The organism is Cobetia sp. SIMBA_158 (genome assembly GCF_046566945.1).
Taxonomy (GTDB): domain Bacteria; phylum Pseudomonadota; class Gammaproteobacteria; order Pseudomonadales; family Halomonadaceae; genus Cobetia; species Cobetia amphilecti.
The window spans coordinates 1-57,671 of record NZ_JAWJYL010000011.1 but is presented as its reverse complement, the minus strand read 5'-3'; the positions used below and the strand labels follow the sequence as shown (position 1 = coordinate 57,671).

The 57,671-nt window shown below is 63.4% G+C and carries 42 protein-coding genes and 1 pseudogene; 18 read left to right on the top strand and 25 right to left on the bottom strand.

Annotated elements, in window-relative coordinates:
* Window positions 1-23: 23 nt before the first annotated feature.
* From R2R70_RS15075 to modA, 4 genes are all read right to left on the bottom strand, one after another.
* On the bottom strand, window positions 24-839 hold the full coding sequence (locus R2R70_RS15075; RefSeq protein WP_131432671.1) for an MOSC domain-containing protein: 816 nt from the start codon (window positions 837-839) through the stop codon (window positions 24-26).
* Window positions 840-902: 63 nt separating this feature from the next.
* Complete coding sequence (modC, locus tag R2R70_RS15070) at window positions 903-2,111, bottom strand: molybdenum ABC transporter ATP-binding protein (protein ID WP_410978419.1); 1,209 nt, start codon at window positions 2,109-2,111, stop codon at window positions 903-905.
* On the bottom strand, window positions 2,104-2,796 hold the full coding sequence (gene modB / locus R2R70_RS15065; protein ID WP_107336064.1) for a molybdate ABC transporter permease subunit: 693 nt from the start codon (window positions 2,794-2,796) through the stop codon (window positions 2,104-2,106). Before modB ends, modC begins: the two co-directional genes overlap by 8 nt.
* Window positions 2,797-2,968: 172 nt before the next feature.
* Window positions 2,969-3,799: a molybdate ABC transporter substrate-binding protein gene (gene modA / locus R2R70_RS15060; RefSeq protein WP_410978418.1), complete on the bottom strand. Its 831-nt coding sequence runs from the start codon at window positions 3,797-3,799 to the stop codon at window positions 2,969-2,971.
* 557 nt (window positions 3,800-4,356) lie between these two features.
* Here modA and R2R70_RS15055 point away from each other — a divergent pair.
* Window positions 4,357-5,271 carry a LysR family transcriptional regulator gene (locus R2R70_RS15055; protein ID WP_054555676.1) on the top strand — a complete coding sequence of 305 codons (915 nt, stop codon included), beginning with the start codon at window positions 4,357-4,359 and terminating at the stop codon, window positions 5,269-5,271.
* A 122-nt stretch (window positions 5,272-5,393) separates the two neighbouring features.
* Here the strand turns inward: R2R70_RS15055 and R2R70_RS15050 are convergent, their stop codons facing one another.
* On the bottom strand, window positions 5,394-6,083 hold the full coding sequence (locus R2R70_RS15050; protein WP_405278133.1) for a glutathione S-transferase C-terminal domain-containing protein: 690 nt from the start codon (window positions 6,081-6,083) through the stop codon (window positions 5,394-5,396).
* Between the two features lie 154 nt (window positions 6,084-6,237).
* Window positions 6,238-6,957 (bottom strand): glutathione S-transferase N-terminal domain-containing protein, encoded by a 720-nt coding sequence (locus R2R70_RS15045; protein ID WP_410978417.1) that lies wholly within the window; start codon window positions 6,955-6,957, stop codon window positions 6,238-6,240.
* Window positions 6,958-7,345: 388 nt separating this feature from the next.
* Here R2R70_RS15045 and R2R70_RS15040 point away from each other — a divergent pair, with 388 nt between their 5' ends.
* Together R2R70_RS15040 and R2R70_RS15035 are read left to right on the top strand one after the other, a co-directional pair.
* Window positions 7,346-8,905 carry a carbon-nitrogen hydrolase family protein gene (locus R2R70_RS15040; RefSeq protein WP_043334381.1) on the top strand — a complete coding sequence of 520 codons (1,560 nt, stop codon included), beginning with the start codon at window positions 7,346-7,348 and terminating at the stop codon, window positions 8,903-8,905.
* A gap of 4 nt (window positions 8,906-8,909) precedes the next feature.
* Window positions 8,910-9,755, top strand: a complete 846-nt coding sequence (locus tag R2R70_RS15035) for a zinc-dependent peptidase (protein ID WP_410978416.1) — start codon at window positions 8,910-8,912, stop codon at window positions 9,753-9,755.
* Window positions 9,756-9,968: 213 nt separating this feature from the next.
* On the opposite strand, the gene R2R70_RS15030 is transcribed toward R2R70_RS15035, so the two are convergent.
* Window positions 9,969-10,892, bottom strand: coding sequence for a LysR family transcriptional regulator (locus R2R70_RS15030; protein WP_410978415.1), 924 nt, complete (start codon window positions 10,890-10,892; stop codon window positions 9,969-9,971).
* 211 nt (window positions 10,893-11,103) lie between these two features.
* Between R2R70_RS15030 and R2R70_RS15025 the strand changes: the two genes are divergently transcribed.
* The 13 genes from R2R70_RS15025 (at window position 11,104) to R2R70_RS14965 (ending at window position 26,879) form a co-directional block, all read left to right on the top strand.
* Entirely contained in the window at window positions 11,104-12,336 is a 1,233-nt protein-coding gene (locus R2R70_RS15025) for a TauD/TfdA family dioxygenase (protein WP_410978414.1), read from the top strand.
* A gap of 131 nt (window positions 12,337-12,467) precedes the next feature.
* A complete protein-coding gene (locus tag R2R70_RS15020; protein WP_410978413.1) occupies window positions 12,468-13,670 on the top strand; it encodes a diguanylate cyclase in 1,203 nt (400 codons plus the stop codon).
* A gap of 174 nt (window positions 13,671-13,844) precedes the next feature.
* Window positions 13,845-14,402, top strand: a complete 558-nt coding sequence (locus tag R2R70_RS15015) for a lipocalin family protein (protein ID WP_410978412.1) — start codon at window positions 13,845-13,847, stop codon at window positions 14,400-14,402.
* A 274-nt stretch (window positions 14,403-14,676) separates the two neighbouring features.
* Complete coding sequence (locus R2R70_RS15010; RefSeq protein ID WP_043334387.1) at window positions 14,677-15,495, top strand: DUF1338 domain-containing protein; 819 nt, start codon at window positions 14,677-14,679, stop codon at window positions 15,493-15,495.
* Window positions 15,492-16,514, top strand: coding sequence for a succinylglutamate desuccinylase (locus tag R2R70_RS15005; RefSeq protein WP_410978411.1), 1,023 nt, complete (start codon window positions 15,492-15,494; stop codon window positions 16,512-16,514). Before R2R70_RS15010 ends, R2R70_RS15005 begins: the two co-directional genes overlap by 4 nt.
* A 588-nt stretch (window positions 16,515-17,102) precedes the next feature.
* Window positions 17,103-17,897, top strand: coding sequence for an ABC transporter ATP-binding protein (locus R2R70_RS15000; protein WP_172978744.1), 795 nt, complete (start codon window positions 17,103-17,105; stop codon window positions 17,895-17,897).
* Between the two features lie 175 nt (window positions 17,898-18,072).
* Window positions 18,073-18,897 (top strand): transporter substrate-binding domain-containing protein, encoded by an 825-nt coding sequence (locus R2R70_RS14995; protein WP_410978410.1) that lies wholly within the window; start codon window positions 18,073-18,075, stop codon window positions 18,895-18,897.
* Window positions 18,898-18,938: 41 nt separating this feature from the next.
* Window positions 18,939-19,655 (top strand): ABC transporter permease, encoded by a 717-nt coding sequence (locus R2R70_RS14990; RefSeq protein ID WP_043334396.1) that lies wholly within the window; start codon window positions 18,939-18,941, stop codon window positions 19,653-19,655.
* 23 nt (window positions 19,656-19,678) lie between these two features.
* A complete protein-coding gene (locus R2R70_RS14985; protein ID WP_410978450.1) occupies window positions 19,679-20,449 on the top strand; it encodes an ABC transporter permease in 771 nt (256 codons plus the stop codon).
* Between the two features lie 249 nt (window positions 20,450-20,698).
* Window positions 20,699-21,463, top strand: coding sequence for a transporter substrate-binding domain-containing protein (locus R2R70_RS14980; protein ID WP_410978409.1), 765 nt, complete (start codon window positions 20,699-20,701; stop codon window positions 21,461-21,463).
* Window positions 21,464-21,797: 334 nt separating this feature from the next.
* Window positions 21,798-23,087: an efflux RND transporter periplasmic adaptor subunit gene (locus R2R70_RS14975; protein ID WP_410978408.1), complete on the top strand. Its 1,290-nt coding sequence runs from the start codon at window positions 21,798-21,800 to the stop codon at window positions 23,085-23,087.
* The gene (locus R2R70_RS14970; RefSeq protein WP_410978407.1) at window positions 23,084-26,278 is read left to right on the top strand and encodes an efflux RND transporter permease subunit; all 3,195 of its coding nucleotides are present in this window, start codon (window positions 23,084-23,086) and stop codon (window positions 26,276-26,278) included. Before R2R70_RS14975 ends, R2R70_RS14970 begins: the two co-directional genes overlap by 4 nt.
* Window positions 26,279-26,468: 190 nt before the next feature.
* On the top strand, window positions 26,469-26,879 hold the full coding sequence (locus R2R70_RS14965; protein WP_054555691.1) for a hypothetical protein: 411 nt from the start codon (window positions 26,469-26,471) through the stop codon (window positions 26,877-26,879).
* 117 nt (window positions 26,880-26,996) lie between these two features.
* On the opposite strand, the gene R2R70_RS14960 is transcribed toward R2R70_RS14965, so the two are convergent.
* The 5 genes and pseudogenes from R2R70_RS14960 to R2R70_RS14940 form a co-directional block, all read right to left on the bottom strand.
* Window positions 26,997-27,611 (bottom strand): NTP transferase domain-containing protein, encoded by a 615-nt coding sequence (locus tag R2R70_RS14960; protein WP_410978406.1) that lies wholly within the window; start codon window positions 27,609-27,611, stop codon window positions 26,997-26,999.
* 32 nt (window positions 27,612-27,643) lie between these two features.
* Window positions 27,644-28,669, bottom strand: coding sequence for an XdhC family protein (locus tag R2R70_RS14955; RefSeq protein WP_410978405.1), 1,026 nt, complete (start codon window positions 28,667-28,669; stop codon window positions 27,644-27,646).
* Between the two features lie 103 nt (window positions 28,670-28,772).
* Window positions 28,773-31,157, bottom strand: a complete 2,385-nt coding sequence (locus tag R2R70_RS14950; RefSeq protein ID WP_410978404.1) for a molybdopterin cofactor-binding domain-containing protein — start codon at window positions 31,155-31,157, stop codon at window positions 28,773-28,775.
* 133 nt (window positions 31,158-31,290) lie between these two features.
* A pseudogene (locus R2R70_RS14945) lies at window positions 31,291-31,737 on the bottom strand ((2Fe-2S)-binding protein); the annotation flags it as partial.
* 480 nt (window positions 31,738-32,217) lie between these two features.
* On the bottom strand, window positions 32,218-32,922 hold the full coding sequence (locus R2R70_RS14940) for a glutamine amidotransferase-related protein (RefSeq protein WP_410978403.1): 705 nt from the start codon (window positions 32,920-32,922) through the stop codon (window positions 32,218-32,220).
* A 218-nt stretch (window positions 32,923-33,140) separates the two neighbouring features.
* Between R2R70_RS14940 and R2R70_RS14935 the strand changes: the two genes are divergently transcribed.
* Window positions 33,141-34,331 (top strand): MFS transporter, encoded by a 1,191-nt coding sequence (locus R2R70_RS14935; RefSeq protein WP_107336046.1) that lies wholly within the window; start codon window positions 33,141-33,143, stop codon window positions 34,329-34,331.
* Window positions 34,332-34,449: 118 nt separating this feature from the next.
* Here R2R70_RS14935 and astB read toward each other — a convergent pair whose 3' ends face one another.
* From astB to fabV, 7 genes are all read right to left on the bottom strand, one after another.
* Window positions 34,450-35,796, bottom strand: a complete 1,347-nt coding sequence (astB, locus tag R2R70_RS14930; protein WP_410978402.1) for an N-succinylarginine dihydrolase — start codon at window positions 35,794-35,796, stop codon at window positions 34,450-34,452.
* 100 nt (window positions 35,797-35,896) lie between these two features.
* Window positions 35,897-37,396, bottom strand: coding sequence for a succinylglutamate-semialdehyde dehydrogenase (astD, locus tag R2R70_RS14925; protein ID WP_410978401.1), 1,500 nt, complete (start codon window positions 37,394-37,396; stop codon window positions 35,897-35,899).
* A 152-nt stretch (window positions 37,397-37,548) separates the two neighbouring features.
* Window positions 37,549-38,580 (bottom strand): arginine N-succinyltransferase, encoded by a 1,032-nt coding sequence (gene astA / locus R2R70_RS14920; protein WP_410978400.1) that lies wholly within the window; start codon window positions 38,578-38,580, stop codon window positions 37,549-37,551.
* Window positions 38,580-39,641 carry an arginine N-succinyltransferase gene (locus R2R70_RS14915; protein WP_410978449.1) on the bottom strand — a complete coding sequence of 354 codons (1,062 nt, stop codon included), beginning with the start codon at window positions 39,639-39,641 and terminating at the stop codon, window positions 38,580-38,582. The genes astA and R2R70_RS14915 overlap by 1 nt, the downstream gene beginning before the upstream one ends.
* Window positions 39,642-39,664: 23 nt before the next feature.
* Window positions 39,665-40,885, bottom strand: coding sequence for an aspartate aminotransferase family protein (locus R2R70_RS14910; RefSeq protein ID WP_410978399.1), 1,221 nt, complete (start codon window positions 40,883-40,885; stop codon window positions 39,665-39,667).
* Between the two features lie 156 nt (window positions 40,886-41,041).
* Window positions 41,042-42,043 (bottom strand): GlxA family transcriptional regulator, encoded by a 1,002-nt coding sequence (locus R2R70_RS14905; protein WP_200906740.1) that lies wholly within the window; start codon window positions 42,041-42,043, stop codon window positions 41,042-41,044.
* 231 nt (window positions 42,044-42,274) lie between these two features.
* Window positions 42,275-43,477 (bottom strand): enoyl-ACP reductase FabV, encoded by a 1,203-nt coding sequence (fabV, locus tag R2R70_RS14900; RefSeq protein WP_410978398.1) that lies wholly within the window; start codon window positions 43,475-43,477, stop codon window positions 42,275-42,277.
* A 350-nt stretch (window positions 43,478-43,827) separates the two neighbouring features.
* Between fabV and R2R70_RS14895 the strand changes: the two genes are divergently transcribed.
* The gene (locus tag R2R70_RS14895) at window positions 43,828-44,241 is read left to right on the top strand and encodes a hypothetical protein (protein WP_166020033.1); all 414 of its coding nucleotides are present in this window, start codon (window positions 43,828-43,830) and stop codon (window positions 44,239-44,241) included.
* A gap of 172 nt (window positions 44,242-44,413) precedes the next feature.
* On the opposite strand, the gene R2R70_RS14890 is transcribed toward R2R70_RS14895, so the two are convergent.
* From R2R70_RS14890 to R2R70_RS14865, 6 genes are all read right to left on the bottom strand, one after another.
* Entirely contained in the window at window positions 44,414-45,082 is a 669-nt protein-coding gene (locus R2R70_RS14890; RefSeq protein WP_213114967.1) for a transglutaminase-like cysteine peptidase, read from the bottom strand.
* A 22-nt stretch (window positions 45,083-45,104) separates the two neighbouring features.
* Entirely contained in the window at window positions 45,105-47,054 is a 1,950-nt protein-coding gene (locus tag R2R70_RS14885; protein WP_410978397.1) for an EAL domain-containing protein, read from the bottom strand.
* Between the two features lie 66 nt (window positions 47,055-47,120).
* Window positions 47,121-48,428: a TolC family outer membrane protein gene (locus tag R2R70_RS14880; RefSeq protein ID WP_410978396.1), complete on the bottom strand. Its 1,308-nt coding sequence runs from the start codon at window positions 48,426-48,428 to the stop codon at window positions 47,121-47,123.
* Window positions 48,429-48,461: 33 nt separating this feature from the next.
* Window positions 48,462-49,844: an HlyD family type I secretion periplasmic adaptor subunit gene (locus tag R2R70_RS14875; protein WP_043334429.1), complete on the bottom strand. Its 1,383-nt coding sequence runs from the start codon at window positions 49,842-49,844 to the stop codon at window positions 48,462-48,464.
* A complete protein-coding gene (locus R2R70_RS14870; protein ID WP_286173943.1) occupies window positions 49,837-52,011 on the bottom strand; it encodes a type I secretion system permease/ATPase in 2,175 nt (724 codons plus the stop codon). Before R2R70_RS14870 ends, R2R70_RS14875 begins: the two co-directional genes overlap by 8 nt.
* A 97-nt stretch (window positions 52,012-52,108) precedes the next feature.
* On the bottom strand, window positions 52,109-57,671 hold a 5,563-nt coding region (locus R2R70_RS14865; protein WP_410978395.1), incomplete at its 5' end, for a VCBS domain-containing protein.

Genomic DNA, 57,671 nt, shown 5'->3' with positions numbered 1-57,671 from the left:
CTGTAGGCAAGATTCCAGCGACATCACTTGAAGGCGGTGACTTCCACCTCATCGCCGACACGCAAGGTAGGCTTGCGCGAGGGATCGAGCGCGACGAGGTTGTAGCCGAAGTGCACCTGGCCATCCGCGAAGCGGCGCACCCGTGCCAGCGTCTTGAGCGGCTCGCCGTCGCCACGCTTGTCGCCCGTCGCCGGGTCGACATTGACCATCGCACAGCGGGTGCAGGAGGACACCAGCGTGAAGCGTGCCTCACCGATGCGCACTTCCTGCCAGCCATCCTCGGCCCATGCCTCGGCGCCGCTGATCACCAGGTTGGGGCGGAACTGATCCATGCCATGCTCCGCACTCGGGGTCTGGGCGTTGAGCGCCGCCAACGAAGCCTGATTGGCCAGCAACAACGGGAAGCCATCGGCGGCGCTGACGCGCTGCGCGATGATCTCGCGATAGCGCTCCGAGCGCTCGCCCAGCCAGCTGAGCCTGACCGGCATGCCGACCTGCTCACTCAGCCAGGCATCAGCCTCAAAGCTCACGCTCAAGGCAGTGAACCGATCGGCCCACACCTGGATGTCGAGACGCTCGGTCTGGTCATCGGTGACAAAGCTGACGCTGCCGCATTCGGGGCGATCAAGATGCCACAGTCGCCACTGGCCGCTGGCATCTTCGCGCAAGGCCAGGCGCTGCAACTGGGGATGCGTGCGCGCGGTGACGAACTTGCCGCGCGCCGCGACCACCACGAAGCGGCGGTCCTGCGTGAGACCTTCCTCGCCGAGCGTCACTGTCTCAAGCGCCTCAGCGGCGCCGGACTTGAGGGGATAGCGCCACAGGTGGGTCAACTGCATGAGAGGTTTCCTTGCCAGAGTCCATCAATTCGGGAAGTCAGCGAACGGTGCGTGCGAGCAGCGTCAGCTCGCGGACGAAGCAGAGCCTGCGTCATTTGGCGCCTTGGCCTGTGCGGTATTTGTCTGGGCCGCATTCACCACGGGGATGTCGTCATCCATGGCGTCCAGGCTGATCACGTCGGGACCCGAGAGCGCCACGCTGGAAATCAGCGCCTTGACGCCCAGCCCAACCTTGAGGCCCAGCTCCTGACAGACCAGACGGTCGACTCGCGCCCTCACCCGCTGGCCGGCGATGCCCAGCACCAGCTCGGCGCTGGCATGACCGCGCTCGCTCTCGATCTCGTGGATCACGGCCGGCAAGGCATTGCGCAGGCTGGTATGGGTCGGCGTCTCCAGCGCGATGCTGATGTCACGTGCCCGCAGCCGCAGTCGCACACGACGCCCCACCGGCATCGCCAGCCGCGCCAGCTTGAGGCTCAAGCCGGCGCCCAGCCCCAGACGCGTCAGCTGCCAGTCATCATCATGCGACAGCACCTCGGCGGTCAGCAGCGAGCCCGCTTCGAAGCGGCCGGTCTGCGGTGCCAGGTCCAGCCGTGACAGCATGTCACCGATCTCGCCGCTGGCGGTGATGCGGCCGTTGTCCACCAGCGCCAGACGGTCGGCGACCGCGAACAGCTCGCGGGTGTCATGACTGACGAACAGGATCGGGATCTCGATCTCGCGCGCCAGCCGCGCAATGTAGTGCAGCAGCTCCTGCTTGCGCGCGCCGTCGAGGCCGGTCAGCGGCTCATCCAGCAACAGCATGCGCGGGCGTGACAGCAGAGCGCGGCCGATCGCGACACGTCGCGCCTCGCCACCGGACAGCTGGCCGGGCATGCGCGACAGCAGGTCCTCGATGCCCAGCAGCATCACCATCTCATGCAGACGTGACTGGTTCTGTTGGCGCTGGGCGGGTGTCAGGGCGCGCGGCATGCCGTAGCGGAGATTGCCGCGCACGCTGTAGTGCGGAAACAGGCGCGGCTCCTGGAAGACGACCCCGAGCCTGCGACGATGCGCCGGCACGAAGATATCGTTCTCGCCGCCCGTCAGGCACTCGCCGTCCAGGCGCAGATGGCCATGGTCGGGACGCTCGAGGCCTGCGATCAGGCGCAGGATGGTGGTCTTGCCGCTGCCGGAGCGCCCGAAGAGCGCCGTGACGCCGCGCGCCGGTACCTTGAGCGTGGCATCCAGCGTGAAGGCGCCCTGCTGACGATGGAGGTGGAAATCAAGCATCACGCCCCTCCATGCGCAGTCGCGCGCGACGCGCCAGCCATTCGGAGGCCAGCAGCGACAGCATCGCGATGACGACGGCGATGGTGCACAGCCTGGCCGCGGCGCCTTCCTGGCCCGGAGTCTGGATCAGGGTATAGAGCGCCAACGGCAGCGTGCGGGTCTCGCCGGGGATATTGGCGGCGAAGGTGATGGTGGCACCGAACTCCGACAGCGCACGCGCGAAGGCCAGCATGCCACCGGTGAGAATGCCCGGCAGCGCCAGCGGCATGGTCACCGTGAACAGCACGCGCAGCGGGTTGGCGCCCAGGGTGCGGGCCGCGGCCTCCAGACCCGGGTCGATGGCCTCCAGCGACAGGCGCATCGCGCGTACCATCAGCGGAAAGGCCATCACCGCCGCCGCCAGCGCCGCGCCCTGCCAGGTGAAGGGCAGCACGATATCGATCTTGGCCAGCCACTGGCCGATGGCACCATTGCGCCCGAAGGTGACCAGCAACAGATAACCGACCACCACGGGCGGCAACACCAGCGGCAGATGCAGCAGACCATCGACCAGCGCCTTGCCACGAAACTCACGCCGCGCCAGCCACCAGGCCGCCGCAAAACCGGGAATCAGGCTCAGGCCGACCGCGACGCAAGCTACCTTGAGGCTCAGGCTCAGGGCTTCCCATTCCAGCGCACTCAGCATGGATCTTCCTCAGACGAAGACAGGTTCTCGCACATGACGTGACGCGAAGCGCCGGCAGACAGCCCTGCCCGCCTTGATCACGCCGATGTGACAGCAGGCTCCCAGTGTAGCGGCCTCATCTTGTCGATGACATGCCAGCGTGTGCCACGAGGCCTCGATGCTGATCCAGCGGCTAGTCGGCCTCTGGCTGCGCAGCAGGAGCCTGATGGGCGAGCGTGCTGAAGCCGAAGCGATGGAAGATGGCACCGGCCTCGTTGCTGGAAAGCCAGGCCGAGAAGGCCTCGGCCTGTGACGATGGCGCATCACCGCCACGACTGATCAAGGCGGCAGGATAGTGGATGGGATCATGGCTGCTGTCCGGCAGCAGGCCGATCTGATGCACCCGATGGCTGATGGCGGCGTCGGTGGCATAGACGATCCCCAGCGGGGCCTCGCCATGCTCGACCAGTGCCAGCGCGGCGCGCACGTCCTCGGCGCTGGCCAGACGCGAGCGCAGCGTCTGCCACTGCCCCAGCGCTTCCAGCGACTGGCGCGCATAGATGCCCGCGGGCACGTGGTCGGGGTCGCCGACGGCCAGGCGAGTATTGCTGCCGGTGGCGGCGAGGCGCTCGGCCACATCGGTGACATCCTCGGCATTGCTGACACTGGCGTCCAGCTGGCTGGGGCCGGGTGCGACCAGCGCGAGACGGTTGCCCAGCAGGTCGTGACGGCCGGTGACGACGATGCCGGCCTGCTGCTCCAGCCAGTCCATCCAGCGCTCATTGGCCGACAGATACAGCTGCGCCGGAGCCCCATTGGCCAGCTGACGCGTCAGGGTCGAGGACGAGGCGTAGACCGGCATGATGTCCACGTCGGCGAGACGCTCGTAGCGCGCCTCGATGGCATCCAGCGCATCATGCAGCGAGGCGGCGGCCATGACACGAATCTGGGGGCGTTCGTCTGCCTGAACCGGCGCGGCCAGCAGTGCCAGCATCAACGGGGCCGCCAGGCTGGCGGCCCTCAACAGCGCTGATGAAGGAGATAGCACTGATGAAGGAGCTGGCACTGATGACGCAAGCCGTAGCGGAGAGGCAAGCAAGGCGGCCCGGGCGCGCAAGCGGGTAGCGAATGACATCTACAGGGTCCTTGAACAGTGAAACGCAGCGACGAGGCCTGCTGCGCATTGATCTCGCCATGATGCCGCGCTCGCTCGCCATGTGCATCTCATGTGGGCGCAATTGCCGCGCGGGGCGCGGAAACCGCCAACCCTGATTGTCGAACGCCAGCGGCATGAGGCTCGCTTGAGGCACGCTGGCTGCCTGTCAGCGCCCATCTGCCATCAGGCTTGGACTGGTCAGCGACGGCCGCCGGCTGGCGGATGTTTCACCGCATCCGGCTACAGGCAAACGCGAATCACTCACATGTATGCCATTCGCTCGACCAGATCGGCTACAATGCTGGCCAAAATGGCAGGGAGACGCTGGCCCACACCCCAGCAACGACGCGATTCCTGCTTTCATGCTTTCTTTCACGCTATTTGCCGCTTCAACGGCAGACAACAGCGGCGGGTGCCACCAAGTCATGCCTCCAGTACTTGACGAATTTCAGGGCCTCAGTGCCTTCGATGCCATCATGCGCTACGGCAATCTGGGCGCAGGAGCCGAGCATCTCGGTATCTCCAAGTCCACGCTCAGCCGCCGGATCAGCCATCTCGAACACCAGCTTGGCCAGCCACTGCTGCATCGTCAGGCCAACCGCCTGATTCCCACCGAGGCCGGCACGCTGTTCTATCAGTACTGCCAGCAGATGCTGTCGCTGGGCGAGCGCTCGCAGATCGCGCTGGATGAACTGCGCGAGGAGATCAGCGGTGACATCACCGTCAGCGCGCACCCGCACTTCCTGCGTGGCTGGTTCAATCATGTGCTGACCGACTTCATCGAAGAGTATCCGGGCATTCGCCTGACCCTGACCGCCAACCATCTGCCGCCGTCACGCGATGACGACCAGGTGATGCTGTGGCTGTGGGAAGGGCCGGCCAAGGACACCGGGCTGCGCGAGGAGATTCTGGGTCAGCAGCAGCAGCATCTCTATGCCCACCCCAGCTATCTGCGCCAGCACGGCCATCCGCAGCACCCCAGCGAGCTGACCTCCCATGACTGGGTCAATCTGATCGATCGCCACCATCCCAATCTGGTGCTCAATCACCCCGAGGAAGGCGAGTATCGCCTGAGCCTGCCGCCGTCACGCTTTACGGTCGACAACGTGGTGGTGCATGCCGACCATATCGCCCACGGCGCCGGTATCGGCCTGCTGCCGGACTACCACGTGCGCACCCGGGCGACGGCGCACCCGGGACAGTTCGAGGCCTGCCTGCCCGAGTGGAAGGGGCCGTCGATTCCGGTCAGCCTGCACTATCCCTTCGGGCATCCGCCGCGCAAGCTCGGCGCGCTGCTCGACCATATCCGCCGTCGCGTGCCGACGGACTGGACCCGCTGATCTGTCGGCCTGACAATCCTGCAGGCCGACAGATCAGCGGTTGCTTCAAACTTCTCAGCTTCACGACTTCTCAGTTCCACAATTTCACAGCTTCACGACTTCACAGCAGTACTGACTGCCCGTCAGGATTGCTGGCCGAACAGATGACGGCGCGCCTCCTCATCCATCGCCACATTGGCGGCCGGATTGATGTCATCGATACGCGCCATTGCCCGCTTGACGCCATCACGCGCGGCGATGCGGGCACGATAGGCGGCGACCGCCGGAAAGCGCGTCAGATCGATCTCCTGCTTCTCGGCCTTCAGCCACGGCCAGATGGCCATGTCGGCGATGCTCAACTCATCCCCCGCCACGAAGTCACGCTCCGCAAGCTGGCGCTCCAGCACGCCATACAGACGCTCGCCTTCCTTGTGATAGCGCTCGATGGCGTACTCCACCGGCTCTGGCGCGTAGTGCTTGAAATGATGCACCTGTCCCAGCATCGGCCCCAGGCCACCCATCTGCCAGTGCAGCCACTGCAGCACGTCATTGCGGGCACGTGTTTCCTGCGCCAGAAACTTGCCGCACTTGTCGGCCAGATACTCCAGAATCGCACCGGACTCGAACACCGAGATCGGCTCACCGCCATCGGCTGGCGCATGATCGACGATCGCCGGCATGCGATTGTTGGGCGAGATGGCCAGAAACTCCGGCGCGAACTGCTCCCCCTTGCTGATGTTCACCGGAATGAGGCGATACTCGAGACCGGCTTCCTCCAGGAAGATCGTGATCTTGTGGCCGTTGGGTGTGGTCCAGTAATACAGATCTATCATCTGTGGGCTCCTGTGCAAGGACATAGCAAGATGGCTCGAACGCCCATGAGCGTTCGAGCCATCGAGGAGATCATGCTCATCGCCAGGCCCCTCGTGCAGCTTTTCACCAGGGGCATAGCGAGCATGTTCTTTACTGCGGGCGTTACTGCGAACGTTATTGCGGAATCTCGCTGGCACGTGGCGCCTTGCGCGCCATGCCGTCGTGCAGGTCCATCATGCGCTCGCGCCACTGCACCAGCGGGTCGCTCGCGTCTTCCGTCTCGCCGAAGGGCGAGGTATCGGAGACGATGTGTGCCCAGATGAAGAAGCCGAAGACCAGGTAATCCGCCGCCGCCGGGGCATCGCCATCCATGAAGGGCTGATTGGCGAGCAGACCACGCAGCGGCTTGAAGGCGCTGTCCAGGATGCCGCGTGCGGCCTCGACGTTGTTGAATTCCTCGAAGGGCATGCCGAAGCGGGCTTCGCGGCTGGTGCGGAAGTACTCGCGGTCATCCGGGTGGATGGCCGCCAGCAGATCCAGCGCCACCAGGCGGAAGAAGCCGACCGCCATGACCTGCTCGGTATACACCTTGACGAAGTTCAGGCGTGCCTCGGCGTGTGCATCGCCGATCAGCAGGCCATCACCGCTGTCCGGGTAATGCGCGTCCAGATGCTTGAAGATGTCATAGCTGTCCATCGCCACGCCGTGCGCATCCTTGAGCACCGGCACCGTGCTGGAATCGCAGAAGTCGATCGGGCTCTTGTCGGTGAACAGCATCGGCACGAGTTCGGCCGCAAGGCCCTTGTGGGCGAGTGCCAGACGCGCGCGCCAGCAGAACGGCGAGAAACGCAGGCGGTCATCACGGCCACGCAATTCATGAAGGACTGGGGTCATGCGGGTCTCCTTGGGTGTCATTGAGGTCTGGTGTCACTAAGGCCTGAGGTCATTGGGGCCTGGTGTCTTTCAAGCTTGATATGAACGGCATGACTTCGCTGCGCGCGCCCTGCCCTTGGCATTGTTTTGGACGTTGTGCTGCGCAAATGCAAGCAAAATGAGCATTCGTTCAACATCGCGCTGAGCGCCACTCAAGGCGCGAAGGCTCGCTCACCCTTGCAGTGACGCGAGGTTGGACCCATTGATGAGGGTTGCATGACCAGGGCCGGACATTGACCAAAGGATATTGATGACACCCGGCCTCGACAGCGCGAATAATGGGGCCCATCGCTTTCGCGCCAGCCACTTCCTGCCCTGATCCCCCTCTTTCATTTTCCAAGGAGTCTCGATGTCCGTCGAAGACCTGCACCTGAACCTGCGCAACCTGCAGGAGTCAGACTACCCCCAGCTCAAGCGCCTGATGGACGGCATCTACGACGACATCGGTGGCGCCTGGCCTGAGCACACCATCAACCGCCTGATCGCCGAATTCCCCGATGGCCAGATCGTGATCGAGGATGGCGAGAGGCTGGTCGGTGTCGCCCTGACGGCGCTGGTGGATTACGACGCCTTCTCCAACCCGCACAAGTACGACGACCTGATCGGCCAGCGCGAGATCATCCTCAACAAGGAGGATGGCGATGCGCTTTACGGTCTGGATGTGCTGATCGACGTCGACTACCGCGGCTATCGCCTCGGTCGCCGCCTCTACGAGGCGCGCAAGGACCTGTGCCGCTCGATGAATCTGCGCTCGATTCTGGCCGGTGGACGCATCCCCCAGTACCACGAATATGCCGCCGAGCTCTCGCCCTCCGAGTACATCGACAAGGTGGAGCGTCGCGAGATCCATGACCCCATCCTGTCGTTCCAGCTGGCCAACGGCTTCCTGGTCAAGCGCCTGCTGCGTCAATATCTGCCGGAAGACGAGGATTCCCAGGGCTACGCCACGCTGCTGGAGTGGAGCAACATCCTGTTCGAGCCCGCCGAGCGCGTGCTGGAAAGCCGCAAGACGATGATTCGCGTCGGCGCCGTGCAGTGGCAGATGCGCAAGTTCGACAGTGTCGAATCCGTGCTGCAACAGGTCGAGTACTACGTCGATGCCCTGTCGGATTACCAGAGTGACTTCGCCGTCTTCCCGGAGCTGTTCAATACGCCGTTGATCGGCCTTTTGGAAGACCAGAGCGACCCGGTGCGCTGCATCCGCTACCTCGCCGGCTTCACCGAGCGCTTCAAGCAGGAAATCTCGCGCATGGCGGTGGCCTACAACATCAACATCGTGGCCGGTTCCATGGTCGAGATCGGTGACGACAACGAGCTCTACAACGTCACCTACCTGTGTCACCGCGATGGCGAGATCGACCGTCAGGCCAAGCTGCACATCACGCCGCAGGAGCGCCGCGACTGGATCATCAAGGGCGGTGACGAGCTGGCCGTGTTCGAGACCGACGCCGGACGCATCGGCATGCTGATCTGCTACGACGTGGAGTTCCCGGAACTGTCGCGCCTGCTGGCCGATCAGGACATGGACATCCTGATGGTGCCGTTCTGGACCGACACCAAGAACAGCTACCTGCGCGTGCGCAACTGCGCCCAGGCGCGAGCCATCGAGAACGAATGCTACGTGGTGGTCTGCGGCAGCGTCGGCAACCTGCCATCCATCGAAAGCCTCGATATCCAGTACGCCCAGTCAGCGGTGTTCTCGCCGTCGGACTTCTCCTTCCCGCATGACGCGGTGATGGCCGAGACCACGCCGAACACCGAGATGATCATGTTCTCGGATCTCGATCTGGAGCGTCTCAAGGTCGTGCGCAGCGAAGGCTCGGTGACCAATCTGAAGGACCGCCGCAAGGACCTCTTCGAGCTGCGTCTGCGTGACTGGTCGTGGAAGTCCGGCAGCCGTCAGGACTGAGGCGATGACGCACTGGTGGCAACGGCTGTGGCAGCGCTCCGCTCGCCACGGCCGTGATACTTCAGCCCCCGACGCCTGCGCTGTCTCGGCCGCTTCCTCCGCTGGCGAGACAGCGCCGGATGACGCGTGGCAGGCAGTCCGCGAGCGCCTGCCGATTCTCGAGGGACTCGACGCCGAGGCACTGGCGCGTCTTGAACGGCGCGCCCGCCATCAGCTGAACGACTGGAAGCTGACCAGCGCCGAGCCGCTCGCACAGGTCGAGGCGCTGGCACTGGCTGCCCAAGCGATGCTGCTGCTCAACGGCTGGGCGCATGCCGAGCGCTGGCAGGACGCCGGCGCTCGCGTGCACGAGATCATGCTGCCGCTGCAGGCCATCCGCCGTGAGGTGGAAGAGATGGATGACGCCGGTGTGGTGCATGTCTTCGAGGACACCCGCGCCGGCGAGACCTGGTATCAGGGGCCAGTGGTGGTCACCCGGCAGGATCTGGCCGCCAGCGGTGACTGGAGCGGCTTCAACGTGGTGATCCATGAATTCGCCCACAAGCTCGACATGGCCAACGCCACCGATGCCGATGGCTTTCCGCCCCTGCCGCGTCATATCAGCGCGGCGGAGTGGCACGCCACCTTCACTGCCGTGTGGGATGACCTGAGCGCGCGCCTGTCACGCGGTGAGCCGACGCCCATCGATGACTACGCCGCCAGCCACCCCGCTGAGTGCTTCGCCGTCTGCTGCGAGTATTTCTTCAGCGCACCGGCTGAGCTCAATGCGGCCTATCCGGCGCTGTATGCCCTGCTGGAACGCTTCTTCCAGCAGTCGCCATTGGCGCGCTGCCCGCCGCCTTCCGACTGACCACGCCTGGCAGATCTGACTACACGCTTGGAAGATATGACCACACGCTTGGCAGACAAGGCGCCAGCAAGACAAGGAAATCGCGATAGAGAAGAGATAGCGGTCGCTTACCACGCAGGGGACCGCCACAAGCTAACGGTATATCACTCGAAAGCGCGCCAGCAGACACGCCGACTCGATCAGCAGGGATCGCAAAAGCAACCTCTGCATCGCTCACTGTGGCTCCGCCAACAGATAATCCCAGACACGCTGCGCGGTGGGCCGCATCGGGCGCTGATTGGAGCGCACCAGCCAGAAGTTCTGCTCGGCGGGGATCGTCAGCGAGAAGACCTGCTCCAGCCCGCCATTGCCGGACGCCAGCCATTGCCGGAAATGGCCTTCATGCACCAGCGCCACCCCCATGCCGAGACGCGCCATTTCCAGCGTCATCACCTGGGTGTCACAGCTGATGGTGGAGGTCGTCTTCTCCAGCCCCAGTTGATCTGCCGCCACCAGCCAGCGCCGCCAGCCCACCGCGAAGCCTGCGGCATGCAGCAGCGTCATGCCGGCCAGGTCCGCCGCCGTGGTCAGCTGCGCACTCAGCGCCGGACTCGCCACGACGGCCATTCTCTCCTGCCCTGCCCCCACCTGGATCGCCTCCACCTGCGGCCAGTCACCCTGGCCGTAGCGCAGCTCGATATCCACCTGCTCGCCATCGAAGTCGCTCTGCCAGAAGGCACTGACCAGACGCAGCGCGATCTCGGGCTGGTCACGGTGGAAGTTCGCCAGCCGCGGCAACAGCCAGGCCTGCTGGCTCATCGGGGTTGCCCGCAGGCTGACCGGTGCGGCGCGTGAGGGGCCGAAGACTTCCAGCGTGCCTTCCTGCAGGCGCTGGAAGCCATCCTGCAACGCTGGCAACCAGGCCTGACCGGCCGGCGTCAGATTGAGGCTGCGGGCATGACGCACGAACAATGGCTGGCCAAGGCGGTCCTCCAGCTGGCGAATCCGCTGGCTAATGGCCGACTGGGTGACACTCAGCTCCTCGGCGGCACGCGTGAAGCTCATAAGGCGCGCAGCGGCTTCGAAGGCCTGCAACCAGGCCAGCGGCGGCAGGGGGCGCGGCAAGGCATTCGGCGTCGTGGGGGAAGGTTCGTGCATGGCTATCTCGCATCAGAGCATGAAGGTCAATCGCACACATTAGCTCAGCTAAGTCATGGCCGTCATATTTCGCGTTGGCCAGCCGTGATGACGAGGGGGACAATGGTCTCATTCTCGGGTCACGGCTCAGCGACACGGCTCGGCCATACGACCCAGCACGCGACACGCGTTGGCTCACCTGCTACTGCTCACACGACATAGGACGGCGCCCATGGAGACTCTCATCGCATCTGCCCCTGACACCCAAGACACTGAAGCGTCACAGGCACGCCATCAGTGGGACATGAAGGAATACCTGCCCCATCACGAGGGCGCGCCGCTGGTGAAGGCAGACCACGACGAGACCCTGGCGTCACTGGCATGGGCCAGCGGTGAGCAGACCCAACTGCCGCTGATCTGGCTGCGCGACCACTGCGCCTGCGATCTCTGCCGTCATCCGCAGACCTTCGAGCGCACCTTCATGCTGATGGACGATGCGGCCCTGACGGTGCACCAGATGCTTGTCGAGCAAGGCAATCTCGTCGTCGTCTGGCAGGACGGCCACACCAGCCGCTTCGATGCCGGCTGGTTGCTGCAACGTCGCCCGAGTGATGCGCCGCCGGCCACGCCGGTCCCCGCAAGCCAGGCCTGGCAGCAGGGCCATCAGCCTCATGTCACCGCCTTTGCCGACTACATGGCCGGTGGGCAGGCGCGTCTGGGCTGGCTGGAAGCGCTGTGCCGCGACGGCTTCGCGATTCTGGATGCCGGCCCGACGGCAGGCGGCGAGATCGACCAGGTGGCCGCGACCATCGGCCCGATCCGCGCGACCAACTTCGGTGGCCGTTTCGAGGTCTTCTCCAAGCAGGCGCCCAACAACGCCGCCTACACGCCGATCGCGCTGGAACTGCACACCGATCTTCCCAACTGGCGTCAGCCGCCGGACATCCAGATGCTCTACTGCCTGGCCAATGAGGCCGAAGGCGGTGACTCCATCTTCGGAGACGGCATGGCGGTCGCCGAAGCCCTGCGCGAGCGGGACCCGCAGGCCTTCAGGCTGCTGGCCGAGACCCCGGTGGACTTCCGCTTTGCCGACGAGACCACCGACCTGGTGGTGCGCGAGCCGGTGATCCACCTGGATGCCAACGACAAGGTCATCGAGGTGCGCTTCAACAACTGGATCCGCGACAGCCTGCGCCTGCCGCTGGAACAGATGCAGGCCTGGTACAGCGCCTATCGCCAGTACTGGAGCATCCTGCGGGAACCGGCCTTCCGCCTGCATCTCAAGCTGGAAGCCGGCCAGATGGTGGCCTTCGACAACCGCCGCGTGATGCACGGCCGCAAGTCCTTCGACCCGACGACCGGCCGCCGCCACCTGCAGGGCTGCTATGTGGATTACGACATGGTGGAATCCGCGCTGCGCGTCACGGCGCGCCAGCTGGCCGGTACCAACCTCACTCAGTCGTGAGCACTAAAGCCCTCATGCCGCGGAGTGCTTGAAATAGCGTTGAACCGCACGCAAAGGTTGCGGCGGTACCTCCAGGGCATACCACGCAAGGCAGTGGCATCCTGAGAGTCTGGCAACTCAGGTATCGCCCCATGAATCCCATGACACTCTGCTTTGCGGATGACACCCTGGAACGACGCTATCGGCGTCGACAGATCGAGACCTCACACAAGCTCAGCCGGATCACCATCCCGCTGAGCTGTCTGCTGTTCGCGTCCTATGGGCTGATCGAGATCAGTCTGCTGGATCACTACGAGACCTATCTGCTGCTGCGTACCAGCGTTCTGGTCGGCGTGCTGGGCCTGTTCCTGCTGTCACGCCTCCCGCGCTTCAGGCACCACGTCAACGGCATCCTGTGCCTGGCCTCGCTGGTGGCAGCGCTGGGGACGCTGGCGATGTTCCATGTGGGGGACGGTCACGCCGGAGAGCACCTGGTGGAGAGCCACGCCGCCGGACAGCATGAGGACGAGCATGGTGACTTCCCGGTCTACTTCGTCACCCTGATCACCGTGGTCTTCTGGACCTACACCCTGCTGGGGCTGCAGTTCGTCTATGCCATGGGCTGCGGACTGCTGATATGGATGGGTTGCACCGCCAGCTGCGCGCTGATGCATCTTGGCTCCGATGTCCTGGTGGAAGCCAACGAGGCTTTCTTCATGATGGCCGTCAATCTGCTGGCGGGCATGAGCGCCTACTCGCGCGAGCGCCAGAGCCGACAACTCTTCCTGCATGAATGCCATATCACCGGCGAGCGGGACGATCTGCGCGACCATGCGATGTGCGACTCGCTCACCGGGCTGCTCAACCGGCGCGCCCTGCTGACACGCCTCGACCAGATACTCGACATCCAGACTCCCGGCACGGTGCAGGCCGCGCTGTTCATCGACCTCGATGGCTTCAAGCCGGTCAATGACCGCCACGGCCATGCCATCGGCGATGAGGTGCTGCGCATCACCGGCGAGCGCCTGGGCAACACCCTGCGCGGCAACGATATCGTCGGTCGCCTGGGCGGCGATGAATTTCTGGTACTGATCAGCCGTGAGGGCAACGGCCGCAAGGGCCCGGAGCAGCTGGCGGAGCGTCTGATCGACGCCATCAGCCGTCCCATCACGCTGGAGGTCGATGGCGAGCCGCTGATCATCGCCGTCAGCGCCAGTATCGGCATCAGCCTGTTCCCCTTCTCGGGCGCCACGCCGGAAACGGTCATCGCGCGCGCCGACAGCGCCATGTACGAGGCCAAGCAACGCGGTCGGGGCGTCGTCGTCACCGGCAATCCGCTCCGCCTGGTACTGTGACGCTCGACGCTCGACGTCTCCTCGAGCATGTCGCCGCGTCACCCTCCCTCTTGAGACAGCGGCAGACGCCCCAATGAGACAAGGATGCCGTTGCGTCCTTTTTCTCATGACCCGCATCACGCCAGGACGCCCCACGACTCATCAATGGGGCGTCCTGACGCATGGAGCCTGCCAATGACACGCCTGCCGCATATTGCCTTTTCTCTCGGCTTCCTCGGACTTCTCGGCGGCTGCGCCGGAGTCCCCTCCGGCACCCAGCCCGTCGAGAATTTCGAGCTCGAACGTTACTACGGCGAATGGCACGAGATCGCCCGCCTGCCCAACAGCTTCGAGGAGGGCCTGAGCTGCGTCAGCGCCGATTATTCGCCCCGCGAGGACGGCGGAGTGCGCGTCATCAATCGCGGCTACAACGCCGAGCAAGGGCAATGGAGCCAGGCCGAAGGTCGCGCCTACTTCACTCAGGGCAGCGAGACGGCGGCCCTCAAGGTCAGCTTCTTCGGCCCCTTCTATGGCGGTTACAACGTGCTGGCGCTGGATGACGACTATCAGTGGTCGCTGGTGGCCGGTGCCGATCGCGACTACCTGTGGATACTGGCGCGTGAGCCGCAGCTGGATGACGGCACCTACCAGGCGCTGGTCGAGCAGGCCGCCGAGCTCGGCTTCGCGACCGACGCGCTGATCAAGGTCGAACAGGGCAACGCCTGCCCCTCTCCTGATGACACCGAACGCTGACACCGATAGCTGACACCGAACCCGGTCCCAAGACCCAAGGCCTGACACCAAGGTCTAAACCGGCGCGTGACGTTTATATGGTGCGGACAGCCGCTTTCATCCAACCGACCTCGCATCTTGTCACGCGCGCGTGGCTCGCCAATGGTGAGCTGACAATCTTCCGGGGTAGCGCCTCGCCGAGTGCGCTGCCCTGATGCCAATCGTTTGATGCTGTCGCCCAGTGCCAGTGACGCCTCGCTGCACTGGGCAACTCAGTTCAGAGGGAGCCCGTGCCATGGATATCCAGCAGTTCTTCAGCGCCCTGTGGGATGACTACGTCGCCATGACGCCCCAGGCCCAAAAGATCCAGGATGCCTTCATCGCTGACGGCGAGACCATCGTCAACGACCACGTCGCCTTCCGCACCTTCGATCGCGGGCCCATCACCCTGAGCGCGCTGGAGCCTCACCTGCTGGCGCTGGGCTACACCCGCTTCGCACCCTATGATTTCCGCGAGAAGAAACTGCGCGCCTTCGGCTATCTACCGCCGTCTCCCGACATGCCGCGCGTCTTCCTCTCCGAGCTGAAATGCCATGAGTTGTCCGAGCGCGCCCAGGCGATCATCGATGGCCTGGTCAGCCAGATCTCGCCGGATGCCGCCACCCAGCCCTCCGTGCTGTGGTCTGGCCGCCTGTGGAAAGCGCCCAGCTTCGAGCAGTATCAGCGCCTGATGGAAGAGAGCGAGTATGCGGCCTGGCTGTCGATCATCGGCCTGCGCGCCAACCACTTCACCATCAGCGTCAACGCGCTCAGCCATCACGACACCCTCGACAAGGTGCTGACGCGCGTCGAGTCGCTTGGCCTTGGCATCAATCCGGCCGGAGGGCGCATCAAGGGCTCGCCCGAGGTGCTGCTGGAGCAGGCCTCCACCCTCGCCGACCGCCAGACCTTCACCTTCGCCGGTGGCGAGGAGCATGAGATCTCCACCTGCTACTACGAGTTCGCGCGCCGCTATCCCGACGCCGATGGCGAGCTGTATCAGGGCTTCGTGGCGGCCAGCGCCGACAAGATCTTCGAATCCACCAATGTTCGCCAGGAGCCGACTGCCTCGTGATTGCCGACTGGCTAGACCTGACACTCGAAGGCCACGCCAGCGCCCGTGGCATGGGCCGTATTCCCGGCGGTCGCTATGAGATCGTCGCGCCCGGCGTGCTGGAGATCACCCCCGACGTCACGGGGCCCAAGGCGCGCCCGTGCGTGATCTCCGCCGGTATCCACGGCAACGAGACCGCCCCCATCGAGCTGCTCGGTGAGCTGATCGCGGGCCTGGAGAGCGGCCACCTGATCGTCGGGGCGCCGCTGCTGCTGATTCTGGGCAACCTACCTGCCATCCGCCGTGGCGAGCGCTTCATCACCACCAATCTCAATCGGCTGTTCAAGCGCGCCGAGGCAAGCGTCACGGGCAACGACTGTCCGTCCGATGATGAGCCGGCGCGCGCGCGCCAGCTGATGGCGGCCGTGGACACCTTCTATGCTCGCTTCCCGCTGGCCGAGGGCACGCGCCGTCTGCACTACGACATGCACACCGCCATCCGCGACAGCCTCTATCCGCGCTTCGCGGTGGTGCCCTTCAGTGATGGCGACGCCATCAGCGCATCGCAGTGGCCGATATTGAGCGCCGCCGGCATCCAGGCCGTGCTGCACCAGCATCAGCACAGCTGGACCTTCTCGCACTATTCGCGCCACTACCATGATGCCGACGCCTTCACGCTGGAGCTGGGCCAGGTACGCCCCTTCGGCGCCAACGATATGGCGGCACTCGCACCGATGAAAGCCCTGCTCGCGGCACTGGCGACCGGCACGGCGCCCGCCGAAGCGGACCCACAGGCCATCGACTACTTCACGGTGGAAGTGGAACTGATGCGTCAGTCAGCCGACTTCACGCTGTGCTTCAGCGAGGATGTCGCCAACTTCACCGCCTTCGCCCCCGGCAGCGTGGTGGCCGAAGACGCCGCTGCTGGCCCCTGCATCATCGGCGATACGCCACTGCGGGTGGTCTTCCCCAACGCCAAGGTGGAGATAGGCGCCCGCGCCGCCCTGCTGCTGGCCGAGAGCTCGACACCGACAGACTGAGTCACCAGACACTGAACAGACCGGCACTGAGCCACAAGCGCCGGCGTTCTGCCCGCCCATCCCCCTCAGGGCGCAGCACGATGCCGGCGCGATTGCACTGACGAAAGCCTTACGACAACGACAACAGGCGACCTTGATCATGAAGACTCCTCCCCCACGGCCGGACGGCATCCGCGTGCGTCCTTGCAGGCTCCACCAAAGTCGTAACATTCCTCCACGCCAGATAGCGGTGAACCCTGCGTTGAGCTGGTAGAATCGGCCCCCTTTCCCGTCCACGACATGCAAGCACAGGCATTTTTCGCCTGTTGTAGACGGTCACTGGCAGCGAGAACGACGATCAATCGGACTGATCGTGAGGAACTGGCCATGCCCCTGACGGCATTCTCCGCCACTCCTCCCGTGCCACGCCTTGCCGCCTCATCACGTCTGCGTCGCGCAAGTCAGCGAGCGGCAGTGAAAGGCAGTGCCAGGCAGCCGTGCCATGTCGGCAACGAACCTGTATCCCGAGCCCGACCGCCCCGCGGCGGACTCGTGGCGTGTCATTGCCCCCAGGGCTGGCAACGTCCGGATTGGAGTAACTGCATGACCATGAGATCTTCCGTGGCCGAGAGCCCGAGCAGCGACGCGCTGCCTCTCGAGGTCCGCAACATCACCAAGTCCTTCGGCACCAATCAGGTGCTCAAGGGCTTGTCACTGCAAGCACGCAAGGGCGATGTCATCACCCTGATCGGCGCGTCCGGTTCCGGCAAGAGCACCTTTCTGCGCTGCATGAACCTGCTGGAGCAGCCGGACGGCGGCGACATCTTCGTGCATGGCGAGCAGATCGGCTTCAAGGAAAGCCGCCGTGGCCGCGAACCGATGGACTGGCGTCAGGTCGAGCGCATGCGCGCGCGCCTGTCGATGGTCTTCCAGGGCTTCAATCTGTGGTCGCACATGACGCTGCTGGAAAATGTCATCGAGGCGCCGATCCATGTGCTCGGCAAGCCGAAGAAGGAAGCCATCGCCCACGCACGCAGTCTGCTGGACCGCGTCGGCCTGCTCGAGCGCGCCGACTACTATCCGGCGCAGATGTCCGGTGGCCAGCAGCAGCGCGGCGCCATCGCACGCGCACTGGCGATGGAGCCGGAGGTGATGCTGTTCGATGAACCGACCTCGGCCCTCGACCCGGAATTGGTCGGTGACGTGCTCAAGGTCATGCGTGACCTGGCCGAGGAAGGCCGCACCATGGTGGTGGTGACCCACGAGATGAGCTTCGCGCGAGATGTCTCGAGCCAGGTGGTCTACCTGCATCAGGGGCTGGTCGAGGAAGCCGGCAAGCCGGAAGACGTGCTGGGCAATCCCCAGTCGGAGCGCCTCAAGCAGTTCCTGGCGCCCAAGTACTGAGCAAGCGCCCTGATCACCAGTACTGATGAATGGCCCTTGGCCCATCGCTGAGCCTACCGCTCGGCCTGTGGCACATCCCGGCACGGTGATCCCGTGACCGGTACATGATTCAGCACCGCGAGCGCCATGCCAACGGCAGGCCTCGAGGTGTCCAAGACTTCAGGAATGACAAGTAATGAAACAGTTCGCGACACGTGCCCTGCTGGGTCTCACCCTCGGTCTCTCCACCTTCGCCATCACCACCAGCGCCGCCCAGGCGGCCGATGTGCCGGACCCGCTGCGCCTGGGCATCGACGTGCCCTACGCGCCCTTCGGCTACAAGCTGCCCAGCGGTGAGCTGACCGGTTTCGAGATCGAACTGGGCAACGCCATCTGCGCCCAGCTCGCCACCCATTGCGAATGGACCGAGCAGGACTTCGACGGCATCATCCCGGGCCTGATGGCGCGCAAGTACGACGTCATCATGTCGGCGCTGACCATCAATCCGGAGCGTGAGCGTCAGGTGCTGTTCTCCGAGCCCTACTTCACGCCGCCGTCCGGCTGGTTCGTCAAGGCGGACAGTCCGCTGGCGGGCGCGGGCACCCTCGATGCCGAGGCGCTCGCGAGCAAGGTGATCGGGGTGCAGCGCGGCAACCTGCAGGATCACTACGTCACCGACCTCTACGGCCGCACGGCAGAAGTGCGCCGCTACACCAAGCTCGATGACCTGGTGCTGGACATGGACAGCGGCCGCGTCGATGTCGCCTTCCTGGACCTGCCGGTCGGTCAGGACACCCTGGTCAACGCCAACGACGGCAACTTCGTCAACACCGGCAGCGCCATCAGCGAGCCGAAGAAGTACTTCGGCGACGGCTTCGGCATCGCCATGAAGAAGCGCGACCGCGACCTCAAGAAGGCCATCGATGGTGCCCTGGAAGCGCTCAAGGCCGATGGCACGCTCAAGCGTCTCAACGACAAGTACTTCGCCAGCGCCGCCACTGCGTCCGACAACCACCAGTAAGCCGCTGAACGGGTTATTCGGCGCTTCACGGGAGATTTCCCATGATTGACCTACAAGGCTACGGGCCCAGCCTGCTGGAAGGTGCCTGGGTCACGGTGCAGCTGGCCGTGCTGGCCCAGCTGCTGGCCATCGCGCTGGGGCTATTGACGGCGACGGCCAAGATGTCGCGCTCCACGCCTCTGCGCTGGCTCGCGACGCTTTACACCACCATCATCCGCGGCGTTCCCGACATCGTGCTGATGCTGCTGCTGTTCTTCGGCGGCCAGATCGGCATCAACATGGTCACCGACTGGCTGTATGACAGCTACGACATCGACGTCTTCGTCAATGTCGATGAGTTCACTGCCGGCGTCGTCACCATCGGCTTCATCTTCGGTGCCTACATGGGCGAGACCTTCCGTGGCGCCTTCATGGCGGTGGATGCCGGGCAGATCGAGGCCGGGCGCGCCTATGGCATGAACGACTGGAAGGTCTTCAAGCGCATTCGCTTCCCGCTGATGATGCGCCACGCCCTGCCGGGGCTGGGCAACAACTGGATGGTGCTGCTCAAGACCACCGCCCTGGTGTCGGTGATCGGGCTGGTCGACATGGTGCGTGTCGCCAGTGAGGCCGCCAAGGCGACCCACGAGCCCTTCACCTTCCTGTTGCCGGTCGCGGCGGGCTATCTGCTGATCGCCACCGTGTCCGAATGGGGGCTGGCACGCCTCAAGAAGCGCTATAACGCCGGATTCGGGGAGGCCAGCGCATGGAACAACTGAATGATGCAGGCCCTTCAGGCATCATCACCCAGCTGGGTCAGATGCTCGAGGATGCGCTGAGCGACAACTACATCTTCACCGCGACCACCCTGTGGCACTACTGGGAAGGGCTGGTCACCACAGTGCAGCTGGTGTGTCTGGCGCTGCTCATCGGCCTGATACTGGCCGTGCCGCTGGCGATCCTGCGCGGCTCGCGTCGTCGCTGGGTGAAGATGCCGGTCTATCTCTACACCTATGTATTCCGGGGCACGCCGCTGCTGATCCAGCTCTATCTGATCTACTACGGCGTGGTGTTCTTCGACGGCTTCGACATCTCGCTGGGCGTGACCAGCGTGCATGTGCCCAGCATCCAGGAGACCTGGCTGTGGGATTACTTCCGTGATCCCTTCGTGCCGGCGCTGCTGGCCTTCGTGCTCAATACCGCGGCCTACACCACCGAGATCTTCCACGGTGCCATCCAGTCGACCCCCAAGGGCGAGATGGAAGCCGCCCGCGCCTACGGCATGTCACGCGCCAGAATGATGCGTCGCATCATTCTGCCCAGTGCCTTCCGCCGGGCGCTGCCGGCCTACGGCAATGAAGTCATCTTCATGCTGCATGCCAGTGCCATCTGCAGCGTGGTGACGCTTCTGGACCTCACCGGCGCCGCGCGTGACATCTACGCACGCTTCTACGCGCCCTTCGAGGCATTCCTGTTCGTCGCCGCCATCTACCTGTGTCTGACCTTCACCATCATTGCCATATTCCGGCAACTGGAGAAACGCCTGCTGGCACACTTGAAACCGTTAAGCTGAACGTCAAAAGCGCCCTTTGTAGGGCGCTTTTTTTATATAAGGATATAACGGCAGGAATTCATCTCGTTTAACGACCGCTTGAATTTGTCCATTGACCCTCTTCACCACAGCCTCGGACTGGGCTAGTGTGGAGCCACTGGCATGACACGCCCCCTTATGTCCGCGGCTCAGATGGCTGGTGTTCAGGAGGGAGTGTCTGATGCCACTGATCAGCCAGTATGACCAACAACAATGATGGATGGGACTGACATGAAGAAGCTTCTGGGAATCTCCCTGCTGGGTGCAGCATTGATGGCCGGTGGCGCTCAGGCGGCCGAATCGCTGCGCATCGGCGTCGATGTGCCATACGAGCCGATGGAATACAAGACGCCCGACGGTGAGCTGACCGGTTTCGATATCGAACTGGGCAATGCCATCTGCGCGAAGATCAACCGCGACTGCGAGTGGGTCATCCAGGCGTGGGACGGCATCATTCCCGGCCTGATGGCGCGCAAGTACGACGCCATCATGTCCTCGATGACCATCAATGAGGAACGCCGCGAGAAGGTGCTGTTCTCCGACACCTACATCACCCCGCCGTCCGCCTGGTTCGCCCCGTCCGACAGCGAGCTGAGCGCCACCTCCCAGGAAGCCCTGGCCGGCAAGGCCATCGGCGTGCAGCGCGGTACCCTGCAGGACAACTACGTCACTGATCTCTATGGCAAGAATGCCGAGGTCAAACGCTACACCACCGCCGATGACCTGGTGCTGGACATGGACGCGGGTCGCCTCGATATCGCCTTCCTCGACTTCCCGGTCGGCAAGTCCACCCTGATCGACGGCGGCAACGGCAACTACAAGGCCGTGGGTGAAGTGGTCACCGAGCCCAAGAAGTACTTCGGCGACGGCTTCGGTATCGCCATGCGCAAGCGTGACAAGGACCTGGCCGAGCAGATCAATGGCGCCCTGGCCGAACTGAAGGCCGATGGCACCTACGACACCATCCATACCAAGTACTTCGGCGAGAAGCAGTAAGTTCGACTCAAGCGGCATGCCAGCCATGTCGTGATGTCTGCGCCATGAGATGAGCGGCATTAGACACAAGTGACATGTTCGACAACAAACCCCGTTGGCATCTGCCGCGGGGTTTTTGCGTTGAGGCAGTGTTCAGTGACATTCAGCCACCTGTCTTGTGACAACCCTGTCACGACCTGAACAGGGCCAATCGCTCAAGCGCATCACGTGGAAAGCATGCCATCTACACAATTGGTGCAATTTCAGCATTAAAGCAGTGTGTCTGATGGGACTTATCGATAATGCGCAGTCTCTCTAGGATGCCGTGCAACTCCTTCTGCAACGGTAGATTCCCATGTCGAGACTGAACTCACGTCCGGCGCGCCTTTCTCGTATCGCTTATTCCCTGCTGCTGACCCTCGGCGGCCTGCTGACGCTCAGCGCCTGCAGTGAAGGCAGTGGTGAAGCGAACGACAGCGCGCAACAGACGCCCCCCACGATGGAAGTCGTCGCTGCCATCTCGCAGCCGGTGGCGGCCTGGCACACCTATACCACGCGCCTGGAATCTCCCCAGCGCGTACAACTGCGCCCACGCGTGAGCGGCGAAGTCGAAGAAGTGCTGTTCACCGAAGGTAGCCAGGTGACCGCCGGCACGCCGCTGGTACGTCTTGATCAGCGCCCCTTCAAGACTGAGGTCGAGCGACTGGAAGCCGATGTCGCTCGCTTCAAGGCCGAACTGGCCAACGCGCGCAGCGAGTCCGGTCGTGCCGCCAGCCTGGTCAAGCGCCACCTGATCTCCCGCGAGGAGGCCGATTCGCGCAGCACCAATGCCACCGGTCTGAGCGCTCAGCTCAAGGGTGCCATCGCTCAGCTGGAACGTGCGCGCCTGGATCTGGACTACGCCACCATCCGTGCCCCGATCGACGGCCGCCTGTCCAATGCGCGCATCACGCGTGGTAACACCGTGCAGGCTGGCCAGAGCGTGCTGACCACACTGGTCGAGACCCGCCAGCTGGACGCCTATATCGACATCAGCGAACTGACCTGGAATCAGGACTTCGCGAACGTCAGCGCCGATGATCACCTGCCGGTCGAACTGCAGCTGGCCGGTCAGCAGGATTTCCCCTTCCACGGTGAGCTCGACTTCATCGACAACAGTGTCGACATCGATACCGGCACCCTGCGGATCGGTACCACCTTCAGCGCCGATGATGCCGCCCTGCGTCCGGGCGCCTTTGCACGCCTGCGTCTCGCCTCGCCCGAGATCCGGGATGCCGTGCTGATTCCGGAGCGCGCCATCGGCACCGATCTGGACCGTCAGTTCGTGCTGGTGGTCGCCAAGGACAACACCCTCGCCTACCGCGGCATCACCACCGGCCCGCGCTTCGGCCCGCTGCGTGCCGTCACCGATGGCCTGGCCGCCGGTGACCGCGTGCTGGCCGCAGGGCCTGCCAAGGCAGGTCCGGGCATGCCGATCAGCCCCAAGCTGGTCGACATCGAGGATGACGGCGCCCTCAAGTCACTGGCGGCACGTGTCTCCCGCCTGCAGGGGCAGCAAGCTGCCCGCCAATTGAACCAGGACAATGACCAGAAGGCCGCGACTCTCGCCGAGGCTGACCGTCAGGCAGCCGGAGGTCGTTCGTGAACATCTCCGGTTTCTTCATCAAGCGCCCGGTCTTCGCCGCGGTGCTGTCGATCCTGATCGTCATCGGCGGCTTGCTGTCGCTGGTCAAGCTGCCCATCTCCGAGTATCCCGAAGTCGTGCCACCCACCGTGGTGGTGCGCGCCAACTATCCGGGCGCCAACCCGGAGGTCATCGGCTCCACCGTGGCCACGCCGCTGGAGCAGGAGATCACCGGCGTCGAAGGCATGCTGTACATGGACTCCCAGGCGACCTCCGACGGCAACCTGACCCTGACGGCAACCTTCGCGCTGGGCACGGATCTGGACAAGGCCCAGGTGCAGGTGCAGAACCGCGTGGCACGCGCCACGCCGCGACTGCCACAGGAAGTCCAGCAGCTTGGCATCACCACCGAGAAGGCCTCGCCCAACCTGACGATGGTGGTCCACCTGACCTCTCCGGATGGCCGCTATGACCAGCTGTGGCTATCCAACTACGCGCGCCTGAATCTCAAGGACAACCTCGCCCGTCTCGACGGGGTCGGTGACGTGCGCCTGTTCGGTGCTGGCGAGTACTCCATGCGCGTATGGCTGGACCCGGACGCCGTGGCGGCGCGTGGGCTGTCTGCCGGTGACGTGATCAGTGCGCTGCGCGCCCAGAACCAGCAGGTCGCCGCCGGGTCCGTCGGTGCCCAGCCCGCCCCGGATGACAACCAGTTCCAGCGTCTGCTCAATGTGCGCGGACGTCTCGAGAGCACGCAGGAATTCGAGAACATCGTCATCCGTGTCGATGAGGATGGCCGCCTGACGCGTCTGAAGGATGTCGCACGTGTCGAACTGGGTGCCGACAGCTACTCGCTGCGCGCGCAACTCGACGGCAAGGATGCGGTGGCGATGCCGATCTTCCAGCGCCCCGGTTCGAATGCCATCGCGCTGTCGGATGCGGTCCGCGAGCGCATGAGCGAGATGTCCGATGCCTTCCCCGATGGTGTCAGCTACGACATCGTCTACGACCCCACCGTCTTCGTGCGCGGCTCCATCGAGGCGGTCATCGATACCCTGTTCGAGGCCATCCTGCTGGTCGTGATCGTGGTGATCCTGTTCCTGCAGACCTGGCGCGCCTCGATCATCCCGCTGATCGCGGTGCCGGTCTCGCTGATCGGCACCTTCGCGGTCATGCAGCTGATGGGTGTCTCGATCAATACGCTGTCGCTGTTCGGACTGGTACTGGCCATCGGTATCGTGGTCGATGACGCCATCGTGGTGGTGGAGAATGTCGAGCGAAACATCGAGCTGGGCCACTCTCCCATCGAGGCGACCCAGATCGCCATGCGCGAGGTGACCGGCCCGATCATCGCCATCGCGCTGGTGCTGACGGCGGTCTTCGTGCCCACCGCCTTCATCAGCGGCCTGAGCGGCCAGTTCTACAAGCAGTTCGCGCTGACCATCACCATCTCGACGCTGATCTCGGCCTTCAACTCACTGACCCTGTCGCCGGCGCTCTCGGCCCTGCTGCTCAAGCCCCACGGTGCCAAGCCGGACTGGCTGACACGCCTCATCGATGGCCTGTTCGGACGCTGGCTGTTCGCGCCGTTCAACCGGGCCTTCAATGCGATGTCCAACGGCTACACCGGCCTGATCAAGAAGCTGCTGCGCTTCGGTGTCATCGTCGGCGTGATCTATCTGGCACTGCTCGGCACCACCGGCAAGCTGTTCGACAGCGTGCCCGGCGGCTTCATCCCGGGACAGGACAAGCAGTATCTGGTCGCGATGGCTCAGCTGCCGGACGCGGCAAGCCTTGATCGCACCACCGAGGTCATCAACGAGATGCAGAAGCTGGCACTCGAGACACCGGGGGTCGCCCATACCGTGGCCTTCCCGGGGCTGTCGGTGAACGGCTTCGTCAATGCTTCCAATTCCGGCATCCTGTTCACGCCGCTGGATGACTTCGAGGATCGCCAGTCGCCCCAGCTCTCCGGCCAGGCGATCGCCGCCGAGCTCAACCGCAAGTTTGCCGGCATCGACGAGGCCTTCGTCGCCGTCTTCCCGCCGCCGCCGATTCTGGGTCTGGGGACCACGGGCGGCTTCAAGTTGCAGCTGCAGGACCGCGGCAACAAGGGCTTCGATGAGCTGTTCTCCGCCGTGCAGACCATCACCGCCAAGGGCAATGCTGACCCGCGTCTGAGCAGTGTCTACTCCAGCTTCCGCATCCAGGTGCCGCAGTACGACATCGATCTGGATCGCGAGCAGGCGATGATCATGGGCGTGCCGGTGGAACGTGCCTTCGAAACCCTGCAGGTCTATATGGGCTCGCTGTACGTCAATGACTTCAACCGCTTCGGGCGTACCTATCAGGTACGCGCCCAGGCCGAGCAGTCGGCGCGTCTCGACCCGGATGACATCCGCAACCTCAAGGTGCGCAGCGACAACGGCCGCATGATTCCGCTGGGCAGCTTCGTCAAGGTGACACCGACCACCGGCCCGGACCGCGTGATGCACTACAACACCTTCGTCAGTGCCGACATCAATGGCTCACCGGCGCCGGGCGTCTCCAGTGATCAGGCCAAGGCCGCCATCGAGGAAGTGCTGGCCGACAACCTGCCACAGGGCATCGGCTACGAGTGGACGGAGGTGACCTACCAGCAGGTGCTGGCCGGCAACACCATGATCTACATCTTCCCGCTGGTGGTGGTGCTGGTATTCCTGGTGCTGGCCGCCCAGTACGAGAGCTGGTCGCTGCCGCTGGCGATCATCCTGATCGTGCCAATGACGCTGCTGTCGGCGCTGGCCGGCGTGTGGCTGACGGGGGGCGACAACAACATCTTCACGCGGATCGGCTTGATCGTGCTCGTGGCGCTGGCGTGCAAGAACGCGATCCTGCTGGTCGAGTTCGCTCGTGAGCAGCAGCATGCTGGCCAGAGTCGTCTGGACGCCGTGCTGACGGCCTGTCGCCTGCGTCTGCGCCCCATCCTGATGACGTCGGTAGCCTTCACCGCGGGCGTGGTGCCGCTGGTACTGGCCACCGGTGCCGGCAGTGAGATGCGTCAGGCGATGGGCGTGGCGGTGTTCTCCGGCATGATCGGCGTCACCGTATTCGGCCTGCTGCTGACACCGCTGTTCTATGTCGGTATCCGTCGTCTGGTCGAGAAACGTGAAGCGCATCAGGACACTGACACACCGGACAGCAATGCCGAGTCAGGCCGCCGCATTCATTGATACGACCACTGATACGATCACTCTCCCGAGAGATCGAGAACAGGCAAACGCCACGGGGCGTCGCGGCTTCAGCAACCGTTGAAGCATTGACTCCCCGTTGGCAACACTGCCGTTCCGTTCGTGGCATGTTTACTGCTCACGACTCTCGGCATAATGCCCATCAATATTTACCCACTCGGGAGCAGGTGCCATGTACGCCGATACCTTCAATGATCTGGCCCTCGAGGCCGAACTCGAAAACTTCGCGCACCGTTGGTTCTCCATGCTCAACCGCATGGCGCCTGCTATCGAACTGGCGGAACTGCTGGGCGAGGAGGCTTCCATCCAGCTGCTGGATGAAACCCTGACCGGCAGCGAGTACCTGGCCAACTGGGAGCAGCGTCGCAGCGAGCTGCTGGTCAATGGCCATGCACTCGGTTGGGTGCGTGCCCAGCGCAACAGCCTCGACAGCGCCACCCTGCGCATGGGCGGTGAGCACCGTGCTGCCATGCGCGATGGCAGCGTGTTGCACACGCATTTCGACGCCGAGTGGGTGCTCGACCTGAGCTGGGGCGAGCCGCGCATCCAGAGCATCAAGCTGCTGGATATGCGCACGCTGTAACGCGAAAGGCAGACAGCAAAAGGCCCCGTCATCTTGGAGTGACGGGGCCTTTTGCTGTCTGGAGGGGCCTGTTTCCAGAGCACGTGACTTCTTTCAATTTCAGTTTCAGTTTATGCCTCAGCCTCTGAGCTTCAGCATCGCTGGCGTATCGATGTCGTGATGGATACCAGCATCGCCGACTGCCACCTCACGCAGCGCCTCGCGATGTCGCGCGATCACCTCGCGCGCGCCCTCGCCGCTTACAAGCGTCGCAAGCTCTGCCCACAGCGCCCGCCCGAACAGCACCGGATGCCCGGGGCCGCCCTCGCCTTCAAGCCTCGGTCGCACGATATGCACGCCATCGGCCTGAGCCTCGGCCCGAAGGACATGAAAGGTCTGCGCCGTGATCTGCGCCATGTCCGCCAGCCATACCGCCGCCACCTGCACATGCGCCAATCCAGCATCATCTTCCAGCTGACGGAAGGCATCGCCGAGACTGGCACCGAGCCCATTGCCCGCCTGCGGCGCACGCCAAAACCGCCCGGCATGCTCACGCGCGAAGTCATCTCCCAGCAGTGCGGCGGGATCATCGTCCTCACGCAGCAGCAGACGCCAGTCCACCTCACAGGACATGACCCGCGACAGCGTCGCCATCAGCAGTGTCTGGCCATCCGCCAGACGCGCCTGACGCTTGTCACTGTCGAAGCGGCGACTCTGCCCCGCGGCCATGACCAGAATGATCGACTCATTCATGGGCGACCTCCCTGCCTGCTCCCTGAGCGGCTTCACAGGCTCTCGCGAGCGCGGCCACGGCGGATGCGCACGATATCGGCCATCACCGCCAGCGCGATCTCGGCCGGTGTCTTGCTGCCCAGATTCAGCCCGATCGGCATCACGATGCGCGCGATCTCCTCGGCGCTGAGTCCACCGCTGCGTGCCAGCCGCTCGGCGCGCGCCTGCGAGGTACGCAGCGAACCCATCACGCCGATATAGAACGCGGGCTGGCGTACCGCCTCGATCATCGCCAGGTCATCGATACGCGGGTCGTGGGTCAGCGCGACCACGGCGGTGGCGGCATGACAGCCACCGGCGGCGATGAAGCGTGACGGCAGCTCACGGCGCAGGCTGACGCCCCCGAGCGGCGCCTTGCGGGCATCCCAGTCGGCCAGCACTTCCTCGCGCGGTTCGCAGATGATCACCTCGAAGCCGAGACTGACGGCGAAGGCTGCGCAGGCTTCCGCCACCGGCGAGAGGCCCGCCAGCAGCAGACGCGCCACCGGCCCGACCCGCAGCTGATAGCCGCATGCCTGGCCCGCGTGGCCCTTGAGTGGTTCGACCCGCTCCCCCAGCCCGCTGTCGTGCTGAAGCGCACGCGCGCCATCCCCCTCCAGCATCACCTGCCGCAGACGCGGCGTCTGGCCCTCGAGCGCCGCGCGCAACGCCTCGAGATGCGCGATGTCCGCATCACAGGCCGTGAAGCGCTCGACCAGTACGTCCAGAATGCCGCCACAGGGCAAGGCGATCCCCGCGCCCTGATGGCCGCCCTCGCCATAGCGGATCACCTGGGCGGGTGCGGTGAACTCCCCGTCAGCCAGGCGTGCCAGAAAGTCCTCCTCGACACAGCCGCCGGACAGCGAACCACGATGCTGCCCATCGGCACGCGCCACCAGCCAGGTACCCGGCTCACGCGGTGAGGAGCCGAAGGTGGCCAGCACCGTGCATAGCCAGATCGGGCGCGCGGATGGCTCGCCATCTGCGGGTGCCAGCCAGTCGATCGCCTGATGGATCACTTCAAGATCAAGGTGTTGCATCAAAAGTCTCTCATTTCAGAAGCCTGCACGCGGTCTGAAGACACGAAACCCGCCACCCGGGCATGCCGGAGTGGCGGGTATCAGAGGCATTCACCGGTGAGGATCAGGCCTCGCTGAGCGCGGCCTTGAGCGCCGCCGGACGCATCGGCAGGTCACGCAGGCGCACGCCGACCGTATGCTGAATGGCGTTTGCGATCGCCGGTGCGACCACCGTGGTGCCCGGCTCGCCGAGACCGACCGGCATCTCGGTGCTGTCGACGAACTCGAGATCCATCTGCGGCACCTGATGCATGCGCAGCGGCTGATAGGCGCCCAGATTCTGCGCCACCGGGCCGCCCTCGCGGTATTCGGTGCCTTCATGCATCGCCATCGAGACGCCCCACAGGAGCGAACCTTCCAGCTGCGCCATGGCACCATCCGGATGCGCCAGCGTACCGGCATCGACCACACTGGTCAGCTTCTCGAGCTTGATCTCGCCCGTGGCGCGATCGACCTTGACCCGTGCCACGCAGGCCACCCAGGTCGGCATGCTGCGCTCCTGACCGAAGCTCAGCGCCACACCCATGCCGGTGTCTGCCGGCAGGCTGTCGCGCTCGCTCCAGCCGGACTTCTCCATCACGCGCTTGAGCACGTTGCGCAGACGCTCGGCACCGCCGGTGCTGACCGGCGCCTTGCCGGCGTTGCGGCCTTCGGCGTCCAGCAGCGCGAGACGGAATTCGGCCGGGTCCTGCTCGGCCGCCAGTGCCAGCTCATCGATATGCTGTTCGACCGCCCACAGCGTCCAGCCCGGTGCGACGGAGCGCAGGTAGCCGGGCACGAAGGCCTCGTGAGCGACCTTGTTCTGCTGCGCCCAGACACGCTGGGTGCCGACGTTGTACCAGTGGTCCGCGCCGCTGATGGAGAAGGAGTCCAGCTTGCCGCCACCTTCGATGGCTTCCGCCATGAAGGCCGGCATCAGGGCTGCCGTCGGCCAGCCGGCGGCGGCGGCGTGCTCGGAGGCCACGACACGCCCCTCGGCATCGAGACCGGAACGCAGGCGCTGCACCGAGGGCGAGCGCACGCAATCGAAGCGGCTGTCATCCGGGCGCGTGAAGATCATCTTCACCGGACGCCCCACGGCCTTGGAGGCCAGCGCTGCCGGCACCGCGTAGTCACCGTGCAGACGACGGCCGAAACCACCGCCCAGATACAGCTGGTGATGGGTGACCTTGCCTTCCTCGAGCTCCAGCGCCTTGGTGACCAGCGAGGTCAGCAGGGACTGCTGCTGGTTGCCGCAGTGGATGTGCCAGTGGCCATCTTCTTCGTAGGCCAGCGCATTGGCCGGCTCCAGCGTGAAGTGCAGCACGCTTGAGGTGGTGAAGGTGGATTCCACCGTGGTGATGGCATTCTCGAGCAGCGGTGCAGGGTCGCCCTGATCCACCAGCAGCGAGCCATTGTCGCGGCTCGGCGAGCTGACCAGACGCTGGCCCTCGGCCTGGATCGCCGTCTCGTCGACCTGATAGCTGTCGCCCTTGCTCCACTCGACCTTGAGCAGGTCGGTGGCGCGCATGGCCGCCGAGAAGTTGTCGGCGATGACCGCAAGCCAGCCCTGACAGATTCCGGACGGGTCCTTGAGTTCGATGGTCTGGCGATAACCGATGACCTTGCGGGCCTCGCTGTCATCGACGGCGGTGACCTTGCAGCCGAAGCGGCTCGGCGGCATCACCGGACGCGCATGCAATGTCTTGCCGACACGCGCCTCGATCTCTGCCGGCAGGGTGTAGTCGATGCCATAGACGGCCTGACCGTTGGTCTTGGGCGGCACGTCCAGCGCGTTGCCTTTGGTGCCCAGCACGCGACGCTCGGAGGCCGGCTTGAGCTCGATGGCCGCAAGCTCCTCCTCGGAGAAGCTGCGCTCCAGCCCCGCCGCGACGATCTCGCCATAGCTCAGCGACTGATCGCCACTGATGACGCGTCCCTTGCGTGCCTTGCAGCTCTCGACCGCCACGCCCATCTGCTGAGCGCCCGCCTCGATCAGCGCGATACGCCCCGCCGCGCCGGCCTGTGACAGCGGCTGGTAGCTCTGGTGAACCGACCAGCTGCCGCCGGTGATCATGTAGCCCCACTTGGGAGCGCTGTCGACATAATCGACCTTGACGCTGTCCCAGTCGGCCTCAAGCTCCTCGGCCACCAGACGCGCAAGGCTGGTGGCGACGTGCTGGCCCATTTCGGACTTGGTGATATGCACGGTGACGGTGCCATCAGTGGCGATGGCGTACCACATGGTCGGCTCGAAGGCGCCGGCGGACAGCGTCTCGCTGGCCGAACCCTTGCCGTCTGACCCGGCAGCCAGTGCCGCGCCGGACACACCGAAGGCCAGCATGGTGGAACCCGCCACACTGCCGATCAGGAAGCCACGCCGCGTGATACCGCCGCGGCTTGAGGAAGTCTTGTGCGCGGCAGCAAGCTCGCGCTGATGCGCGGCCAGCTTGTCATCAAACCTTGCCATGAGACGTCTCCTCGACAGCAGAATGGGATACGGTGCCTGCCGTGGCACGCGGATCGAAGGTGCCGACGCCGGCAGTCGCGGCCGTGGCGTCGGTCTGCTGACCGCTCACCTGGCTGGTGGCACGCTCATTGGCGATGGTGGCGGCACGCTTCACTGCGCGATGGATGCGCACGTAGGCCATGCAGCGACACAGGTTGCCGGCCATGGCGGCGGTGACCTGCTCATCGGTGGGGTCGGGCGTATTCTTGAGGAAGTCGGCGGCCTGCATGATCTGGCCGGACTGGCAGTAACCGCACTGCGGCACCTGCTCCTCGACCCAGGCCTGCTGCAGCGGGTGGTCATCGTTCTCGGCCAGCCCCTCGATGGTGACGATGTCACCACCTTCGGCGGCCAGAACCGGCAGGACACAGGTGCGCGCCGCTGTGCCGTTCAGGTGCACGGTACAGGCGCCGCACTGGGCGATGCCGCAACCGAACTTGGTGCCGGTCAGACCCAGGTGCTCACGCAGCACCCATAACAGCGGGGTTTGCGGATCGACCTCGAGACTGACGGCCTTGCCGTTCAGAGTGAAGTTGGCCAAGGGGCTTCTCCTCAGGAGCATGAAGCAGGGACAGGATTGGGATACAGGGCTGGGATACAGAGCGGCGCGACGGCACGACTCGACATGGCGTCAGTAAACTGACGCTGCGTGTGTCCGGTGTCAGGGGGCGAACGGCACGTTGCATGTCGGGCAGGCTGCGCGATTGGCATACCCCGAATGGCGAAATTCTACAGGTCACGACTCAGCACCATGGTGCCAAACGGGAAACAGTGTAGTGTCGCGAGACCGGGGCATGTCACCAGACCGGGATATGGCACCCGCCATGGTAAACAGCGCATGTGACATGCATGACAGTATAGCGTTTCGCGGGGTGCGATCGGCAGTGGATTCCACGCAAGCCGGGCACGATTCGTCACCGATGCCTGCCGGCGCCTGATAGCTGACAGTCCCTGCCGACGCCTGATGGCTGCTGCCCGTTGCTGACGGGTCGTGAAAAAAGCGCCCTGCGCTGGTCAGGCCTCAACGCCAGTGGCGAATGAAGGCCAGCATCCATTGCGTCATCACGGCGCTGTCTGGTGCGACACTCAGGGAGGCTTCGCCCTCGCGCACGCGATGTTCGCCGATCTGTTCGCGACGCAGACTCATCAGGTCACGTGAGTAGGCGGAACTGAACTCGGGATGCCCCTGCACGCCGAGGCAGCTGCCCACCTCGATCAGATAGAAGGCGCAGAAGGCGCTGTCCGCCAGCACCCGGGCATCGTCAGGCAGGACACTGACCTGATCCTGATGGCTGACGATGAGATCCAGCCCTGCTTGCGGCGGTTGCATCCAGGGGCGTTGCGCGCAGACACGATTGAACGACAGGCCGACACCCCAGCCGCGTGCATGTTTCTCCACCTCACCCCCCAAGGCCCTGGCGATCACCTGATGGCCGAAGCAGACACCGACCAGCGGCAGCTTTGCCGCATGCACGCGCCGGACGAACTCGCACAGTGTCGTGATCCAGGCGAGCCCATCATTGACGCCATGTTTTGACCCCGTGATCAGCCAGCCATCGCAGGCATCCAGCTGCTCGGGAAACTCGCCATCCAGGCAGCGCCAGACGCTGAGCCGGATATCCGGATCGCTGCTAGTGAGCAGGGCCTGGAACATGGCGGGATAGTTGCCGTGCCGCTCGATGAGGGCCGGATTGACGTCATCGCATTGCAGCAGACCGATATGCATCACTACCTCCTGAGGTGGCGGGGTCGGCGACGTCCGCGCCACGACCGTACGTGACAAGCAACGACTGCGCTGTCGCTTCTGCTACCGTCGTTGACGTATTCGGGATGCGCCCATCCATGAGAATAAAGTGGAATATAGAGACCAAGGTCTCAAGGTGATCTTCCGCCCACAGGCAGTGGAGTCCGCAGCACAATGATAACGACAGGGGTGGGCCAGACATGCAACTGAACTGGAAGGCAGCGATCGCGTTGGCAGCGCTGATTCTCGCCATCAATACCGGCGCGCGGCAGGCCATGGGCTTCATGCTGCCACCGATGGCCAGCGAACTCACCTGGGGCATGGGGAGTCTGTCATTCGCGCTTGCCATCCAGAATCTGGTCTTCGGGCTGGCCGCGCCCATCGCCAGCAAGCTGTCGGACCGCTTCGGCACGCTCAGCGTCTTCCTCGTCGGTAGCCTGTGCTATGCGGTCGGCATGGGCGTCACCGCCCTCTGGCCGACCCCGACGGTGTGGATGCTGGGCGCCGGCGTGCTGGCCGGCATCGGCATCGGCGCGACCACCTTCCCCCTGGTGCTGGCTGCCGTCACGCGCGTGGTTCCCATTCAGCATCGTGGCATCGGGCTGGGCATCGCCTCGGCCGGCGGCTCCTTCGGGCAGCTGATCTACTCGGTCGCGACCCCGATGCTGGTGCTGATCGACTGGAAGATCGCCATGCTGGCTCTCGGCGCCAGCTGTCTGCTGCTGATTCCCATGGCTCTGCCCTTGCTGCGTCGCCCGCCGGCCGGCAGTGAGGCACCAGCGGAGGATATCCCGAGCCAGGGCCCGCTGCTGCAGGACCGGCGCTTTCTGGCGCTCGCCGGCGGCTTCTTCGTCTGCGGTGTGCACGTCGCCTTCATCGCCACCCACCTGCCCAATTTCGTGGTCGCCTGCGGCCTGCCCCTGAACGTGGCCGGCAACACGCTGGCGATCATCGGCGCGCTCAATATCGCGGGTACCATCCTGTTCGGTGCCTGGGGCGGCCGCCGTCACCCGCCGCAGCTGTTGATGCTGATCTATCTGTGCCGCGCCGCGCTGGTGATGGCGATGGTGGTCATCCCGCCCAGCAGCATGCTGCTCTACGCCTTCGGCGCGATCATGGGCATTCTGTGGCTGTCGACGGTGCCGCTGACCAGTCAGGCCGTGGCGCTCTACTTCGGCCAGAAGCGTCAGGCCTTCGTGTTCGGCATGGTGCTGGCCGCTCATCAGGTCGGTGCCTTCCTGGGGGCCTGGGGCGGTGGTGTGGTCTATCAGCTGACCGGCAGCTACGACCTGCTATGGATCTCCAGCGGCATCTTCGGTCTGCTGGCCGCCATCGTGCACTGGCCGGTGCGCCGCGAGCCCACGCGCGTGATCCAGCCACAGCTGGCCTGAATCGCGCCACGGCATCCGCCGCTCACATCTCAGACCTCTGATCACATCTCCACAACGACACAGCCCCCACCGGCGAGACCGATGGGGGCTGTGTCGTTGTGGACTTCAGCGGGGACGATCAGCGCTGGAAGGCGTAGACATTGCCGACCTTCAACAGCCGCGTCAGCTCATCCAGTGCCGACAGTGTCTCCTCGGCCAGCTGTGGATCGGCGAGGTCTGCCGGTGTCAGGCTGTCACGGTAGTGACGCTTGACCCAGTCACCCAGCTCGGCGTGCAGCGTATCGGTCATCATCACGCGCCCGGACAGCGCGGCGCGCTCGGCGTCGCTGAGCACCACGCGCAGACGCAGACAAGCCGGGCCGCCGCCGTTGCGCATGCTCTGCTTCACGTCCTTGACCAGCACTTCGCCGATCGGGTTCGGGCCGGCCAGAATCGCATTCTGCAGCGCGCTCCATACCGCCTCGTTCTCTTGGCACTCACCCGGCACCACCAGCGTCATGCTGCCATCGTCGTTGGAGAGCAGCTGAGAATTGAACAGATAGGAGGAGACGGCATCCTCGAGGCTGACGGCTTCCAACGGCACGCGGATCGGGATCAGCGGCGTGGACAGCTTGGCGCGAATCTCGTCAAGCACCGCCTCTTCATCGCGGAAGGCCAGCTCGTGATAGAACAGCACCGGGCCATTGCCCACCGCGATGACGTCGTTGTGGAAGACGCCGGCATCGATGGCGTCCGGGTGCTGCTGGGCGAATACCACCTGCTCTTCGCTCAAGCCATGCTGACGCGCGACGGCCTGACTGGCTTCCAGCGTCTGGCGCGCCGGATAGCGACGCGGTTCGACGCCGTCACCGCCGAAGGCCTGACGGCCATAGACGTAGAGGTGCACGCCCGGCCCGCCGTGGCCATCGCACAGCCGCGTATGGTTGGCGGCGCCCTCATCGGAGAAGGCCGGCGTCGCGGGCAGCGCGGGGTGATGCGCGAAGTGGCCATCGTCGGCGAAGATGGCGCCCAGGATGCGCCCGGTGGTCGCGGGCTCCAGGTAGCGGTGGAAGCTGGATTGCAGGTTGGCCGGCGTGAAGTGCACGCGGCCATCACCACTGTCGCGCGACGGCGTGACGGTGGCGGCGTTGGCCGTCCACATGCTGGAGGCGGAACACACCGCGCGCAGTAGCTGCGGCGCCTGCTCGCTGGCCGCCTTCAACACCTGGGCGTTGCTGCCGGTGAAGCCGAGATCACGCAGCGCCCCAAGGTCCGGGCGCTGCTGCGGTAGCAGAATCCCCTGTGCATAACCCAGATCCGCCAGCGACTTCATCTTGTCGAGGCCCTGCAGCGCGGCTTCGCGCGGATTGGAGGCCAGCCCGCCGTGGCGCATCGAGGCCACGTTGCCATGCGCCAGACCGGCGTAGTTGTGGGTCGGGCCGACCAGGCCGTCGAAATTGATCTCTTGATACGGAGTATCGGACATGAAGGTCTCCTGCCACGACGCCTTGCCAGCTCAGCAAACAGGCACGGCGAGCGTCGTGGTCAACAATGGGTAAGCGGCAGCGGTGCCCGAACGGACGGTCTTACAGACGGATACCGGCCGGCAGGCTCGCGGGCAGCGCCAGCTCCTCGGCTTCCATCGAGGCGACCGGATAGCTGACATAGTCGGCGGCGTAATAGGCACTGGGGCGATGGTTGCCGCTGTCGCCGATGCCACCGAAGGGCGCGTCGCCGGAGGCGCCAGTGGTCTGACGGTTCCAGTTGACGATGCCTGCGCGAATGCGCAGCAGGAAGTCGTCCCAGTCAGCGCGATCGCCACCGATCAGCCCGGCCGAGAGGCCGTAGCGGGTGTCATTGGCCAGCGCGAGGGCGTCGTCCCAATCGGCGTAGCGGTGGATCTTGAGCAGCGGACCGAAGAATTCCTCGTCCTCGAGCGCAAGGCCAGTGACATCGATCAGCGCCGGGCTGAGCAGACTGGTGCCCTCTTCCACCTGCTGCATGCGCACGATGACGTTGCCGCCCAGCGCTTCGAGATCGTCCTGCGCCTTGAGCAGCCCCTCGGCCGCGGCGACGCTGGCCAGGCCGCCATAGAAGGGGGCGTCCTGCGCGAACTGCCCCGCCACCCGCAGCTCACGCAGCGCCGTGGCCAGTGTCTCGATCAGACGATCACCGACCTCGCCCTGCGGCACGATCAGGCGTCGAGCACAGGTACAGCGCTGACCGCCCGAGGCGAAGGCCGACTGGATGATCGCCAGCACCGCGGCGGTTTCATCCTGCACATCGCGCACCACCAGCGGGTTGTTGCCGCCCAGTTCCAGCGCCAGCAACTTGCCGACTTGACCGGCGAACTGACGGTGCAGCAGCTTGCCGACCTTGGCACTGCCGGTGAACAGCAGCCCATCGATGCCCTCAGACTGGGACAGGGCCTGGCCGACTTCCGCCGCGCCCTGCACCAGATTGATCACGCCGGCGGGCAGGCCCGCGGCCTCCCAGCACTGCAGGGTAAGATCGGCGGTGGCCGGGGTCAGCTCGGAGGGCTTGAACACGCAGGCATTGCCCGCCAGCAGCGCCGGCACCATGTGGCCGTTGGGCAGATGGCCTGGGAAGTTGTAGGGGCCGAAGACCGCCATCACACCGTGCGGACGGTGGCGCAGGACTGCCTGGGTGCCCGCGACATCCCTGGCGCGCTCGCCGGTACGCTCGTGATAGGCCTTCACCGAGATCGCGATCTTGCCGACCATCGCGCCGACCTCGGTGCGCGCTTCCCACAGCGGCTTGCCGGTTTCGCTGGCGATGCTGACCGCCAGCGCTTCGCGGTGCTGCTCCAGCTGATCGCGGAAGCGCTCCACCACCGCCAGACGCGCCTCGAAGCCCAGGCGCGCCCAGGCAGGGAATGCCTGACGCGCTGCCGCGACGGCCTGCTCGACCTGCTCGGCAGTGGCAGCGGCGCCCTGCCACAGAGGTGCGTGGGAGACGGGGTCGGTCTTGGTGAAGGATCCGGCCTCACCCGCTTGCCACGCGCCGTCGATGAAGAGCTGTTGACGCACGTTGAGTGTGGCGGGAGTCGAATTCGTAGTGGTCATGGCATGCCTCATCGAAAGGGCGCGCCGCGCGAGCGGCGCTGAACAAGGAGATCACGGGGCAGTTGGCGATCTGCCCCGCTGATGGCAAAAGGACGCAAGGCGGTATACGCCTGCGAGATGGCGCAAAAAAGCGGAGGCCCGTGTCGGACGCTTCAGCCGGCCAGCACGCGCAGCGTGTCGCCGCCGGTGACGCCGAGGCGTTCGGCCTCATCACGGTGCAGACGCACATGGCAGGCGCCGGAGTCGCCCCGGGTGACGTCGTGGCTGATCCAGCTGGCGCGGAAGTCGGCCATGCCGGTGGTGGCAGCCATCACGGCGGGACGCTCGCAGGCCGGGGCATCACCCGCGATGACCTCGACACTCGCCAGCTGACTGTCACGCACGGCACGCACATCATCGATATAGGCCTCGACCGTCGGGCCACCATCGAAGATGTCGACGTAGCCTTCCCAGCGCAGCCCTTCCTTCTTGAGCATCGCCACCGCCGGACGGGTGTGCTCATGCACCTGCCCGATGGCGGCCCGCGCGGGCTCGGAGAGAAACGGCGTATAGATCGGGAACTTGGGCATCAGCTCGCCGATGAAGCTCTTCTGGCCCATGCCGGTGAGGCGGTCGGCCTCATTGAAGTCCATCGGGAAGAAGTGGCTGCCCAGACACTCCCAGAACGGGCTGCGTCCTTCGGGCGTGAAGACACCGCGCATCTCGGCCAGCACCTTGTCGGGGAAAGCCGCGCGGAACTGGGCCATGAACAGCCAGCGCACCTTGGAGAGCAGCGCGCCGTTGCGGTCCTTGCGCCAGCCCTCACGCAGGAACAACGAGCAGACCTCGGCATCGCCGGTGTGATCGGAGCACAGCGTCAGCGTATCCAGGGTGCGATGCAGATCGAGCTGCACCGAGGAATGCGCCAGCGAACCGAGACGATAGTGATAGAACGGCGCATCGGTGCCCACGCAGGCCTCGATGGCGCAGCAGCCCGCAATGCTGCCATCGCGATCATCCTCGAGCACGAAGAAGTACAGGCGATCATCGCTGGGTTCGCGGCCCTCGAAGGCGGCCAGGGTGCGCTCTATCTTGGCACTGAGAAACTCATGATTGTCCGGCAGCGAGGTGAAGCCGACACCGGTTTCCCGCGCCAGTACCTTGAGGCCTTCGATATCGTGTCGAGCGATAGGACGAATGCGCATTACAACTCTCCCTCATCCATCGTCGGCAATGGCATCGGCACGGCAAGCACCGCACGCCCCTCTTCCACGCCCAGCACCTCGGCCTGCTGCGGCGTCAGCATCAACTGGCCGGTCGGCGTCAGGGCATAGCGCGCCAGCACGCAGCGGAAATCGCCGAGACGCTGGTTGGCCACCATCGCCGGCACCGCATCCGGCAGGCTTTCCTGCGGGCGGATACGCACCGGATGCCAACCGCACTGCTTGAAGGTGTGCAGACGCTCGCACTCCGCCAGCAGCAAGGGGCCGGCATCGAAGATATCGACATGACGCGAGCGCGAGAAGCCCTCGGCGAGCATCTCCCGCATGGCGTACTCATGGCGCGGATTCTCACGCCCGATGGCGGCGCGCGCCTGGGGGGTGAGCAGCGGCAGATAGAGCGGGAACGGCGGCATGACTTCGGCGATGAAGCTCTTGGAGCGCACCCCCGCCATCTGATTGATTTCATTGAAATCACGATCAAAGAAGTGCTGACCGACGCTGTCCCAGAAAGGGCTGACCTGACGCTCGTCGCGCGTTTCCAGATAGCCCGGGAAGGCCACCGCCAGTTCGGTGGCGAAGCGTTCCGGGTACTGAGCGATGAACATCAGGCGTGCGCGGCGCAGCAGGCTGTCCGCATCCGTCTCGCGGTAGCGGGCATCCAGCGACAGTGCGCACAGCAGCGTGGCATCCGACACCTCATGCGACAGCGACAGCGTCTGCACTTCGTGGCGCACGTTGAGCTGCTGCGAGGCGTGGATCAGCGTTTCCTGACGATAGGTGTAGTAGGCCTCCCGCGCGCCAGCCTCGGCGCGCAGCGAGGCGGTACCGACCACTTCGCCGGTGTCGAGATCTTCCAGCACGAAGCAGTAGATCTCATCGCCCGGGAAGTCGATCTCGGCACGCAGACTGCGCTGGGAGCGCAGGATACGCTCCTCGAGGCGGTCACGATGTGCCGGCAGATTGGTCAGGCGAGGCGTGGCCGTGGCCGCGAGCCGCTCAAGGGCGAGCAGATCGCGGCTTTCGGCAGGCCGCACCACCAGCATCGGGGCACTGCTCATGGCGCTGCTCATGCAGATGCAGAGGCGGCGACGAAGTTCGCCACGGCGCGGTCGAGCTTGTCGAGACCGCTCTGGATCTCCTCTTCACTGATCACCAGCGACGGTGCCAGACGCAGCACGTCAGGACCGGCGATCAGCACCATCAGACCTTCTTCCATCGCCAGGTTGAGAATGTCCTTGGCACGCCCTGCGTAATCCGGCGCCATCTGGGCACCGATCAACAGACCCATGCCACGTACTTCCTTGAAGACACCGTGACGCTTGGCGATGCCTTCCAGACCGTTGCGCAGCAACTCGTGGCGGTGGGCGACGCCCTTGAGCACTTCCTGCGTGTCGATGGTCTCGAGCGCCGCCAGACCCACGGCACACGCCAGCGGGTTGCCGCCGTAGGTGGAACCGTGAGTGCCGATGGCCATGGCCGGCGCGATGCGATCGGTGGTCAGCATGGCGCCCAGCGGGAAGCCGCCGCCGATGCCCTTGGCGGTGGTCAGGATGTCCGGCACCACTCCGAAGTGCTGGTAGGCGTACAGGTGGCCGGTACGCCCGGCACCGCTCTGGACTTCATCGAAGATCAGCAGCGCATCGTGCTGGTCGCACAGTTCACGCAGTCCTTCCAGGAAGGCCTGCTCGCCCGGGATGATGCCGCCCTCGCCCTGCAGCGGCTCGACGATGATCGCGCAGGTGTCATCGCCCATCAGCTCGCGCACGGAGTCGAGATTGTTGAATTCGGCGTGCTGGATACCGCCCGGGATCGGCCCGAAGCCCTGGGAATACTTGGGCTGGCCACCGACGCTGACGGTGAAGAAGGTACGGCCATGGAAGGACTGACGGAAGGAGATGATCTTGTCCTTCTTCTCGCCATGGGTGTCGTGGGCGAAACGACGCGCCAGCTTGAGCGCGGCCTCGTTGGCCTCACCACCGGAGGAGCAGAAGTAGACCTTGTCGGCGAAGGTGCGCTCGGTCAGCGCCTTGGCCAGCGCCAGTGCCGGCTCGTTGGTGTAGACGTTGGACAGGTGCCAGACCTTGTCGGCCTGGTCCTTGAGCGCCTTGACCAGCGCCGGGTGGCAGTGACCCAGCGAGGTGACGGCGATGCCACCGGCGAAGTCGATGTACTCGCGACCTTCCTGATCCCACAGACGGCTACCCTCGCCGCGTACCGGAATGGCAGCCTGGGGTGCGTAGTTGGGCACCATGGCATGGTCGAAATCGGCACGGGTCAGCTGGGTCATCGTCTCTTCCTCATCGCGGGGTCTTGGCATGGCCGGCCGATGTTCGGCAAGCCACGAGTCATGACACTCGAGTATAGGGAGGCGAGATGACAAAGACTTTCAGCGAAAGGACGACGACTTATGTCAGGAGGCGACTTTTGTCATCCAGGGCAGGGGTCAGGCCTGCAGCATGAGACGTTCGTCGCGGGGGCTGCGCCCGAAATGGTTGCGAAACGCCGTGGAGAAGTGAGCGGCGCTGGAAAAGCCGGTGGCCAGCGCGATCTCGCCGATCGGCTGATCGCTCTCGCGCAGCAGCTGACGCGAGCGCGCCAGGCGGAGATCCAGATAGTAGCGGCTGGGCACCGCCTGCAGATGCTTCTTGAACAGGCGCTCCAGCTGACGCCGCGAGATGCCGAGGTGCTCGCCGATCTCGTGGGTGGACAGCGGCTCCTCGATATTGGCCTCCATCAGCGTCACGGCCTCCACCAGCGGCTGGGGCGCATGGGCGAAACGGTTCTTGAGCGGCACGTGCTGCGGCTCGTCCGCCAGCCGGATACGCTCGCAGACGAAGTGCTCGGAGACCTTCTCGGCCAGCGCGCGACCATGTTGCTGGGCGATCAGCGTCATCATCATGTCCATCGCCGCGGTACCGCCGCCGCAGGTGACACGATCGCGGTCCAGCTCATAAAGCTGATGGGAGACGTTGACCTGCGGGAAGTCGCGGCGGAAGGATTCGGCGCGCTGCCAGTGGATCGTCGCACGATAGCCATCGAGCAACCCGGCGCGGGCCAGCTCACGAGTGCCGGTGGAGATGCCGCCCAGCATCACGCCACGCTCGGCCAGACGCTTGAGCCAGGCCAGCAGCGCGGGATTCGAGGCTACCTCCTGCAGGCCTGCCTCGCCCGCCGGCTGAGCACCGCACACGAACAGGGCGTCCAGATGGCGCGAATCACTGGCGACCAGACTGTCCGGCGAGAGACTCAAGCCCGCCGCGGACGCCACGCCGCGCCCGTCAAGCGCGAAGGTGACGGCCCGATAGAGTGTCTGCCCCGCGAGCTGATTGGCCACCTGCAGGGGCTCCAGCGCACAGGCCTGGGACAACAACGAGAAGCCGGGCAGCAGCACGAAGCCTATCTGGCGTTGCTGGGCCTGGGGGGAAACCAGTGAATCCACGGGCATGAGTGTGAGTCGAGGTCCGTCGCGTGAGGGTGGCGCCATATTGTGCCATGCCTCTGGCACTTGTGCCTGGCCCGGACTGGCATGACGCTCGAGATGAGGGCACCACTCACGACGACGCCACCCCGAAGGATGGCGTCGTCATTGCTCAACATGCAGTGCTCAGCGGGCAGCGCTCAGCGAGCTGCCAAGCCCTCGGCGCCTATGCTGAGGCGCGCTTATATTGAGGCGCTCTTACATCTGAACGACATCGAATTCGACATCGGTGGCGACATCGGCATCGTAGTCGACGTCGTCACGGGTGAAGCCGAACAGCTTCAAGAATTCCTGCTTGTAGCTGGCGTAGTCGGTGATGTCGAACAGGTTGTCGCTGGTGACCTGCGGCCACAGTTCCTGACAGGCCTGCTGGACGTCGTCCTTCAGCTCCCAGTCGTCGAGACGCAGACGGCCGGACTCGTCGGTGGCGATCTCGCCTTCGCCGTAGAAGCGCTCGGCGTAGAAGCGGTTGAGCTGCTCGATGGTGCCTTCGTGCAGGCCCTTCTCCTTCATGATCTTGTAGACCATGGAGATGTAGAGCGGCATGACCGGGATCGCGGCGCTGGCCTGGGTGACCACGGACTTGAGCACGGCCACGTGGGCACGACCGCCTTTGGCGGACAGCTTCTCGTGGATGCTGCCGGCGGCGCGGTCCAGATCTTCCTTGGCGCGACCCAGCGCACCGTGCCAGTAGATCGGCCAGGTGATCTCGGTACCGATGTAGCTGAAGGCGACGGAGCGGGCGCCCTCAGCCAGCACGCCGGCATCGTCCAGCGCCTGCATCCACAGCTCCCAATCCTGACCACCCATCACGGTGACGGTATCTTCGATTTCCTGCTCGGTGGCCGGCTCGACCTCCGCTCCGATGATGGCGTCCTTGTTGGTGTCGATGGCAGTCGCACGGTAGGTCTCGCCGATCGGCTTGAGCACGGAGCGCTTCACTTCACCGCTATCCGGCAGCTTGCGCACCGGAGAGGCCAGTGAGTAGACGACGAGGTCGACTTCGCCCATGTTGGCCTTGATCAGCTCGATGGCCTTGGCGCGTGTCTCGTGCGAGAAGGCATCGCCATTGATGGCCTGGCTGTAGAGGCCTTCCTGCTTGGCGAACTTGTCGAAGGCGGCAGAGTTGTACCAGCCTGCGGTGCCGGCCTTCTTCTCGGTGCCCGGCTTCTCGAAGAACACGCCCAGGGTATCGGCGCCATAGCCGAAGGCTGCCGTGATGCGTGCCGCGAGGCCATAGCCGCTGGAAGAACCGATCACCAGCACCTTCTTCGGACCACCGTCACGCTTGTCACCGACTGTCTTGCGGGTGATGGCGATCTGCTCGGCGACATTCTGCTCGCAGCCCTTGGGATGTGTGGTGGTGCAGATGAAGCCACGAACCTTGGGTTTGATGATCACGTAAAGAACCTCGTTTGCTGTTGGCCCGGCGTGTACCCGCCGATGCGATACTCGCTTCACCCTGACAGCAGGCAATGGCCGTCCTTGGGTGGTGAAGCGTATCGTGAAATAGGGCGTTCGAATCCCGTAAAGCAGGCTCAGTGCCAGCTCATGGGCGCTATTCTAGCGGCTGTCGGCGACGCTGTCCGCCCTGCCGTCATGATCCGCCATCTGCCTGCATATCACTGGAGCCAGCCGCGGCGGCTGCCGTATCATGTAGGCCTTTTCACGTACTGCCATTCCACTGCCGTCCTGCATTCGCCGCTGATTGCCAGCCGCACTGTCCGACAGGCTCTGCCCAGGATGTTTTCATGAACGATCAGAACGCTCACCTCGCCCCCGATGTGGCCGCCCTGCTCGAGCGCCGACAGGACATCTGGCTGGCGCTGTCTCCACTGTGGCTGGAGCGCGACCCACGTGAAGCCGAGTATCAGCACATGGCAGAAGTCGTCGAAGCCCAGGGGCTTAGCTTCCAGGAACTGGAAAAGCTCTATCGGCTGGAGATGGCGCCGGTACTGGTGCGAGAACAGGTCAGCATGACGCCCAACTTCAAGGGCTTCGATGACAGCCAGCTGCTGTCACGCCTGCTGCAGCATACGCATCGTCTGACACGTGGCCGGCGCATGTTCTGGCTACTGTTTTCGGGGTTGGCCACGATGCCGAGCCGCCATCGCTACGGCAATCTGCTCGAGATCCTGCACCTGCGCGGCAATACGCCCCGCTAATGCGTGCCCCGCAATCTGTACGGGGAAGCTCGCAAGGGCTCTGGCCAGCAACGCCTGAATGACAAGACACCCCGCGACCGGAAGGTCACGGGGTGTCTTGTCATGCTGTAGTGCTTAATAGTGCTTGGCAGAGCTCAATCGCCATTCCTCGAGGGGGCTTTCGCCGCCAGGCTCATGGCCGTTTATGACGCGGTACTCTCAGCACCCCTTGTGCGCGGCGCTTCTGCCAATCAGACAGACTTGAAAGGCCTCGGCTGTCGCTGATGCGCTTGCCCCCTTCCAGACGTTTGCTCATCCACAGCGCACTGCCATTGAAACTGTAGATAGGCAGCAGGTCCGTGCGCTCACTGGCCGGCAGGATGGAACTGTTCAGGTTGTCCAGTACATCAGGATTGCGCGTATTGGCGCCCTGATAGGTCACGACCATGTGGAACTGGTTGAGGCTGAGCGCCTTGACGTAGTGCAGACGCAGGCGGTCTTCCGGTACGCCAAGCTCGCGCAGGGTCAGGTACTTGGCCATGGCGAAGTCGTCGCAATCACCAGCCCCTGCCCCCAGAAACTCCTGCGGCGTCGCCCAGTAATCGGTCGCTCCCCAGACGCTGAGGTCATCGGTGAAGTTGAGACGATTGAAGAAATCGTTCACTTCGCTCAACTGACGCCTGATCGGCGCGCCCTCCAGACGCTGCAACAGTTGCTGCCATTGCTGCACACGATTCCAGCCACCTGTCCCGTAGATCTGGATGAACTGGCGGGAATCCACCGCCTGTGCCAGACCCGCACCGAGCGACAACGCCAGCAGCACCCCGACCGCAAGACCCTCCCACCAGCGGCGATGATTCATGTCGAGGCACCCTGAATGTCACTTAGCGAGGCATATCTTCTGCTGGATTGGCGAGCCTTGCCATGACATCGACTGCCGGTGACACGAAGCCCTGATAGCCATCTGCGCCCAGCGACATCGCCCGCTCCTGATCCGCCTCGGACTCGACGCGGGTCACGATGACCTGCGACTCGACCTGATGCGCGGTCATGCACAGACTCTGCAACAGCTCGGTGTCGACATCTTCGCGCTTGAAGAACGCCTGGTCGATCTTGACGTAATCAGGCCGCAGCGCCGACAGATAGCTGAGCTCCTTCAGCTCACGGGCGAAGCGGTCGATGCCACCCCGCGCGCCCAGTCGACGAGCATGTCGGAACAGCATCTTGATACGCTCCTGATGCCTGAGGGCGATGCTTTCGGACACCTCGATATCCAGACGCTTGCACAGGCGCGGATGCGCCGCCAACCAGTTGAGCAGACCAATATAACTGGCTTCATCGTCGAAGGTTTCTTCGGTCAGGTTGAGCGCCAGCCTGGGCACTTCAATCCTGTCGATATAGGACGCCAGCCACTCCAGAGCGCGCAGATCAAACTGCGCCCCCATGCGGAAATGGCGAATCACGGGCAGGAAATCACCCGCACGATGCAGTTCATCACCATCGCGCAGACGGGCAAACAGCTCGCGGTGGAGCTCGCCACCATCATTGAGCAACACCGGCTGAGCGACGAAATCGAGCCCCTTGGGGGAATCCAGAGCCTTTTCGATGATCTCGCGCCACTCGCCTCGCGGACGCGCACGGCCACCCGCAGGGGCCAGTTCCACGCCCGATCCTTGCTCGATGGCCTGACGAAGCGTGGCATCTGCTACGGCAAACATCTGGGTGCGCTGCATGCCCGGCTCACGCCGAACGGCGCCAAGGGCACAGTTCTCCGGCGGAGTATCCACCAGCGGATTGGCATCCAGCAGATTGTCGATGTCCTCCGCCAATAGCGTGAGAAACTCCTGAAGCCGAGTCTCGTCGGTTTCCGGCAGCAACAGGCCGAAATCACTATTGGCCAGACGCGCGGCGATGATCGCCTCACCCGCCAGTTCGCGATCTTCCAGCTTGCGCGCGATGGCTTTCACCAGGGCGTCACGCCCCTTGTAGCCCTGCTCGCGATACACCACCTCGATATGCGACACGCGCAGCAGCGCGAAGCTGCCACCCATTGGCTCGCTCAGCCACTCATCGACCGCTCGATTCAAATAGCCGCGGTTGCCAAGCCCCGATACCGAGTCTTCTTCCGCCTGGCGCTGCAGACGCGCCAACTGCGCGGCCTGAGCCTCGAACTGGGTCTGCAGGCGCTGTCCCAGACGATTGACCGCCGAGGTGATGCCCTTGAGCTCCGCCACGCTGGTCTCTTCCAGCGGCGCGTCGAAGCGCTGCGTCTCCATCTCATTGAGGCGAGACGAGAGACGCTCCAACGGGCGCAGCAGACGGCGCATGACCAATGAGGCAATCAGCAGCGTGATCAGGCCGCCGAGCAACAGCCACAGCGCCAGACGCTTGGCCAGCTGCCAGAGCTGGTCATAGCCCTGGGCAGATTCGCCGGTCAGGCTGATCGTGCCCAGCGACGCCCAACCACCCGGCAGCTCGCGGCTCGCCGATTCCACCGGCATGGGGATCAGGTCACGAAACCACTGCGGGGCCAGACTCTCGCGCACGACATTGAAAGCGATGGGTGTCGCGATGGCCACGCTCTCCAGCCTGGCATCGCGCACATGACCACCATCCACCGTGGCACGTATCAGGGCTTCGGCACTGGCGGCATCGCCAAGCTCTACATGTGGCACCAGCGCGAGACTCAGGCTCTGGGCGAGATTCGAGAGTTCGACGCGTTGTCGTTCGGCCAATGCATCACGGGTGTTGTTGACCTGGATGAAGAAGATACCGAGGGAGAACCCCAACAATACCAGCAACATCAAGGTAAACAGGCGGCGCGAAAGACTCATCTGATTTCCTCATCAACCATCAGCATGGCAACGGCGCATCCAGGGTGCGGGAGCGCCGTGAGTGGCTTAGCCCTGTTGTTGGACGGGGACGGCAACATTCATGGAATCCAGCAGAGCGCCGGTCGCCGACAGCAGGCGATAGTTGGCGGTTTCCAGATCAAAACGGGCGCGAATCAGGTTCTGCTGAGAGGTGAACAGCTCACTCTCGCTATCCAGAAGGTCCAGCAATGTGCGGCGCCCGATATCGAATTGCTTGCGATAACTCTCGCGGGTATCGGTCGCGGCACGCACATAACTTTCCAGGTAATCGATCTGACGCTTGAGGTTCTCGCGGGCATTCCATGCCAGACGAATCTCGTCACGCACATCGCGCATCACGCGATCATTGTCGTGCTCGACCGCTTCCAGCGCTGCCTGACGACCGCGGATCTCGGATTGATCACGGCCGCCACGATACAGGTTGTAGCGCATGACCAGTTCGACGCTCCAGTCGTCTGACTTGCTCTTGTCCTGATCATAATCATTGTCCAGCGTGCGATTGCCCTCGAGACTGAACTCGGGATAGTTATCGCCCTTCTCGGCGTTCACTTCATGGCGTGCAGCGTCAATGGAGACCCGCGCTGCCGCCAACAGCGGGTTGCGCTGATTGGCCTGCACGTAGGCGCTCTCGACATCCTCGCTGAGCAGGCTGGTGTCGATGCCCGGCATGCTGAGGTCCGACGGCATCTCGCCCACCAGACGCAGATAGGCAGAGCGGGAATCCTCGAGATTGTTGATCGATGACAGCACGCTGGCTTCGGCATTGGCCAGACGACCATCCACCTGACGCACGTCACTGCGCGCACCAAGGCCGGATTCCGCACGCCGCCCGATATCATTCGAGATGCGACGGTGAGCCTCGAGATTGGCTTGTGCATACTTGAGAATCAGCTCATCACGCATGACCTGCAGATAGGCACCGGCCGTATCCAGCGCGATGTCATTGGCCTCGGCCGCGACCTGCAGGCGCTGGTAATCCGCCTCTGTCTCGGCCTGGCGGATGCGCTCGATTGTCGTGTTGCCGTCCCAGAGCAGCTGACGGATGGTCAGATCAAGGCGCGTGTAATCATGCCAGTCGTCATCGTCATTGACGCCGTCATCTTCCGAGTCGAACTTGCCATAACCCAGGCGACCGGTCAGATCCACCGTCGGGCGATACGCCCCGCGCTGGGTTTCCGCTTCTTCGAGTCGCTGGATGTGACGTGAAACCTGAACACGCGTGCGCGGGTTTTCCATTACCGCTCGGGATACGGCCTCTTCAAGAGTCGCAGCCGAAGCCTGAACGCCAAACCCCGTCCCTGCGGCGATGCTCAACGCCAAGAGTGTCTTTTTCATTATGAGTTACCCTCGAATCCATCAAATCCTTGATCAACGTTCACGCAAGGCACCTTGCCTGGCGCGCAGAATCGGCTTCATCAAATATTGCAGTACGGTCTGATTGCCAGTGATCACATCGACACTGGCCTGCATGCCCGGGATGATCGTGAGCGGATCCGAGTCACTACCAAGGTGGTTCTGCTCCGTCAGCACCTTGATCTCGTAGAAACTGTTGCCTTCTTCATCCTGCACAGTATCCGCACTGATCTGATCGACCTTGCCTTCCAATCCACCGTAGATGGTGAAATCGTAGGCAGATAACTTGACGACGGCCGGCTGTCCGATTCTCAGGAAGCCGATGTCCTTGGGAGCGACTCGCGCCTGAACCAGCAGCTGATCCTCGATGGGAACGATCTCCATCAGGTCTTCCCCAGGCTCGATGACGCCACCTATGGTATTGATATTCAGCGTCTTGATGGCGCCCTGAACCGGAGAGGTCACCAAAGTACGATCGAGTCGGTCCTGAAGACTGGTGCGCCCCTCACGCAAGCGACCCAGATCCGCCTGGGTCTTGGCGAGCTCTTCCGCAGCACGTGAGCGGAATTCCTGCGCGACGCCGACCCGATTCGAGATGGCCTCATCCAGCTCCGATTGCTTGCCCGGCACGGCCAGACGCGCCGACTCAAGATCACCCCGCAGGTCGTTGACCTCACGCTGGATCTTGAGAAGGTCCACCTGAGAGACCACGCCTTCACGCACCAGCGGGGCCGTCATGCCGAGCTCGCGACGTGACAGTTGATAACTGCGCTCGAGACTGTTGATGCGCGATCTCAACTCACGCAACTCCTGCTCCTTCTGCAGAATCTGTTCACGCGCGCCATTGAGGCCACTGTTGAGCTGATTCAGATGCGTGCGATACGCCGTCATCGCACGCGACACGAGAGCGGGACTGCGTGCCTTGAATTCTTCGTCGAAGGGCAACTCGATATTCTTCACGCTCACCTGATCCTTCCAGGCATCCGCGGAGGCGTTGACCTCGATGGAATCAAGCTCGGTGTCGTACTGCATGATGGTGGCCTGCAGGCCATCGAGGGTCGAGACACGCTCGCGCAGATCGGAACCTGCACTGGTGTCGTCGATGCGCAGCAGTGGCTCCCCCGGCGAGACGACCTGACCTTCCTTGATATAGATCTCGCGCACGATACCGCCTTCCAGGTTCTGGACGACCTGCAGGTGCGTCGAGGGCACGACCTTGCCGGACCCGCGCGTGACGACCTCCAGACTCGCCTGACTGGCCCAGATCACGAAGATGACCACGAATGCGAGCACCATCCAGATCAGGATGCGCGACTTCCAGGGAGTCGCCAGCAACACGGCCGAACTGACATCGTCGAGATGGTGAAGGTCACGCTGCTCAATCGGTGCCTTAGCCACGATTCACCTCCTGCTTGCGCCCGGCGACACGGCCTTCATTCAGGGCGCTCAGCACCTGCTGCTTGGGACCATCGGCGACGATGCGCCCCCCTTCCATGACGATGACGCGGTCTACCACGTCGAGCATGCTGCTCTTGTGGGTGACCAGCACCAGCGTCTGGCTGCGTGGCAGGGACTTGAGCATTCTGCGCAGGCGCAGCTCGGCGCGGTTATCCATGTGCGAACCGGGCTCATCGAGCAGCAAGAGCGGAGGACGCATCAAGAGCGCGCGTGCCAGCAAGACCGTCTGACGCTGACCGCTGGAGAGCATGCGCCCACCCTCACCCACCTGACGGTCCAGTCCTTCAGGGTGATGACGAGTGAATTCGGTCACACCGGAGGCATCAGCCGCGAGTTCGACCTGTACGTCACTGGCGTGTGGTTGGCCGAGGGTGATGTTGTCGCGAATGGAGCCGAAGAACAGTGAACTGTCCTGGCCCGCATGACCGATATGCCGACGTACGTCAGCGGGATGCAGCTGATTGAGATCCAGTCCATCGATTCGAACGCTGCCCGCCGTGGCGCGATACAGGCCAGAGACAAGACGCTGCAAGGTACTCTTGCCAGCACCGATACGCCCGATGATCGCGATCCTCTCACCTGGGTTGATGGTCAGTGAGATATCCGACACGGCAGGCGGCGTGTTCGGCGCATAGGCAAAGCCGACGCGGTCGAATTCGATGCGCATCTGCAGGTGCTCGCGGTGAACGTAACGACGATCTTCCGACTCTTCCGGCAATGCCATGATCTGCTCAAGCGCACTCATGGCACTGCGAGTCTGACCGATGCGCGTGATCAGCAACGCCAACTGTCCCAGCGGCTGCAACGCTCGCCCGGACAGCATGACCGCAGCGATCAAGCCACCGACAGACAGGCGTGCATCCGCGATCAGATAGACCCCGAACACGACCAGCGCCACCGTGGTGGCCTGTGTCAGCGACATGCTCAACGAGCTGACAGAGGTCGTCAGGTTGCGGCTTTTCACCCCCCAATGCGCGATCTGCCCGACGGCGCGTTCATATCGACGCTGGGTTTCGCCCTGAGCATTGGCCAGCTTGAGGCTCTCGAGGCCGGAGACCGCTTCGACGAGGCGCGCATTGCGCTCCGTCGCCAGGCGCGACCCCTGCTCGATGCTGCTGCGCAGCGGCTTCTGGATCGCCAGACTGTAGACAAGCAGGATCACGAGCGCGGCGAAGGGCACCAGAACCAATGGCCCCGCCACGATCCAGATCACCAGCAGGAACAGCAGGGCAAACGGCAGATCGACCAGGGTGGTCAGGGTCGCGGAGGTAAAGAACTCGCGGATCGAATCAAACTCCTGCAGGTGCTTCACATAGCCACCGACGGAGCCGGGACGCGCTTCCATCCGCAGGTTCATGGTCTTGGAGAAGAGCTTCGAGGTCAGCAACACCTCGGACTTCTTGCCGGCCGTGTCCATGAAGTAGGCACGTGTCTGGCGCATCACGAAGTCGAACACCATGATGATCGCCATGCCCGTCGCCAAGACCCACAGCGTGTTGAAGGCCAGATTGGGCACGACCTTGTCATAGGCGTTCATCACGAACAGTGGCGATGCCACGGCAAACAGGTTGATCAATATCGACGCCAGAATCACGTCACGATAGATCGGCCGCGACAGCTTCAGCGTTGACCAGAACCAATGGCCATCGCTCTGCTTGAGTGTTTCCGGTGCGCGTTCATCAAAGCGGTGCTCCTGCTTGAGATAGACGACACGCCCATCATGACGCTCAGCCAGAGACTCGATGTCGACCAGCTCATCACCCTCGGCCTCAGGCTGATGAATCCTGGCCTTGCCTGCGTCGTTGTCGACCTCCAGCAAGACGACAGCACGCTCTTCCTTGAGTATGAGAATGCACGGCATCAGCATGTCGCTGACGGCCGTGATCTGCTGGTTGACCAGTTTGGCACTCAGATTGGCACGTGCCGCGGCACGACTGACAAGCGCCAGGGGAAGACGGCCTTCCTCCATGGGAAGGCCATCGACCAGCACTGCTGCAGATCTGGGATTGCCGTGGTAACGCGCCATGAAGACCAGCGCATTGAGAAGGGGGTCGCCCTCCCTCTCGCCAACGGGCTCCGGTCTTAATGGCGTGGGTTGATCGCTCAACCTGTCCTCCTTAGTAGGGCACTTCGCAGATGTCTCTACGGCAAAGTCTAATACAGCAAGGGGAGACAGCCTAAGCCATCTCCCCTATCACATCGATTCAGCCGTCAACGTTCGTCTTGAGACTGTTGCTGTCGAGCAGAGATTGAATGATCTGCGTATCCGTGTCACCACCTGATGTCAGGTCGACATCCTGCAGATTGATCTCTTGCGTGATATTGCTGCCGTCGGATCCATCGACACTGATCTCGATATTGGTGCCACCTTCTCCATCTGACTCGAAGTGCAGGAAGCTCGAGAGCGTATCGGCATCATCGTTGGACTGAAGCAGATCGGAAAGATCGATGACATCACCATCCGCGACACTGAAGTCGGTGATGGTATCCGTCGCCCTGCCGCCTTCGCTGTTGATGTCATGACCGCTCAGCCACTGGAAGGTATCGGCACCATCGCCGCCGGTCAGGATGTCATTGCCGGCACCTCCGACTAGAAGATCATCGCCCTCACCACCAGAGAGGATATCGTTGCCGGTGCCGCCCCGCAGCGTATCGTTGCCGCTGCCACCTTCCAGACGATCGCTGCCCTCGCCACCGCTCAGGGTGTCATTGCCGCCTTGGCCAATCAGATAGTCCGCATAGAACGGGCCATCGCCATCGCCCATCAGGGTCTCGTTGCCAGAGGTCCCGATCAGGACCGACAGCTTGTCGACGTCGATGCTGACACTTGAGGCGTTGGTATCCCCGTCATTGTCGACCGTCACGTAATCGAAGCTGTCTGTGGAGCGCTCAGTAACATTGCTAGGCGGCGTGTAGGCGAAGTCACCGCTCCCCAGATTGAACAGCATGCTGCCACCCAGGTCCGTAGAGATGGTCAACTCCAGGCTGCCCGCATCGTAGCTGCTATTGTCCGTGCCCACTGCAGACACGGTGTTGGTGGCCGGGTCATAACTGTAGGTCGTGCCATCCACGGTGACCGATTGCAGATAACCGCCATCCGCCCCCAACAGACTGCCATCCACGGAGCTGCCCGAGACAAGCTGACCACTGACCGGTGATTGGACAGTAGCGGCGAGGGTATCGTCGAGATCCTCAAAGCTGGTAACGACAGTGCTATCGAGGTCTTCATCCGCTGAACCGTCATAGGCAATCGGATCAAGATTGCTCTCATTGACAGAGCCTCCCAAACCAATTGAGTAAGACTTAATTGAATTATCGATCAAAAATTGTTGCCATTCGACTTCTTCACCAGCTGAAATCCCAGCAGTTCCAGAAGGACGATTAGGTATGCCATCGGAGAAGAAATAAGACACATTCTGTGCCGATTCAAGAGCACCATCTGCATTAAAATTCCACATTGCCGTATCAAGAGCAGAATCATAATTGGTAGCACCACCGGCTTCCAATGTATCCAATAACAATGAAGCTCTTTCGACCGTTACCCAGCCAGGCGCATACGATGCGTAAGATTGGAAGACAACAAGGTTGACCATCACGTCACCGAAATCATCGTAAGAATCTAGAAGCACCTTGACCGAATCAATAGCACTCTGAAGACGAGTGCTATTGTCAACTCCATCACTCGTACTCATTGAACCCGAGATATCCAGCATTATTGTGACATTGGTATCCACCAAGGTGGACGAGAAGCTCTGCGCTTCCTGCTGCTCGGGGGCATCATCCTCGATGCCGATGGTCAGCGTGCCGGTGGAGCTGGCGCCTTCGCTATCCGTTGCGAGCACACCGAAGTCCAGAGACAGGACATCTTCACCATCACCCGAGTGATCGACCGCCTGACTCAGAGTGAAGGTATAGGCGCCGCTGTCATCGATGGTCACCGTCGCGACTTCATTGCCATCAGCATCGGTTGCCACCATTGACTGGGTGCCGCTGCCGGACCAGGTCACCGCACTGCCACCGGAGGTGATGGCCGTGGCAGGAGCCGTCAATACCAGCGACACGCTGTCACTGTCGACATCCGTGACGGAAACCGTACCGGTGACGGTGGTGGCATCGGTGGTATCCGTGAAGCCATCAGCCGCATCGCTGTCGGCGATACCACCTTCGAGCCCTTCTTCGCTGACGCGGCCTTCAGTCGCAGTCACCACCGGGGCATCATTCGTCCCCTGAATGGTAATGGTGACATCCTGGGTAGCTGTCGCTCCCGCCGTATCCGTGACAGTGACGGTGTAGGTCAAGACCAGCGACTCGCCTGCAGACAGGTAGTCGAAGCTTTCCCCGGCAGCGCTGCTGTCGAAGGACCAGTTGAGCGTACCTTCAGTGCTCTCGTCATCGATGATGGCCCCGGTATCCACACCCAGCAGCGCAAGCAGGTCATCGTTGTCCAACGTGCCGGTATCGCCATCACTGGAGACGCCGGTAACGCTCGGCGTCACGCTATTGCTGAGATCCACGTCATCCACCGACAGAGTCCCGCTGGCACTCAGCGGTGAACCCGTCTCCGTCAGGCTGGCGGCGGCACTGTCGCCACTGCTGACACTTATCTCCGGCGCATCGTTGCTACCTTTGATGGTGATGGTCAGCGTGGTAGTGGCAGTATCACCGTCAGCATCCGTGATCACATAGGTATAGACATCCGTGACCGACTCACCGGCCGCCAGGTACTGCAGGTCGTCGTGTGCTGACTGATAGCTGTAGGATCCATCCGCCGCCAGGGTCAGCTCGCCGTGCTCACCCGTGATCACGGCCGCCGCGCCATCGCTCACCGGGGCAGTCTCCGTTCCGGCGATGACGGCAGTCACGGTTACCGCATCGGCACCCAGAGTATCGGCAGTCGCCGATGTGCCCTCCACGACATTGCCGGTGATGGCAGAAGTGCGATTCTCGCCAATGCTGCGCGCATCAGCGTTGGCTACCGGCACCGTATCCAGCACCGTGACATCAAGACTGTCACTGGTGCTCTGGCCTGCCAGATCCGTCACTACGACGGTGAAACCATCGACGACGCTGTCATCGCCACCGGAATGATCAGCCGCAGTGCCATCTTCCACATAGCTGTAGGAGACCACTCCGGTGTCGGCATCATAGCCAGTGACGGTCAGCGTCCCTTCGCCATCTGGATTGGAGATCACTACCGGTGAGGTGTTGGCATCCGTGATATCCACGCCAGCGATCGTCACTGCCGCGATACCTGCCGCAGCTTTCACGGTAAAGGTATCGGTGAGCGTGCTTCCGGTCGCTTCGGTGACGGACCGGTCTTCCAGTGAACTGATGACCGGCAGCGCATCATCAGTCCCCTTGATGACGATATCCACTGTCGTGCTGGAGCCATCGCTGAGCTGCACGATGTACTGCTCATTGATCGTGTCGGCAGATGTCAGCCCCTGCACAGCGGCAGCGTCGTTATCCAGTGCATAGGTCCAGTTGCCGTCAGCATCGACGACGAAGGTACCGTAGAGACTGCTGTCGTCAGTGGCCGGCGTGAACGTCGGCGCGTCACTATCGACATCGGTCGCGGTCAGCGTCCCTGAAGCTTCCGTCACACCATCTTCGGCAACAGCGCCATCATCGGCACTGATGACGACAGGGTCATCAATCGCTGCGACGTCCTTGAAGCTGAGAATGGCTTCATCAAACTCGATGCCATCCGTGATCACATAGGTGGTGTTGGGTACCGGACCGTTGTAATTCTCACCGGGCGTGAAGGTGAAGGTACCGTCAGCATTGATCAGAAGTGTGCCGACTTCGCCAAGATCCGCTGTCTTGCCCGAGTCGTACGTAACGCCGTCAACAGTGAAGCTCACGACGCTCAACTCATCACCATCAATATCGGTATCATTGGACAGGACATTGCCACTGACTGGCGTATCTTCCTCGACAGGGAACGCACCATCGTTATAGGCCACTGGCTTGTCGTTTGTCCCCTCCACATTGATCGTGATGACAGCAGTATCACTGTCGCCATCCGTATCAGTAATGATGTACGCAAACTCTTCCTTGGCAACTTCGCCAGTGTCCAATACCTGAGCTTTCTCGTCATCCAGGTCATAACTGAAAGAGCCATCGCTTTCGATGGTCAAGCTGCCGTAGCTGCCATCGACGGTAACGCTACCCTCATTGTCTGCCAGTGAAATGCCATCGAGATGCGTGATGGTCACGCCATCAGCGCCCAGCTCATCCAGACCGTTACCCACCACACTGGATATCACGTTCGTATTCAGGACCGGACCGCTATTCGCTGCCGTATCGCCCTCGGTAATGGTGTAGGTATCGTCATTGGCGACAGGCTCGGTATCCAGAATCTTGACGTCAAGGCTGTCGCTGGTGCTCTGCCCGGCCAGGTCAGTGACGACCACGGCGTAGTTGTCGAACACGCTATCGTCGCCAGCCGAGTGGTCCGCAGCCGTGCCATCCTCCACATAGGTGTAGGACACGGTGCCGGAATCGTAGCCCGTGATGGTCAGCGTGCCTTCGTCATCACTCGCGCCCGGGATCACGATGGGGTTGTCCACTGACGCCGAAGTGATATCCGTGCCATTGATGGTGACGCTGGCGATGCCGGCATCCGCTGCCACCTCGAAGGTGTCAGTGACCGTCTCACCCGTGGCCTCGGTCACTTCCTTGTCAGCCAGCGTGATGACCGGCACTGCGTCGGCCGAGCCGGTGATATTGATGGTCAGCGTAGTGCTGGAGTAGTCACCATCGCTGTCTTCCAGCACATAGGTGAAGACATCTTCCGCCGGTTCATTCTCTGCCAGAGACTGCGTCTTGGTGGTATCCAGAACGTAGGTATAGCTGCCGTCACTGTTGAGCGTCAGAGTGCCGTAGTCGCCCGTGACCGTGGCACTGCCGCCGTCGGCAATCCCGGTATCGTTCAGTTTGCAGACCATGAACGGCGCATCTGCACCCAGGACGTCCTCATTGTCATTGGCACCGTCGATCACGTTGCCCGTGAGCTCGTCCGTCGCATCTTCATCAATATCGCGCTCATCCGGCTTGGCCGTCGGCGCGGTATCCAGAATCTTGACGTCAAGACTGTCGCTGGTGCTCTGCCCGGCCAGGTCAGTGACGACCACGGCGTAGTTGTCGAACACGCTATCGTCGCCAGCCGAGTGGTCCGCAGCCGTGCCATCCTCCACATAGGTGTAGGACACGGTGCCGGCATCGTAGCCCGTGATGGTCAGCGTGCCTTCGTCATCAGTCGCACCCGGAATCACGATGGGGTTATCCACTGACGCCGAAGTGATGTCCGTACCATTGATGGTGACGCTGGCGATGCCGGCATCCGCTGCCACCTCGAAGGTGTCAGTGACCGTCTCACCCGTGCCCTCAGTCACTTCCTTGTCAGCCAGCGTGATGACCGGCGCTGCGTCTGCCGAGCCGGTGATATTGATGGTCAGCGTAGTGCGGGAGACATCGCCATCGGCATCGGTGATGCCGTAGGTGAAGACGTCGCTCAGCGGGTCGCTGTCATCGTTCAGTGACTGGACCTCGGCATTGCCGTTGTCCAGCACGTAGCTGTAGCTGCCGTCACTGTTGAGGGTCAGCGTGCCGTAGCTGCCGGCGATCTCGGTACCGGTCGTGTCGTTGACGTTTGCCGCAAGCGCGTCATCGTCTTCCAGAGTGCCTTTCACGACACCGGTGACCGTGGTCGGCGTGTCGCTGCCCAGGGCATCGGCGGCCGCATCGGCATCCGTGCTGTCACCG

Excerpts from the sequence above, each read along its gene's own strand:
- R2R70_RS15075 (WP_131432671.1), bottom strand. The coding sequence starts at position 839 with ATGCAGTTGACCCACCTGTGGCGCTATCCCCTCAAGTCCGGCGCCGCT.
- modC (WP_410978419.1), bottom strand. The coding sequence starts at position 2,111 with ATGCTTGATTTCCACCTCCATCGTCAGCAGGGCGCCTTCACGCTGGAT.
- modB (WP_107336064.1), bottom strand. The coding sequence starts at position 2,796 with ATGCTGAGTGCGCTGGAATGGGAAGCCCTGAGCCTGAGCCTCAAGGTA.
- R2R70_RS15055 (WP_054555676.1), top strand. The coding sequence starts at position 4,357 with ATGCCTCCAGTACTTGACGAATTTCAGGGCCTCAGTGCCTTCGATGCC.
- R2R70_RS15050 (WP_405278133.1), bottom strand. The coding sequence starts at position 6,083 with ATGATAGATCTGTATTACTGGACCACACCCAACGGCCACAAGATCACG.
- R2R70_RS15045 (WP_410978417.1), bottom strand. The coding sequence starts at position 6,957 with ATGACCCCAGTCCTTCATGAATTGCGTGGCCGTGATGACCGCCTGCGT.
- R2R70_RS15040 (WP_043334381.1), top strand. The coding sequence starts at position 7,346 with ATGTCCGTCGAAGACCTGCACCTGAACCTGCGCAACCTGCAGGAGTCA.
- R2R70_RS15035 (WP_410978416.1), top strand. The coding sequence starts at position 8,910 with ATGACGCACTGGTGGCAACGGCTGTGGCAGCGCTCCGCTCGCCACGGC.
- R2R70_RS15030 (WP_410978415.1), bottom strand. The coding sequence starts at position 10,892 with ATGCACGAACCTTCCCCCACGACGCCGAATGCCTTGCCGCGCCCCCTG.
- R2R70_RS15025 (WP_410978414.1), top strand. The coding sequence starts at position 11,104 with ATGGAGACTCTCATCGCATCTGCCCCTGACACCCAAGACACTGAAGCG.
- R2R70_RS15020 (WP_410978413.1), top strand. The coding sequence starts at position 12,468 with ATGAATCCCATGACACTCTGCTTTGCGGATGACACCCTGGAACGACGC.
- R2R70_RS15015 (WP_410978412.1), top strand. The coding sequence starts at position 13,845 with ATGACACGCCTGCCGCATATTGCCTTTTCTCTCGGCTTCCTCGGACTT.
- R2R70_RS15010 (WP_043334387.1), top strand. The coding sequence starts at position 14,677 with ATGGATATCCAGCAGTTCTTCAGCGCCCTGTGGGATGACTACGTCGCC.
- R2R70_RS15000 (WP_172978744.1), top strand. The coding sequence starts at position 17,103 with ATGAGATCTTCCGTGGCCGAGAGCCCGAGCAGCGACGCGCTGCCTCTC.
- R2R70_RS14995 (WP_410978410.1), top strand. The coding sequence starts at position 18,073 with ATGAAACAGTTCGCGACACGTGCCCTGCTGGGTCTCACCCTCGGTCTC.
- R2R70_RS14990 (WP_043334396.1), top strand. The coding sequence starts at position 18,939 with ATGATTGACCTACAAGGCTACGGGCCCAGCCTGCTGGAAGGTGCCTGG.
- R2R70_RS14980 (WP_410978409.1), top strand. The coding sequence starts at position 20,699 with ATGAAGAAGCTTCTGGGAATCTCCCTGCTGGGTGCAGCATTGATGGCC.
- R2R70_RS14975 (WP_410978408.1), top strand. The coding sequence starts at position 21,798 with ATGTCGAGACTGAACTCACGTCCGGCGCGCCTTTCTCGTATCGCTTAT.
- R2R70_RS14965 (WP_054555691.1), top strand. The coding sequence starts at position 26,469 with ATGTACGCCGATACCTTCAATGATCTGGCCCTCGAGGCCGAACTCGAA.
- R2R70_RS14960 (WP_410978406.1), bottom strand. The coding sequence starts at position 27,611 with ATGAATGAGTCGATCATTCTGGTCATGGCCGCGGGGCAGAGTCGCCGC.
- R2R70_RS14955 (WP_410978405.1), bottom strand. The coding sequence starts at position 28,669 with ATGCAACACCTTGATCTTGAAGTGATCCATCAGGCGATCGACTGGCTG.
- R2R70_RS14950 (WP_410978404.1), bottom strand. The coding sequence starts at position 31,157 with ATGGCAAGGTTTGATGACAAGCTGGCCGCGCATCAGCGCGAGCTTGCT.
- R2R70_RS14940 (WP_410978403.1), bottom strand. The coding sequence starts at position 32,922 with ATGCATATCGGTCTGCTGCAATGCGATGACGTCAATCCGGCCCTCATC.
- R2R70_RS14935 (WP_107336046.1), top strand. The coding sequence starts at position 33,141 with ATGCAACTGAACTGGAAGGCAGCGATCGCGTTGGCAGCGCTGATTCTC.
- astB (WP_410978402.1), bottom strand. The coding sequence starts at position 35,796 with ATGTCCGATACTCCGTATCAAGAGATCAATTTCGACGGCCTGGTCGGC.
- astD (WP_410978401.1), bottom strand. The coding sequence starts at position 37,396 with ATGACCACTACGAATTCGACTCCCGCCACACTCAACGTGCGTCAACAG.
- astA (WP_410978400.1), bottom strand. The coding sequence starts at position 38,580 with ATGCGCATTCGTCCTATCGCTCGACACGATATCGAAGGCCTCAAGGTA.
- R2R70_RS14915 (WP_410978449.1), bottom strand. The coding sequence starts at position 39,641 with ATGCTGGTGGTGCGGCCTGCCGAAAGCCGCGATCTGCTCGCCCTTGAG.
- R2R70_RS14910 (WP_410978399.1), bottom strand. The coding sequence starts at position 40,885 with ATGACCCAGCTGACCCGTGCCGATTTCGACCATGCCATGGTGCCCAAC.
- R2R70_RS14905 (WP_200906740.1), bottom strand. The coding sequence starts at position 42,043 with ATGCCCGTGGATTCACTGGTTTCCCCCCAGGCCCAGCAACGCCAGATA.
- R2R70_RS14895 (WP_166020033.1), top strand. The coding sequence starts at position 43,828 with ATGAACGATCAGAACGCTCACCTCGCCCCCGATGTGGCCGCCCTGCTC.
- R2R70_RS14890 (WP_213114967.1), bottom strand. The coding sequence starts at position 45,082 with ATGAATCATCGCCGCTGGTGGGAGGGTCTTGCGGTCGGGGTGCTGCTG.
- R2R70_RS14885 (WP_410978397.1), bottom strand. The coding sequence starts at position 47,054 with ATGAGTCTTTCGCGCCGCCTGTTTACCTTGATGTTGCTGGTATTGTTG.
- R2R70_RS14880 (WP_410978396.1), bottom strand. The coding sequence starts at position 48,428 with ATGAAAAAGACACTCTTGGCGTTGAGCATCGCCGCAGGGACGGGGTTT.